Source organism: Rhizobium sp. CF142, assembly GCF_000281145.1.
Taxonomy (GTDB): Bacteria; Pseudomonadota; Alphaproteobacteria; order Rhizobiales; family Rhizobiaceae; genus Rhizobium.
The window spans coordinates 1-55721 of the sequence record NZ_AJWE01000092.1; the positions used below are offsets into that span (position 1 = coordinate 1).

Below are 55721 nucleotides of genomic sequence, written 5' to 3' on the forward strand. Positions count from 1 at the left end.
CACGGAAACCTGCCTGAAGATCAACGGTTACATCCGTTTCCAGGTTGACGTTGCTCCGAACGCAAGCTCGATCGGCGCCAGCGGCGGCGGTTCTGTTCCGAACGACTCGGACTGGGACGCTCGTACGCGTGGTCAGGTTCAGTTCACGGCTAAGAGCGACACCGAATACGGCCCGCTCACCGGCGTGATCGTTATCCAGGCCAATGCTGACAACGCCTCTTCTCAGAAGACGCAGCTTGACTCTGCTTACCTCGACATCGCTGGCTTCCGCGCTGGTCTCTTCTACTCTTGGTGGGACGATGGTCTTTCCGGCGAAACGGACGACATCGGCTCCCCGGTTACTCTGCATAACTCCATCCGTTATCAGTACGAAACCGGCGACTTCTACGCTGGCATCAGCGTTGACGAACTGGAAGACGGCCCGTTCTACAACGGCGAACAGCCGAACAACTTCGGCGTAGCAATCGGCCTCGGTGGCAAGGCTGGCGCCTTCACCTACCAGATCACCGCTGGTTACGACACCGACAACGAAGAAGGCGCTGTTCGCGCTATGGGTACCGTTGCTATCGGCCCGGGCACGCTCGGCCTCGCAGCTGTCTACTCCAGCGGCCCGAACGCCTACTACAACAAGTCTGAATGGGCTGTTGCTGCCGAGTACGCTATCAAGGCGACCGACAAGCTGAAGATCACCCCGGGCGTTCAGTACTACGGCAACTACGGCGTAGTTACCCCGACGACCGATGCTGATTTCTCGGACAACAATGCCTGGAAGGCTGGCGTAACGATCGATTACCAGATCGTCGACAACCTCTCTGCCAAGGTTTCGGTTCAGTACCTCGATCCGGAACATGCTGACGACGTTACCTCGGGCTACTTCCGCCTGCAGCGCGCTTTCTAATCTGATCTGACTTCGGTCATTCAGAGAAGCCCGGCTTTCGAGCCGGGCTTTTTCGTTTCTGCTGGAAGGCCGACGCATATAGGCAATCTGGAAGTCGGTGAAAACTTAGGTGGAGAGCTTGAGCGGAATTAGCCGAGTTCACTGATAAACGTTCGGATCACCGTCGGAATGTCCCCGAGATGCAGAAGCGGCGCGTGGCCTTGGCCTTGCGCCAAGGTCTGCACCATTCCCGGATGCCGCTTCGCCATTTCATCCATCGTCTCCCGCGATAGCAGATTGGAGGTCTCTCCTTTGATCACCAACAGCGGTGTGGAGCGCAGGCTCTCGAATTGCGACCAAAGGTCGGGCAGGGGATTGATGAAATCGATTGTTTTCAACTGCTCGGCAATGGCCGGGTCATAGTCGGCGACAGGTACGCCATTCTGTTCCCGATAGATGGCGTGCGCCATGCCCTCCCAGTCGGGGAGACCGAGTGCGGGAAAGGCAGCGCCGTGATTCTCTTTGAGGATATCAACCGCCTCACTCCAGCTTCGAGGTTTGCGGTCACGGTTGAGATAGTCCCTGATCGCCATCAGCCCGGCGGGCTCGATGACCGGGCCGATATCGTTCAAGATGACGCCTGCGAGCAGTTCCGGCTTTATTGCCGCCACCAGATGCAGAATTAGCCCGCCGCGCGAGGTCCCAATGAAGATGGCGCGGTCGATGCCGAACGCAGCGCAGCCGGCAATCACATCGCCGCATTCGACAGCGAGATTGTAATTCGCCTTGCTATCATCCCGATCAGACAGGCCACGTCCGCGATAGTCCAATGCCATGACACGCCGTGGAAAAGCTGCGTCGTGCGACAGGATCAATGCAAGTTCGTGGAAATCGCGGGCATTGCGCGTAAGGCCCGGCAGGCAGACGACCGGCAACCGGTCGGTATCTCCGCCGGTCGGCTGGTAGTTACGGGCGTAAAGCCTCAGCCCATCGGTTGATCCATAGAATTTTTCGGTAAACCCGTTCGTGACTGCGTCGCCCATGACATCTCCATCCCGTCTGCCAAAACGAGATGTAGCGTGCTTTCGGCAAGTCTGCCAATCGGCCTCAGGTCGCGCCGCGGCCACCGATGAGGTCGCGCTCGATGTCAGGCGTCTGCCCGAGGCGAGCCTTGTAGACCTCGTAATTCTCCATCACCCGCTGCACGTAGTTGCGTGTTTCGGGGAAGGGAATGCGCTCGATCCAGTCAACGATTTCGTCAACCGGCTTGCCGCGCGGATCGCCATAGCGGCCGATCCATTCGGGCACACGCTTCGGTCCGGCATTATAGGCGATGAAAGTCAGGATATAGGAGCCGCCGAAGGCTTGGATCTGTTCGCCGAGATAATGCGCGCCGAGCGTTGCGTTGTAGCCGGCATCGGCTGTCAGCTTGTCCTTGGAATAGGTGATGTTGTTCCGCTTGGCGACGGCCTGGGCCGTGCCCGGCAGGAGCTGCAGCAGGCCACGGGCATTGGCGGCCGAAACGGCGGCCGGATTGAAGGCACTTTCCTGTCGAGCGATCGCATAGGCGAGCGCCTTGCCGGAGCCGGATATATTGGCGTTGGCGGGAATGACGCCAACCGGAAAGGCCAGCGCCGCGACATCGATACCGCGCCCATAGGCGATCTTGCCGATCTGCAGTGAAAGATGATGGTCGCCCGCCTGCTCGGCTTTGGCCGTCAGGATTGCGAGCTCGCCAGGGCTTTGAAGCTGCTCGGCCAGTGCCAGGTAAATGGCTGCCGCACGCCAGCCATGACCGGCCGATTCGAGCCGCCCGATCGCCTGCACGGCCTCGCGCTGCTGCAGGTTCTGTCGGTCTGTCGTCGTCGGCGACGGATAGGTGACGTTCAAGGTTTTGCGCCCGAGCCGCTCCGCCGCCAGCTGGCCGTAAAAAGTGCCCGGAAAATTCGCGGCCTTGGCGAAGAATTCGCTGGCCTTGCCCGGCCCGCCGGCCTCCGCCGAACGCCCGAGCCAGTACCAGGCGCGGGAAACGGAAAGCGGGCCGTTCGAAACCTGCAGGATCTTGCGGAAATGCGTCTCGGCCGTCGTCGGGTCCTGCAGTCCGCGCAGCGCATACCAGCCGGCATGGAACTGTGCTTCGACGATGTCAGTCGGCACCGTTGCGACCGAGGCGGCAACGATCTGGTAGGCCGCCTTGAACTGTCCTTGATCGACGAGACCGCGACTGATGATTCGCTGCTCGTTCCACCATTCGCCCGAGTTCATCAGCTCGGTCCGGTCGCGGGGTATCTGCTGCAGCAGCTTGGCGGCGTCGAGATACTTGTCCTGCTTGCGCAGATATTCGATGCGAGCGAAGAGAAAGCCTGGATCGCTGCGCCATTTCGCATCGACCGCATTCAGCAATGCACCGGCGTTACCCGCATTATTGTCGACGGCAGCCCAGGCCTTGTAGAGAGACTGCACCTGTCCCATGTCGCCGAAGCGCTTGGCCTGCGCCACGCGACCGCGATACATCAGGTAGTCCATTCGCGTCTTGTGGTCGGCGGCGGTCAGCAGGCCGGCAAATTCGGCAAGAATCTTGTCTTCGGTTGCCTTGTCGAGCGCCTGTCCGCGCCAGATCTTGCAGATATATTTCGCTGCCTGCGCAGACTTGCCGGTTGCTACAAGCGCGCGCGACATAATGATCGCGCCCTGCCACGTCTCGGGCGCCGTATCGCCGAAGGCGTTCAGCACGGCAGCAGGGGCTGGGTTCTCGTCATAGAGCGCACGCTCGGAATTGCCGCGCAGACGTTCCAGACCTGGCCAGCCATTTAACTCGTCCGAAGCACTGGCGATCTCATAGGAGGGAACGCCTTTCAGGCCGGAAGTGGCGATTGCCCAGGTCAGGATATGGCGGTCGAGTGTACCTGCCGCCATTGTATTGCGGATGGCAAGCGCCTGTTGCGGATCCTTGTTGGAGAGCGCATCGAGACCAGCTTTCAGATCGCTGTTGACGGGCGCGATTGCTCCATTGCGCGGAATGGACCCGGTCGTGATCGCCTCGGGGAAAGATGCGGTTTCCGGCACGAAACCCAGCGGCTTGACGGCCGGCAGGGGGGCGCTTTCGCCGGGGAGCGGCGATGCAACGCTGCCCCAGGCCGCAGCCACCAGGCCGAAGACGGACAGGATCAGAACGGCTCTCTTCATCCGGATTACTCGCAACGAAACCATGCCCCTCCATTTGGCTGGAGGCGTCTTAATGAAACCTTACCGTCTCCGGTAAAATTCATTCACATTTGCTATCGGAATTTGCCCTAACCGACCTATGCGCGCTTGTCGCAGCCTTTTTGCCGCTCTATGGTGCGCAACTCTTATTCATGGAATGCGGCTGAAGCAAGGATATCGGCCGTGAGGAGCTTTGCATGTTCAATGGGTCCATCCCCGCGCTCGTAACCCCCTTCACCGATGCCGGCCTGATCGACGAAGACAGCTTCGCCGCCCATGTCGCCTGGCAGATCGGGGAGGGCAGCAGCGGCCTCGTTCCGGTTGGCACGACCGGTGAGTCGCCGACGCTGTCGCATGCCGAGCACAAACGGGTGGTGGAGCTCTGCATCGAAGTTGCCGGCAAACGCGTACCCGTCATGGCCGGCGCCGGCTCGAACAATACGCGCGAAGCGATCGAACTTGCCCAGCATGCCGAGAAGGTTGGCGCGGACGCCGTTCTGGTCGTCACGCCCTATTACAACAAGCCGACGCAGAAGGGTCTGATCGCTCACTATTCGGCGATCGCTGAAGCCGTGAAGCTGCCGATCTATATCTACAACATCCCCGGCCGTTCGGTTGTCGACATGACGCCGGAGACGATGGGCGCGCTCGCCAAGGCCCACAAGAACATCGTTGGCGTCAAGGATGCGACCGGCAAGATCGAGCGTGTCTCGGAGCAGCGCATCACCTGCGGCAAGGAGTTCCAGCAGCTTTCCGGCGAGGACGCGACGGCTCTCGGCTTCAACGCCCATGGCGGCGTCGGCTGTATCTCCGTCACGGCCAATATCGCGCCGCGCCTCTGTGCTGAATTCCAGGCAGCGACGGCCGCCGGAAATTACGCCAAGGCGTTGGAACTGCAGGACCGGCTGATGCCGCTGCATAAGGCAGTCTTCATGGAACCAGGCGTCTGCGGTGCGAAATATGGCCTAGCAAAGCTCGGCCGCATGAGCCGCACCGTGCGCTCGCCGCTCATGTCCTCGCTGGAGCCCTCGACCGAAGCGGCGATCGATGCCGCCATGCGTCACGCTGGCTTGCTCAACTGAGGCTGCAAACCGGCCTGTCTTCACAAGACCGGGCCGTTCTCTTACATAGATGACAGGAAATGAGGGCGCGGCATTCGCGCCCCTCCAATGGAATTATCGTCATGGCCCCCAAAGGCAGCCAGCGTATCGTGAAGAAGGTCGTTGCGGAAAACCGCAAGGCCCGCTTCAACTACGAGATCATCGATACCTATGAGGCGGGCTTGGTGCTGATGGGCACCGAGGTCAAGTCACTGCGCGAAGGCAAGGCCAATATCGCCGAATCCTACGCTTCCGATGAGGATGGCGAGATCTGGCTGATCAATTCCTATCTGCCGGAATATTTGCAGGCGAACCGCTTCAACCATGAGCCGCGTCGCCGCCGCAAGCTGCTTTTGTCCGGGCGTGAGATCAACCGTTTGCGCGCGGGCATCAATCGCGAAGGCATGACGCTGATCCCGATGAAGATCTACTTCAACGATCAGGGCCGCGCCAAGATCGAGCTGGCGCTCGCAAAGGGCAAGAAGCTGCATGACAAGCGCGAATCCGAGAAGGAGCGCGATTGGAACAGGCAGAAGAGTCGTCTGTTGAAAGACAACGGCTGACTCTTTGCCTGCAGCATCATGCTATTCGTGAATGAAGATTCAGTCTTCGAAATCGCTGGCCGGCGCCACTTCGGCGGGACGCGGCGGACGTTCGGAAGGATCCCGGCCGATCTCGGCTTTCAGCGACAGAAGATCGATGAAGTGATCGGCTTGGCGACGCAGGTCGTCGGCGATCATCGGCGGCTGGGTCGACATGGTCGAAATGACCGAAACCTTGCGTCCCTTGCGTTGCAGCGCTTCGACCAGATTGGTGAAATCGCCGTCGCCGGAGAAGATGACGAGATGGTCGACCGTTTCGGACTGTTCCATGGCATCGATTGCGAGCTCGATATCCATATTGCCCTTGATCTTGCGGCGTCCCATGGAGTCGGTAAACTCCTTGGCGGGCTTCGTCACGACCTTGTAGCCGTTATAATCGAGCCAGTCGATGAGCGGACGGATCGAGGAATATTCCTGGTCTTCGATAAGCGCGGTATAGTAGTATGCGCGCAGCAGATATCCACGTTTCTGAAATGCTTTCAAGAGCTTGCGGTAATCGATATCAAAGCCCAGACTCTTGGATGCAGCGTAAAGGTTGGCGCCGTCTATGAATAGTGCAATTTTTTCGCGTGGGTCAAACATCGCTTACCAATCCAAAGAGAGTAATCGAAATCCATAAGCCACTAAGCCCAATAAAAACAGCGGCTTGCGGATGTGGCGTCGAGCTGTTCCGTACTTTATGAATTATTCATATATGAAAGATTTAGGGCACGATTCGGGATATTCCAAGCAACCCCCGGTGGAAATGTCATATTGTGCATGGAAATTTAGACCGGCTGCGGATAAAGGCGAGGGGACCCTAACGAAAAACTTGAATTTGCCCGGTTTTAATTGTATCGGGCGTGTTAATCCCGAAAAGACGACCGCAAAGGACAGGCAATGGCCCGTGTCACAGTAGAAGATTGCATTGACAAGGTAGAGAACCGCTTCGAGCTGGTTCTGCTCGCCAGCCATCGCGCCCGGCTGATTTCCCAGGGTGCGTCGATCACCATCGATCGCGACAACGACAAGAACCCGGTTGTGGCTCTGCGCGAAATCGCTGACGAGACCCTGTCTCCCGACGATCTGAAGGAAGACCTGATCCATTCGCTGCAGAAGCATGTGGAAGTGGACGAGCCCGAGCCCGATCCGGCAAGCCTGATCGCCGCCGGTGCAACGGCTAATGCCGACAGCGAAGAGCAGGACGACCTGCCGGAAACGATCACCTTCGACCAGATGTCGGAAGAAGAGCTTCTGGCCGGCATCGAAGGTCTCGTTCCGCCGGAAAAGAGCGACGATTACTAAGCGCATCCCTGGCCTTTGAATGGCCGGGGCTTCCTGCGCGGCAAAAGATCGACGATTACCAATCATCAATCTTGCGCCTGTAAAGCTTAGGCATAATATTGCCCATGTGTGCGCCAATCTGCGATTGGCGCGCTTTTATTTTATTGGAGTGGCTTTGGAATGATGCGGCAGTACGAGCTCGTGGAGCGGGTTCAGAAATACAAGCCCGATGCCAACGAAGCTCTGCTGAACAAAGCCTATGTCTACGCCATGCAGAAGCATGGGCAGCAGAAGCGGGCGAGCGGCGACCCTTACATCTCGCACCCGCTCGAAGTGGCCGCCATCCTGACCGACATGCATCTCGATGAATCGACGATCGCAGTCGCCCTTCTGCATGACACGATCGAGGATACGACGGCGACGCGCGCCGAGATCGACGAACTCTTTGGCGAGGATATCGGCCGCCTGGTCGAGGGCCTGACGAAGATCAAGAAGCTCGACCTCGTCACCAAAAAGGCCAAGCAGGCGGAAAATCTGCGTAAGCTGTTGCTTGCCATTTCCGATGACGTACGCGTCCTGCTGGTCAAGCTCGCCGACCGCCTGCACAACATGCGCACCCTCGACCATATGTCGCAGGAAAAGCGCGCGCGCATTTCCGAAGAGACGATGGAAATCTATGCGCCGCTCGCCGGCCGCATGGGTATGCAGGACATGCGCGAGGAGCTGGAGGAGCTCTCCTTCCGGCACATGAACCCGGAAGCCTACGAGACCGTCACCAAGCGCCTCGAGGAGCTGTCGAAGCGCAATGAAGGCCTGGTCAAGAAGATCGAGGCCGAGCTGCGCGACCTGCTGATCGCCAATGGATTGACGACCGCCTACGTCAAGGGCCGGCAGAAAAAGCCCTATTCGGTATTCCGCAAGATGCAGTCGAAGTCGCTCTCCTTCGAGCAGCTGTCGGACGTCTACGGTTTCCGCCTCATCGTCGAGGATATTCCTTCCTGCTATCGTGCGCTCGGCATCGTGCATACGCGCTGGCGCGTCGTGCCCGGCCGCTTCAAGGATTACATCTCGACGCCGAAGCAGAACGACTACCGGTCGTTGCATACCACCATCGTCGGCCCGTCGATGCAGCGCATCGAGCTGCAGATCCGCACCAAGCGCATGCATGAGATCGCCGAGTTCGGTATCGCCGCTCATACGCTCTATAAGGACGGCGCCACCAATGCCGATGGCGATATCCTCTCGCGCGAAAGCAATGCCTATTCCTGGCTTCGGCACACGATCGAGGCGCTCGCCGAAGGCGACAGCCCCGAAGAGTTCCTCGAGCACACCAAGCTCGAGCTGTTTCAGGATCAGGTCTTCTGTTTCACGCCGAAGGGCAAGCTGATTGCCCTGCCGCGCGGTGCGACACCGATCGACTTTGCCTATGCCGTTCATACCAACATCGGCGACACGACCGTCGGCGCCAAGATCAACGGCCGCATCATGCCGCTGGTGACCCGCCTCAACAATGGCGACGAAGTGGAGATCATCCGCTCTGGCGTGCAGGTGCCGCCGGCCGCCTGGGAAGAGATCGTCGTGACAGGCAAGGCGCGCGCGGCCATCCGCCGTGCGACGCGCATGGCGATCCGCAAACAATATGCCGGTCTCGGCCACCGCATCCTGGAGCGCACCTTCGAGCGCGCCGGCAAGATCTTCTCGCGCGATGCCATGAAGCCGGCCCTCCACCGCCTGGGGCAGAAGGATGTGGAAGATGCGATCGCTGCCGTCGGCCGCGGCGAGATGTCTTCGCTCGACGTCCTGCGCGCCGTCTATCCCGATCATCAGGACGAGCGCGTCACGGTGAAGCCCGCCGGCGACGAGGGCTGGTTCAATGTCCGCAGCGCCGCGGGCATGATCTTCAAGATCCCCGGCAAGACCAAGGCCGATCTCGACGGCGAGCGCGCCTCCACCGAGAGCGATCCCGATATCGTGCCGATCCGCGGCCTCTCCGGCAATGTCGACGTCAAGTTCTCGCCGACCGGCGCCGTGCCCGGCGATCGTATCGTCGGCATCATGGAAAAGGGCAAGGGCATCACCATCTATCCCATCCAGTCGCCATCGCTGCAGCGCTTCGATGATCAGCCGGATCGCTGGATCGACGTGCGTTGGGATCTCGATGAGGCCAACAAGTCCCGCTTCATGGCTCGCATCATGGTCAACGCGCTGAACGAGCCCGGCACGCTGGCCAAGGTGGCGCAGACGGTCGCAAGTCTCGACGTCAATATCCGTATGCTGAACACGGTGCGTGTGGCCGCCGACTTCACCGAAATGGTGCTGGAAGTGGAAGTCTGGGACCTGCGTCAGCTGAACCAGCTTCTCTCTCAGCTCAAGGACCTGGACTGCATCGCAACGGTCCGGCGCCTCTACGAGTAGGATTTTATTAAAGTCTTGCCGACCGCAAAATTGCGCTTTGCATATTTTGTGATCATTTAATAGCCGAATTGGCATATTGAAAAGGCAAGGCATGCATTAAATGCATGGCTGTGCTCCGGTTACAGCGGTAGTAATTAACCGTTGCTGCGACTATCTTCTGGTCATCAAGAAATGAAACGAAGATGAGGAAAAGCAATGTTTGAACCGATCAGGAAGTTCGCCCGTGCCCTTCGCGCTCCGACCGCTCAGGAACGTGAAATGGCATATCTCAACGGCTCGCATGACCGTATTGATCTTGAATATCGTCAGCGTCAGGTCGATCGCGGTATCTTCCGCACTCGCTAATCACTGAGATATACTTGAAGTAAGGAAGGGGGCGTTATGCATGGTCCACGCCCCTTGGAAGAAAAGAAGAAGAGACGGCCTGTTTATGAAGCGGTTCCATTTGCCGCTCTTGTCATGGTGGTGTGCCCTGCACTAAATACGCGCCATGTTGTTTCGCCGTCGCAAACCCGCGGGATTTAAGGAAAAGCTGCGAGAGCTCGTATGGCCTCGCAAGGGTTTTCTGCGCCCGCCAAAATATCTCATGATGCGCGTCCTGCGCCTGACTGCCTCGCCGCATGCTGTTGCGGTGGGCGTCGCTGCGGGTGTCTTCGTTTCGTGGACACCCTTTATCGGCGTGCATTTCGTCATGGCCTTCGTCATCACCTATTTCCTGTCGGGCAATATGGTGGCGGCAGCGCTTGGCTGCGCGGCCTTCGGCAATCCGCTGACCTATCCCTTCATCTGGGGCATTACCTGGGAAGTCGGTCACCTGCTGCTCAGCCGACAGGACCAGATGGCCGGGCAGACGATCGATCTCGCCGAACTCTTCCACAAGCTGCATTTCACGGAACTCTGGAAACCGGTGCTGGAGCCGATGCTGATCGGTGCTATCCCGCCGGCGGCCATCACCTCGGTTGCGCTTTATGTACTGACATTCTACACCGTGAGGGGCTTTCAGGCGCGTCGCCGCGCCCGGCTGATGGAGCGTACGCGGCTACGGCTCGCCGATCCCGCCACCGAGATGCCGACCGTCTGAGCCCGAAGCAGTTCTATCCCGAAAGGCCTCTCGCATGATCATCGGCATTGGCAGCGACCTCATCGACATCAGGCGCGTGGAGAAATCCATCGAGCGCTTCGGTGACCGCTTCACGCATCGCTGTTTCACCGAGATCGAGCGCGCCCGCTCGGATCGCCGCGCCAACCGCGCCGAATCCTATGCCAAGCGCTTCGCCGCCAAGGAAGCCTGCTCCAAGGCACTCGGCACCGGGCTTTCGCAGGGCGTTTTCTGGAAGGATATGGGCGTCGTCAACCTGCCGAGCGGCAAGCCGACGATGCAACTGACGGGCGGTGCGGCCGCCGTCCTTGAGGCCATGCTGCCGGCCGGCCACAAGGCCGCCATTCATTTGACAATAACCGATGATTATCCCTTGGCTCAGGCTTTTGTGATCATCGAAGCGCTGCCGAATGCCGTATGATAGCGACCTCTCGTCGCTTTTAGTGCTGTCGTTATTGCCGCCACCGGCCGAAGCCGCTAGAGAGAACATCAGAAAGAAATGCGCCTTCATGGCGTCTTGAAGGAATAAGACTGCGTGTCCGAAAAAGTCGAAGCCAAGCCGAATGCCCTCTGGGAAAATATCAAGGTCATCATCCAGGCTCTCGTCCTGGCGATGGTTATCAGGACTGTACTGTTCCAGCCCTTTACCATTCCCTCGGGCTCGATGATGCCGACCTTGCTGGTCGGTGACTACATCTTCGTCAACAAGTTTGCTTACGGCTATTCGAAATATTCGCTGCCTTTCTCGCCTGACATTTTCAGCGGCCGCATTTTCGGTTCCGATCCGAAGCGTGGCGATATCGTCGTTTTCCGTTTCCCGCCGAATCCTGAGGTCGATTACATCAAGCGCGTCGTCGGCCTGCCGGGCGATCATATCCAGGTCACCGACGGTATTCTCTACATCAACGGCAAGCCGGTTCCGAAGGTGCCCGATGGCACTTTCAATTCCGACTACAAGCTCGATCCGGGCCAGGACGTGCCGGTGTTCCGCGAGACGCTGGATGATGGCAAGACCTATGACACGCTCGACCAGTCGCCGGTTTCGCGCGGCGACAACACCCGCGAGTTCATCGTTCCGGAAGGCCATTATTTCATGATGGGCGATAACCGCGACAACTCGCTCGACAGCCGCTTCGATGTCGGTTTTGTGCCTGCGGAAAACCTTGTCGGCCGCGCCAGCGTCATCTTCTTCTCGCTGGGCAACGACACGTCCTTCCGCGAAATCTGGAAATGGCCGACCAACATGCGCTGGGACCGTCTCTTCAAGGTTGTTGAATGAGCAAGGCGCAGGCGCTCTCAGCGGCGGACCGCGCAAAGCTTGAAAGCCTGATCGGGCATGAATTTGCCGAGAAGGAACGTCTGGACCGCGCGCTGACCCATGCCAGCGCGCGCACCGACAAGGGCAATTACGAGCGGCTTGAATTTCTCGGCGACAGGGTTCTCGGGCTCTGTATCGCCGAGTTGCTGTTTCGCACCTTCGGTGCCGCGACCGAAGGCGAGCTTTCGGTACGGCTGAACCAGCTCGTCAGCGCCGAAACCTGCGCCGCAGTTGCCGACGAGCTCAATCTCCACCTCTATATCCGCACCGGCGCCGATGTGAAGAAACTGACCGGCAAGCGCATGATGAACGTGCGCGCCGATGTCGTCGAAAGCCTGATCGCCGCACTCTATCTCGATGGCGGCCTGGAGGTCGCGCGCCGCTTCATTCTGCGCTATTGGGAGGGCAGGGCGGTGCGTGCCGATGGCGCCCGCCGTGACGCGAAGACCGAGTTGCAGGAATGGTCGCACGCCAAATATGGCGTCACACCCGTCTATCGGGTTGAAGAACGCAGCGGACCGGATCATGATCCGCGCTTCAAGGTGACTGTAGAAGTCGCTGGCGTTGCACCGGAAACAGGCATAGAGCGCTCCAAGCGCGCCGCAGAACAGGTCGCCGCGACGAGAATGCTCGAGCGCGAAGGCATTTGGCAGTCGACATCTGCCGGAAATTGACGGGATCAATGACAGAAGAAAACGACATGGCGGCCGAAAGCTCCGCTGAAAGCAATCCGACGCATTCCGGCTTCGTCGCCCTGATCGGCCCGACCAATGCCGGCAAGTCGACGCTGGTCAACCGCCTCGTCGGCGCCAAGGTGTCGATCGTCAGCCATAAGGTGCAGACGACGCGCGCCATCGTGCGCGGCATCGCCATTCATAACAATGCGCAGATCGTCTTCATGGATACGCCCGGCATCTTCAAGCCGCGTCGTCGCCTCGATCGCGCCATGGTGACCTCAGCCTGGGGCGGTGCCAAGGATGCCGATCTCATCATGCTGCTGATCGACAGCGAACGCGGCCTGCGCGGCGATGCCGAAGCCATTCTCGAAGGCCTCAAGGATGTTCCGCAGAGGAAGATCCTTGTCCTCAACAAGATCGACCGCGTCAATCGCGAGCTGCTTCTGGCAATTGCCGCAACCGCAAACCAGAAGGTCGACTTCGAGCAGACCTTCATGATCTCGGCAGAGAACGGTTCAGGCTGCGACGATGTGATGGATTATCTGGCAAAGACCCTGCCGGAAGGCCCCTGGTATTATCCGGAGGATCAGATCTCCGATCTGCCGATGCGCCAGCTCGCCGCCGAAATCACCCGCGAGAAGCTCTTCCTGCGCCTGCATCAGGAGCTTCCCTATTCCTCGCATGTCGAGACGGAAAAATGGGAAGAGCGCAAGGACGGCTCCGTGCGCATCGAACAGGTCATCTATGTCGAGCGCGACAGCCAGAAGAAGATCGCGCTCGGCAAGGGCGGCGAAACGATCAAGGCGATCTCGTCGGCGTCGCGCCGTGAGCTGGCGGAAATCCTTGAACAGCCGGTCCATCTCTTTCTGTTCGTCAAGGTGCGTGAGAACTGGGGCGATGATCCCGAGCGCTTCCGTGAAATGGGCCTCGAATTTCCGCGCTAAAGCATGTCGCGCAAAACTGTGCAGCGGTTTTGAAACAACGACATGCGTAAAACAAAGATCTAAAGCGTGGCAAGCGATCTGAAAGATCGCGACGCGCTTTAGTTTGACAAGGAAATTGACAAGGGGCACTCAGCCCTTTGTTTTTTATAAAAATCGCCGCCTGTTCCAAGGAACAAATCGGCCCGCCTGCGCATTGATCTGCCAACGGCGCTGCACCCTGCAGCGCCGGTTTTTTGCGACAGCAGGGACAAGATGGCGACGGCAAAACCTACCCATTCCTTCAAGACGCCCTGCGAGCAGTGTCCGTTGCGGCCATTGCCGCATTTCCGAGAGTTCAGCCGCGACGAGCTGGAATTTGTTTCGAAATTCAAAAGGGGCGAACTGGCCGTCGATGCCGGTGCGACCATTGTGGTCGAAGGTGCCCACAGCGCCCATCTCTTTACGGTGCTCTCCGGTTGGGGCTTCCGATACAAGATGCTGGAGGATGGCCGCCGGCAGATCCTGAACTACATCATGCCGGGCGACCTGATCGGCCTGCAGGGCACGATCATGGGCGAGATGCAGCATTCGGTGGAGGCCCTGTCGCCGGTAACGCTCTGCGTCTTCGAGCGCGACAAACTGATGACCCTTTATAACAAGCACCCTTCGCTTGCCTTCGATATTACCTGGATCGCGGCGCAGGAGGAGCGCATTCTCGACGAACACCTGTTGAGCATCGGCCGTCGTACGGCACTCGAAAGAGCCGCCTATCTCATCGCCTTCCTGTTTGAACGCGCAAGGAAGCTCAACCTTTTCAACGGCCGTAATGTCATCCCGATCACGCAGCAGCATATTGCCGACACACTTGGTCTTTCGATCGTTCACACCAACAAGACGCTAAAAAAGCTTGCAGGACGCAACCTGATCCGTTGGCAGGATCGCGGCTGCGACGTGCTGGACGGGGAGGGGCTGGTGCAGGTGGCCGGCTGGGAAGGACTGCGCGAAGGAAAGCGCCCTTTCATCTAAGGCTTGTTGAGATTCAGGATTCCCATTTTGATTGGGCCTTCGGCAATCTGGTGCGTTTCGTTCTGCTGCCGAGGCAGCGGTTCGACACGGTCGGCGTTGCAGCCCTCATCGACGGTGTCGAATTCGATGGCTTGATCGCCGACAAGGCATTCGACCGCAATCACATCATCGCCGATCTCAACGAACGCGGCGCAAAGATCGTCATCTCACAACATCCAAGACGGGCCTCGGGAGGCCACATTTCGGTGCGTCGGGCTGTATCCTCCTGATTCGCAGTTGGCGCCCGAATGCAAACCCTGGATAGCATGACAAGGAGACCTTGCTATGTGTCGTTTGTAAGCAGGATAGATAATCCAGCCAGCAACGGCTGGATCGAATAAAGTTAATTCTTAATTAGCAAATCCGGCGAATTCTTATAGCTATCCGATCCGCGCGGTCGTCCTTTTGGAACTGGAGACCTGAATGAAGCGCCCAAGTGTCAAGCAAGCCCTTATTGCCGTTTTATCCGTCATCGGTGTCTTCCTCGTTGTCCTGTCCTACAGTTCCCTCAGCACGATCTCGACGCTGAACGACAATACCCAGCAAATAGGCGGCTTCTGGATGAAACGCCTGGTCACCGCCAGAGATATCAAGGGAAATTTCTCTGATCTGAAGCTGGCTTACGCGCGATACCTATTGGAGGCGTCACCAGAAAAGCGAGCCGCGGGAGCGAAGCTGGTCGACGACACGAATTCTGCGGTCAAGAACTCGATCGATGAATATGTGAAAGGCGTTCGCACCGAGCGAGGCCGCGAACTGATCAATCAGGTCAACTCGGAACTTAAGAAATACAGCGAGCTCGCCGAACACATGGTCCAACTACAGGACAGTGGGAAGGGCGCCGAGGCTGCCAGTCTCTTCCGCGAGAGCATGGAGCCGCAATCCGATCTGGTGAGCCAGAAGATTGCAGACTTGGTGGCCTTCATTTTGAGTCAGGCCGAATCATATGTCGCCGCAAGTGGTGCCACGGCAAGCCACGCGTTCACAGTGACGGCACTAATCGCAACTCTCGCAATCGTGGTCGCCCTGGCCGGAACAATATTTGCCGTATTCGGTATCGCAAACCCGATACGTCGGATCGCCTCTGCCATGAAGATCTTGTCCGACGGCGATCTGGGAAGCGCTATTCCTTACGCCGGTCGCGCGGACGAGATTGGCGCGATGGCGGCAGCAGTGGAGGTGTTCCGACAGAACGCGATAAACGTTCTTCGACTGGAGCAGGAAGCATCGGCATCGCGGAGCCAGTCAGAGGCAGCTCGTGCCGCAGCACAGGACCGTGCCGAGAGAGAAGCGCAACAACTGCGGTTTGCGACAACAACGCTGGGCGATGGATTGAGGCGTCTGGCAGGCGGCGATGTCTCCTTCCAGCTGGCGGAGCCTTTCGCAGCGGAGTACGAGCAGCTGCGTGAGGATTTCAACGCTTCGCTCAAACAGCTCGGTACGACGATCAGCGCTGTGCTGAAGACTGTGCACAGCATCGATAGCGGAACGCGCGAAATCGCGTCCGGTGCGCAAGACCTTTCCAAGCGCACGGAGCAGCAGGCTGCCTCTCTGGAAGAGACGGCAGCAGCTCTCGATGAGATTACCGCCAATGTTACGACAGCCTCCAAGCGGACCGACGAGGCTCGCAATGTCGCACACGAAGCGAATGTCAGTGCGGAACGTTCCGCTTCGGTCGTGTCGGAAGCCGAACAGGCGATGAGGCGAATCGAGGACAGCTCGGAGCAGATCTCCAATATCATCAGTGTCATCGACGAAATCGCGTTCCAGACAAACCTGCTGGCACTGAATGCAGGCGTCGAAGCAGCCCGCGCCGGGGAAGCCGGTAAAGGCTTTGCAGTTGTCGCTCAAGAGGTTCGCGAGCTCGCACAACGCGCGGCAACAGCGGCGAAGGAGATCAAGGGTCTCATTGAAAAATCCTCTGCCGAAGTCGGCACCGGCGTGAGACTGGTTCTTGAGACGGGCCAGTCGCTGAAATCGATCAGTGACCATGTGTCTCGGATCAATCAGCTGATGGCGGCGATCGCGACGTCCGCGCGAGAGCAGTCCACGGGACTTGCCGAAATCAACACCGCCGTCAACCAAATGGATCAATCCACTCAACAGAACGCGGCGATGGTCGAACAATCCACCGCAGCGGCCGCGTCATTGTCGAGTGAGGCGAGCAGGCTGCGCGATCTAGTGAACCAGTTTCATCTCGACAGCGACCCGGGCCAGGCCGCTGCGATGAGAACGACTGTGCGGATCAGAGCAGCGTAATGGTGGCTTCTTGACTGCGTCGTCAAATACAAGCCATCAGCAGACACGCCATTGCTCCAGGCGTTACTTCAGCTGGGGATGGAAGCAAGGTAGAATTATGGCTACCTCGGACGCCGCGCCAGGCTTCGGGTCCCGCTTTCAGATCATCAACCGCTCGCTCGCGTCGTCCGGACGAAGAGCGTCGTGTTTCTCCAAGCGATCGCAACGCCAATTACAGTCCTGCGGCATCATCGGATGCACGACCGCAAAACCCAGCTTTGGGCAATCGGGCGTCATGGTCGGTCAGTATCCTTGCCCGTCGTCACGGCTTGGTTGAGCAGCCTCTTGCCAGGCGAGATATCTGGTCTCGCGCCCCCGTGAGTTCAAAGCCGGTGCTGTATTCCACATCGGCCTCGATGGCGTACATAGTGGCGAAATCAGCGCCAGACGTGAGGGCGGCAAGTAGCTTCGGATGCTTTGACAGAGCAATCGTTCGCCGATCGGGACTGTTCCCGTCGAGGCGGATCGTCTCTTTGTACCTCCCAATCTCGAAGCGCGCCGATCGCAGGCCCATGTCACCAACAGTGGCATCGCCAATCTCGAAAATGAGACCGTTCTTGGCGTCGCAACGGACCATGTAACAAGCCTCGTTGTCGGTCGCATCAACGAGAGAGCATGTTCCGACCGCTCCGGCATGCGAACCGGCAAGCTTAACCCACGGAGCGGGCGGCTCGACTTCCTGTGTGAGCGCAGGCGATGCCGCAAGGCACGCGCCAAACACACACGCTACCACGCCAGCCACGCCTGCGACTGCCGGTCTGCTGAACCTCATCCTATCCTCGTTTTTCTACGACGTTGCGAGGCCAATAGCGTCTCGACTTGGACGCGCTTGTCAAGGTCGATTGAGAGGAGACGCAGACCAGCAGGCGGATGGCGCTTGTGATCGCCTCACTTGCTCTGAAAAGCCGGTCTGCCGATCGCGGCAGGATCAACTGGTCATGGTAATATTTCTCTTCTGCCGAGGCGTTCATCTTTCTGGATCGCCCATCAGCAGCCCGAATGATGCGTGGGGTGACCTACGCGCTTACGATCGAGAATTTCTTCTGCAAACTCAAAGAGTTCAAGCGTATAGCGATGAGATCGGACAAAACCGACCAGAGCTTCTCAGCCATCATCGATCTTTGCTCAGCAGTGATCAATTCCCGATGAATCTCAACAGGCCTTAAAGTGTCGCGCAAAAGTGTGCAGCGGTTTTGCGACAACGACATGCGTGAAACGAGAACTGAAAGCGTGGCAAGCGGATCTGAAAGATCGCAACACGCTTTAGAATCTCTCCTGGTCGAATTGGTCAGCCTTGATGTCTTTTTTAAATGCAAATTGGCGTCAGGGAAAATAGAGTCGCGTCATCTTTCCTCCGACTTTCGTTTTTATCGACCGGAGACGAAAATGTGGCTATTCAGTTATGGTGGGCAACCACCGTCAACAGTCCAGGCGGGGCACCGACGGAATGATGTTTGCAAAAAGGCCGAAGCGCTGCAATGTTTGCGCTTCACGAGGGGCATGGAGATCATGAACGCAAGAACCCGTGTTCTGGTCCTGGAAGACAGTCTGATCATCGCCATGGAGGCGGAGGATATCCTGCGTCTCGTTGGCGCTGATACCATCGATATCGCCAATAGCCTCGATCAGGCCAGGGACGCAATCCAGGGCGCAGATTACGATTTCGCACTTCTCGATGTGAATTTGGGCGAGGCGATGAGTTTCGATTTCGCGCGTGATCTGTCGCTGGCCAATATCCCGTTCGGCTTTGTCAGCGGCTATTCCGATACGCTGGATTTTCCGACCGACCTTCAGGATGTGCCCCTTCTCGTCAAGCCTTTCGACGAGAATGCGATGCGCGACTTCCTCCAGAAGCTTTTCCCGACGCCGGCGGAATGACAGATCCCTGAGCTTGCTTTAGAGTGAATTGGCAGGCTGAAGGATGGTTTTCCGATGCAATGGCAGGATCAGGCGATCATTCTAGGCGTCAAACGCCACGGCGAGACGAGCGTCATCGCCGAGGTGATGACGCGTGAGCGCGGCCGTCATCTCGGTCTTGTCCGCTCCGGCCGTTCGCGCACCATGCAGCCGGTGCTGCAGCCCGGCAATGAGGTGGAAGTCACCTGGCGTGCCCGGCTGGATGAACATCTCGGTGAATTCCGCCTCGAACCGGTAAAGCTGCGCGCCGCACGGCTGATGGAGACGGCGACCGCCGTCTACGGCGTGCAGGCCATGGGCGCCCTGCTGCGCCTGTTGCCGGAGCGCGATCCGCATCCGCATCTCTTCGAGGCTTTGGAAGTCATCCTCGATCATCTCCACAATCCCACCGATGCCGGTGAGCTTTTCGTACGCTTCGAGCTTGCGGTGCTGAACGACCTTGGCTTCGGGCTCGACCTCTCGGAATGTGCTGCGACTGGGACCCGCGCCGATCTCGCCTATGTCTCGCCGAAATCCGGCCGTGCCGTGAGCCGTGGCGCCGGCGAACCTTGGGCCGACAAGATGCTGCTTTTACCGGCTTTCCTGAGTGCGCAGGAAAGCCACGCCGCCGATTTCGATAGCCTTACAGCGGCATTCCGTCTGACTGGATTCTTTCTGCATCGCCATGTCTATGAGCCGCGCGGTCTGGAAGCTTCGGCAGCCCGTGAAGGCTTCGTTCAGGCGGCACTCAAGGCGTTAAACCCGGCTTCCCGGACGCTTTCGCGGCCGGATGAACTTTCTGCCTGAACGGTTTTTCATTCCTGCAAAACAGTCTTCAGTTTTGGCGGTTTACCCCCGTACCCCGCACCCCTATCTCTCGTTCGATTAGGAAAGTTTCTAAGCGCTCAAGGAGGAAGCCATGCTGACCAGGCCCGACATATCGACCACCATCACGCTCTGGAACGGGCAGGAGGTTCCCCGCCTCGGCATGGGCTGCTGGGCGATCGGCGGTCCGTTCTTCGCGGGCGATACGCCGCTCGGCTGGGGCGAGGTTGACGACAATGAATCCATCGCCGCGATCAACCGTGCGATCGACCTTGGCATCCGCTTTTTCGATACGGCCTCGAATTACGGCGCCGGCCATTCGGAAGTGGTTCTGGGACGGGCGATCGGCAATCGCGCCGATATCGTCATCGCCACCAAGTTCGGCTTTGCCACCAATCCGGAGACGAAGCAGGCGACCGGCGCCTTTGCCGACCCGGCCTTCATCCGCCAGTCCGTCGAGACGTCGCTCCGCCGGCTGAAAAGGGAGCGTCTCGATCTCCTGCAATTCCACCTCAACGACTTTCCGCTGGATCAGTCCGACGAGGTCTTCGATACGCTGCAGGTCCTGCGGGCAGAGGGCAAGATCGATGCCTTCGGCTGGAGCACGGATTTCCCCGATCGCGCTGCCCGCCATTCCCGCCGCGCCGGCTTCGTTTCGATCCAGCATACGATGAACGTCTTCGAGCCGGTGCCTCAGATGATCGATGTCGTCGAAAAGAACGGTCTCATTTCCATCAACCGCGGTCCGCTTGCTATGGGCCTGCTGACAGGCAAGTTCACGCCGGACATGGCCGTAGGTGCCAAGGACGTGCGCGGTGCAGCACTCGAATGGATGGTCTATTTTAAGGATGGCCGTATCGCGCCGGAATTTGCAGCAAGGCTCGATGCCGTGCGCAGCCTGCTCACATCCGATGGACGCACGCTGACGCAGGGTGCGCTCGCCTGGCTCTGGGCGCGCTCGCCGCGCACCTTGCCCATTCCCGGTTTCCGGACCGTGGCTCAGGTCGAGGAAAATGCCGGCGCACTGGAAAAGGGCCTGCTGCCAGCCGGTGTGATGGCGGAAATCGACGCGGCGCTCGCCCGCGTCTGAGGTTTTAGGCTCGGGCGCGAACCTTGAAGGCCCAGCCTTCCGGCCGCGCTTCGATGATCTTTACCTCGTCGCCGATCGCGACCCTGCCGGTACCGCGTGGGGTCACGTTCCAGCCGAAAAGCGGACCAGGCACGCGCCGGTCTCCCGACATGCGGATGCGGCCCATGGCGGGCATGGGGTTCGCCACCTCGCGTGACCCCGTCAACTGGTCCTGCGTCGTCATGATGCAACGGGCGCAGGGCTTGACGAGGTCGAAGCGGATGCCGGCAATTTCGATTGCCGCCCAGCGGTCCTCCGCCCAGGCCTCGTCCGTATCGATGACGATATTCGGCCGGAAGCGCTCCATGCCGACGCCGCCTTCGGCATGGGCTGAGAGATCGGCGTTCAGCGCCTTCAGCGATCCCGTCGTCGTCACCAGGATCTGGTAGCCGTCGGTAAAGGTCACCGGCGTGCCTTCGCCCGCCCATTTGGCATTGGCCGTTCGTTCTGCCTCGTCGTCGAAGAAGACGAGCTTCACCGTGCGGCCGAGCCATTCCGAAAGTCTGGCATTGCTGTCATCGTCGGCAACGGCGGCGCTGACGGCCGATTTCCAGACTATGACATCGAGCCGTCGGTTTGGATGCAGCGGTGCTACGGCAATGTCAGGCTTGCCCTGCATCAGCAGCCGGAAGGCGCCGGCCTCGGGCCGCACATCGATCTGAGCAAGGGTTGGGAGCTCGCGCTGGGTGATGAAATGGCCGTCCGGGTCCGTCACCATCGCGCGCCGGTCGCCCGGCAGGCCATAGGCGTCTATCTCCGTGAAGGGCAGGGCGATACCGCGGGCGCTCTTGAGCGGATAGATGAAGAGATCGCTGACACGCATCATAGGCTCCTAGATTTCGTCCATAAATGCCGCGAGGAAGCCGCGCAGGCTCCTGTCGCGGGCTGCGGCCAGTTCGCGGCCGGTCCGGGTCTGGAAACCATCTGCCAGTTTGAACAGCTTCGTCTGGAAATGGTCAATCGCATAACGCTTGTCATCGAGCGCCCTGTCCTCGGCAGCGGGATCGAAAGGATCGTAGAGCCCTGATCCGAGCCGCCCGGCTATATAGAAGCAGCGTGCCGCGCCGACCATGCCGATGGCATCCAGCCGGTCGGCATCCTGCAGGATTTTCGCCTCCAGCGTTTCCGGCGGCACGTTCGCCGAAAAGCTGTGCGCGGTTACCGCATGGGCGACATCAGCGATATCCTCATCGCCCCATCCAAGCTCGTTCAATATCCGCGACGCTTTTTCTGCGGCGAACGCCGATGCCTGGGCGCGCAGCGGCGAGTTCTTCTCGACGGCGACGCAATCATGCAGCAGCACGGCAGCGGCCAGCACGTGGCCCTTGCCGCCTTCCGCGGCGTGGATGCGCATGGCATTACGGAATACACGCAGGATATGGGCGAGGTCGTGCGAACCGTCGTCACCCTCGGTCGCGTGTGGAATGAGCTCCACAGCCAGAGACTCATGGGGAGAGAAGGCTTCGGCCTTGAACATCGTCGTCACCGGTTTTCAAAGGGTTCGTATACCGTCGATAACGGCTTGGCCGGCGAGTCGCAACGTGCCGAGATCATTGCCGGAGTTTGGCGAATGACCCGACGCTGCCGTTCTTTTTCGGCGGCATGCAAAGCATGAGGGCCGCGTCGCCGAACGGCTTTGGAGGGCTGATATAATAGCCCTGGATCTCGTCACATGCCTCGCGTTCGAGCAGCGCCATCTGCTCTGCGGTTTCTACGCCTTCCACGGTCACGCGCATGCCGAGCGCATCGCCGAGCAGGATGATCGCGCGCATGATCGCATACGCTTCCCTGTTCTCGACGATGTCGTTCACGAAGGACTTGTCGATCTTGATCTTATCGAAGGGGAAGCTCGAGAGGTAGCTCAGCGACGAATAGCCGGTTCCGAAATCGTCCATGGAAATGCGGACGCCGCGTTCCCTAAGTGCATGCAGGATCGGTAACACCTCATCGCGATTTTCCATCAGTACGCTTTCAGTGATCTCCAGTTCGAGGCGTGAAGGCGAAAGTTCTGCGGCCGCAAGCGCCTCGCTGACATCCTTCGGCAGGTCGCTGCTCGAGAACTGGATGGCCGAGACATTGACGGCGATCTTGATATCCTCGGGCCATTGCGCTGCATCGTTGCAGGCGCGGCGTAAAACCCAGCGGCCGATATCGACCACGAGGCCGACCTCTTCGGCAAGTGGAATGAAATCCATCGGCGAGACCCGGCCGCGCACCGGATGATTCCAGCGGATCAGCGCCTCGAAGCCGCAGATGCGATGCTGCGTCAGGTCGTAGAGAGGCTGGTAGTGAAGCTCGAATTCCTCGTTGTGCACGGCGGCCCGCAGGTCGGCCTCCAGCGCATGACGGGCCTGCATCTCCTCGTCCATCTCGACGGTGAAGAAGCGCTCATGCCGGCGCCCGTCCGCCTTGGCATGGGAGAGTGCCATCGCCGCGTTGCGCAGCAGCTTGTCGGTCTCGACGGCGTCGTCAGGGGCAATCGAAATGCCCATGGAAACACTGAGTTCCACCTGCTTGTCGCCGCGGAAGAAGGGTTCGCTGAGCTCACGGCGGATCTGATCGGCGAGTGCTGTGATGTTCCACGGTTGCTGACGGCGCGTCTGCAGGATCGCGAATTCGTCCGAGCCGAGGCGGGCAAGAATGTTTTCCGAGCCGGCCGAAGCGCGGATGCGCTCTGCCACTTGCTGCAGTATCTTGTCGCCGGCCGAAACACCCAGCGTATTGTTGATCGACTTGAACCGGTCGAGATTGAGATGCACGAGCGCGATCTGCTCGTCTTGCCTGCGCTCGGCAAGGGCCGCGTCGAGCTGCTCGCGGAAGCGAATGCGGTTCGGCAGGCCGGTCAGCGGATCGTGATGGGCGAGATAGGTAATGCGCTCGGCGGCCTTGCGGTCTTCGGTAACGTCGGCATGGATGGCGATGTTGCTGCCATCGGCAAGGATGGTAACGACGCTCTGGATGATGCGGCCGTCATCCATCAGCCATTCGCGCCGGCGGATGCGCCCTGTCTTCGAGGATGCTTCCTGGCCTTCCTTCCTGCTGCGTGTCCTGGCGCCGGCCTGCTCAGTGCCGCGCGTCCTGTGCATCAGGTCGGCAATCGCGGTGCCGGGCACAACGTCGCCGTCGCTAAAGCCGAAGAGCTGGCGGAAGCGTAGGTTGGAAAGGGTCAGCCGCTGGTCAGCATCGAACACGCTGAGGCCGAGCGGCAGGTTGTTCAGGACGATTTCGAAGAGCTTGCGCTGTTCTGCAAGGGCCTGCGTGGTGGAGCTGATCGTCTTCTGCAGTTCGCGGTTTTCGATGAGCAGCGTCCCGGCGCTGCGCTCGATTTCATCATATTCGCTTTCATGGCTGCGATAGGTCGCGATGACGAGCTCCATCAGACGCTCTGCATCGATCGATCCGTCCTCGTCGACGACCTGCGTGCACTGTTGCCAGAAAAGCGTCTCAGCTTTCATGCGCACGAGTCCCCTCGCGGGACGATTGCGATGGAAGCATGGCAAAAGGCGAAGGCGTCTTCGATTGGCAAAGGTGCCATATCGCGCCGGGCATGAAAAAGGCCTTTCTAAAATGAATGTAAGAATCACTTTTTTGTAAGCAGCGGGTGGCCACTTCCGACAACTCGCAAGCGGCATCTTCTACCGGGCCGATTAATAATCGGTTGCAACTCGGCCGTCCATTGTAGCTAGCCGGCAATTTGTTTGTATCTCGCAAACTACTGAAATACCGAGGAAACATGGTTTTTTGAGGCAATTGGAAGGTGCCGCGGAAATGGGTCGTTACACTTTGTCAACTATAGTTAATCGAGAGTTAACAGCTTATTGACCGAAGCCGCAAATCAGTTTAGTCAACAATCCAGTCTTTGATATTTCCCACCCGCGTATTGCGTACAGACTCTCACCGGAAGAAGCGGTGAACGGAGGTTTGTATGACTGTTATTTCATCAGTTCCAGACATCTCTTATGCATATTTGGCAACGCTCTCGCGGCTTGATGCAAATGGTGACGGCATGTTGAGCCGCACGGAACGTGCAGCAGATGAGAAGCCCGGCATCATCAGGGAGTTTCTCGAAGAGGACGATGCTGACAATACGCAGCCGAAATATCCGAGCAGCCTCGTCGCGCTCATGATGGAATACAGCGACAATGGCTCGGCAACCGGCATGGCCGTTCCCTATGCGCTGCAGCAGGTTACCGCTGACGCCGATAATCAGGCGATGCAGATCTATCGCAATACCTATGGCGAGTTCGATCTCGGTATCGCCGCCTGAGCTTAGTCCTTGGCTGCAGCAGTCGAGCCGGCCTCATGGCCGGCTTTTTCTTGCCTTTTATGCAGGCAGGAACACCTTCCTTTGTGAGGCGTTGGGAAACAGTCCCCAAAACGGAAGGAAACCCGATGAAAATCATATGCACCATCGCTGCCCTCGGGCTGCTTGCGGCGGCATACCAAGGCCTTGCCCAGGACAAGCAGACGGCGACGGCAAATTTTATCGGCCCTGACGGCAAGGAGGCCGGCCGCGCCACGCTGACCGCTGCGGCCAATGGTGGTGTCTTCATCGAGGCGGAGATCTCTGGCCTGCCCGTCAACAAATGGGTCGCCTTCCATATTCATGAGATCGGCCGCTGCGATGCTGCCACCCATCATCAATCGGCTGGCGGTCATTTCAATCCGACCAAGGCCGAGCATGGTTTCCTGGCCGCCAAGGGACCGCATGCCGGCGATATGCCGAACCAGTATGTCGGTCAGGACGGCATCCTGCGCGCACAGGTCTTCGACACCATGATCTCGCTCGATGGCAAGGAGGATGGTGTGCGTGGCCGCGCGCTGATGGTGCATGCCGATTCTGATGATTATCGAACCCAGCCTTCGGGCGGCGCCGGCGACAGGATCGCCTGCGGCGTGATCAAATAGGTTATGGCTGCGTCTGCGGAGAGGCCTTCGGCGTCCTCTTGCGGGCCGAAACCCTGACCTGCGCTTCCTCTGGTGCCGGTTCGGGAACGGGAGCGTTAGAAACTTCCGCCGGAGCGTCGCCAATCTCGCCCCTCTTGTCAAAGGCAAGCTTGACGCGCTTGATCATGTCACGACTCAGGCCCCACCAGTCGCCGGTCGAGGCCCAGTAGCGCAACGTCACGCTGACCGCACTGTCGCTGAGACTATCGATGAAGACGCTCGGCGCCGGCGTCTTGAGGACGCGCTTATCGGCGGTTGCAAGCTTCATCAGCGTCTCCATGGCGAGATCGAGATCTTCCTGATGCGTAATGTTGATCTTCACTTCGTTCTGCCGCGTTGGCTGGCGGCTGTAATTGGTGATCGGCGTGTTCCAGAGCGTTGAATTGGGTGCCAGCCGGTAGAGACCGTCTGCGGTTCTAAGCTCCGTGGCAAACAGGCCGATCTCAAGAACCGTTCCCGAGACACTGCTCGTCTCAATATATTCCCCGACGCGGAACGGGCGGAGCACCAGCAGCATGATGCCGGCCGCGATATTCTGCAGCGTGCCCTGCAGCGCCAGACCGATAGCGAGGCCGGCGGCGCCGAGAGTGGCGATGATCGATGCCGTCTGCACGCCGAACTGTCCAAGCACGGTGACGAAGACCAGCATCAGCAGCGCATAGTGCACGACATTGGTGAAGAAACGGGCGAGCGTCTCGTCGATGCCGCGCACGCGCGAGATGCCCTCATAGGCCCAGCGGCTGATGAGGCTCGCCGTCACCCAGCCGACGATGAGCAGGATGATCGCCCCGAGGATGGAGAAGGAATATTGTACGGCAAGCGCGCTCGCCTGATCGAGCGCTGAGCGGGTTGCGATGATAAGGTCGGTGGCCTGCTGTTCCATCACGTGCTCCTCGAATGCCTCGTCGAGGGCTAGATGGAGCAGGGGTGAGGAGCGTCAACCGTTTAAATCGCCCCTGACAGTCAGCACGAAAGGCGCGTTGCCGTCGGCCTCCGCACCGCGGCCGATGGCCCTCACGGCATCGACGAGCCGGCCGTGCCGGTCAAGCAGCGCATCGCCGATTTCGACGATCCGGGCATTCGGCGTCGCATAGGTCGAGGCGGCTCGCAGCCGCCGGGCAAGCGCCATATCCTCCTGCTCGGGAGCGAGCGAGAGAGCCGCGATCAGCGCCGCGGCAGGCGAGCGGGATACGCCCATCCAGCAATGGACGAGCAGCGGTGCCTCCTGCTGCCAACCGGCGGCAAAATCGATGATCGCCCGCACATGCTTTTCGTCGGGTGCCACCAGATCGCCGGTGCCCTTGAAGGCAATATCGTTCATGTTGAGCAGCAGATGCCGGTCGGCCTGGATGACGCCCGGCCGGTGAAAGGCCTGCTCCTTCGCCATCAGGCTGATCATCTCGCGCGCCTTGTGCTGCACGGCCATTTCGGCAATGCGCGCCAGTGGAGAAACCACGATCACGGTCACGGGGCGATCCCTCGCTCTGCCTCGATCTGCGCAAAGCGCTCGCAGAAGAGCCGTTGCGCTTCGAGCGCCGGGACGGGATCGATCGAGAGCATGTCCCGGGTGATGCCCCGCGGCTGGCCGAAGAATTTCTGCGCCTCCGCAGGCGTGAAGCCGGCGAGAACAGTCGCCTCGAAATAGGCGGCGACCGTATCGGCCTTCTTGATCTTGTCCTTGAGTTCGCGGGAGGGGTGCGGCGGCAGGCCGAAGCGCAGATGTACCGCCGCCTCCAGCCGGTTCTCGACCGTCTTGTATCCGCCGCCGACGACGGCCTTGAAGGGGGAGATCATGTCACCGATCACATATTCGGGCGCGTCATGCAGCAGCGCCATCAGGCAATCGGCGGGTGTGGCCTCATTGAAATGACGGAAAATGAATTCGACGACAAGGCAATGCTGCGCCACGGAAAAGGCGTGGTCGCCCGCCGTCTGGCCGTTCCAGCGGGCGACGCGTGCAAGTCCGTGAGCGATATCGCCCAATTCGACGTCGAGCGGCGAGGGATCGAGCAGATCGAGCCGCCGCCCGGACAGCATGCGCTGCCAGGCACGTGGAGCCTTCGCAGTCGTCACGCGCTGGCCTCGTCCGAGGAAGTCGGAAAGCTGAGCCCGGACCAGGCGGGCAGGCTTAGCGTCACGGAAACATTGCCGGCAAGCAGCGGCGTGCCGGATGCCATGGCTTCGCCGGCGCGGTCTATGCGCACGATCGCCAGACCGCTCGTCCCCTCGACGGAGCCGAGTGTTCCGACTGGCTTGCCATTGGCGGTGATTTCCGTGCCGCTGGCAGGCAGTGCAGCCCCGGCCGAAACGGTCACGACGCGACGCCGCGCCGTGCCGCGATGCTGCATGCGGGACACCACTTCTTGACCGACATAGCAGCCCTTCTTGAAGGAGAGGCCGCCATTGAAATCCATCAGCACGTCATGCGGAAAAGCGTCCTGAAGCGCATAATCGGGTCCTGACGTCACGATGCCATTCTCGATTCGCAGCGCGTCGTAGAGCGCCGCATCATCGCTGCCATGATGACCGGCACGACGCAGAACGGTGACATTAGCCTTGGCAAAGCGACTGTCCTTGACGCCTTCTTCGGCATCTTCGCCCCAGGAAACGGTAACGCCATCCTCGGCAACTGGCGTCAGCGTCACCGGCGCGCGCAGGCGATACATGGTCAGCCGCTTCAGCAGGGCTTCTCGCTGGGTCGCATCCGTTTCGATGATGAAGCCGTCGCCGTCGCGCCAGATCATGAAGTCGAACAGGATCTTGCCCTGTGGCGTCAGCAATGCGCCCGGCCGCGCCTCGTCCGCACCGAGCGAGACGATGTCGGTGGTGATCAGATTCTGCAGGAAAGATTCTGCTTCCACGCCGCCGACGGCAATGAGCGAGCGGTCTTTCAGGAATACGGCTGGCATGGTGAAACCTGTCGCGTTGGTGATCGCTCAGAGGTAAGTCTTTGAAGCTGAAGGTGCAAGCGCTCTACAGCATCGGCCCGAAAATCGGAATCGATTTTCGAAAAGCCTGATGCGTAGATTCAAAGAGTTAGAGGGCCGAATGGACGCACTGCGCTCCAGCGTCAGTCGCCGGCTGTGAAAAACTTCCATTTACCGTCAGGCGCAATGCCGACGCGATAGAAATTATAGCCGCCGAATTCCTGCATGTCGGCGAGATCGCCTGCCGTGACGATGCGCAGCAATTCCACGCGTTCCGGCGGCGTCAGTGACTTCAGGTCTTTTTCGGCAAAATAGGGCCAGACATACATTTCCTCGGGCGTGCCTTGGCCGACATGCACGAAACCGGTCGAGATAATGTCGAGCATGATCGCGAGGATCTCGTCGCCATCAGGATCGCCGGAGAGATCCTTCAGCGTGCCGATCGGATCATCCGTGGGTTCGCCGACCGTCACCTGGGTCTGATCGGCACCGGTTCCCATCAGTGGGCGCAGGCGTTCGAGATCGCCTGAGGCGGCGGCCTCGACGATCTGTTCGCGCATCTTGCGCACCGGCTCCGGCGCCTTGCTGATGTCGTAGATCACTTCGACGGGCTTGGAATCGTCAGATGCGCCTGGCGTCTTGTCGACGCTCTGGCCGCTCTCTTTGTTGACGAGCGGATCGGGCTGGGGAATGCCTGACGAGCCGTTCTGCGGTGGAGCGGGCTGCTGTGGGCTCTGCTGCGCCGTGGCAGGCGCATCGGGCTGGCCGGGAATCTTCTGAAGTTCGGAAAGCGCGTAGGCGGAAGAAGCGGACAGCATGCTGCCTGCGGCGAGGCCGACGGCAAGCAGGACCGGCGCGAGCGAAATTCGCGAGGAAATATCTTTACCGGTACGCATGAGACTCTCTGTATTGCCCCTATTGCAGGGTCCTGTTGGTGGAAAACTCACCTGCCAGCATGCGGTCGCGCAACGAGTCCAGCAAGGCCTCGGCGCTGTTTTCTCCATGCAGTCTGATCGTCTCGCGCAGCGCATGAGCAATCGCGGCATCGGCAATGATTTCAGGCTCGATGCCGTCGGCCATGCCGTCAGCCCAAGCCTCGTTCTGGTATTCCAGAGCCGCCTGCATCTTTTCGTGGACGATCATGTCGTCGATGTCGTTGAGGCTTGGTTCCATTATCTTTTCCTCAGAACTTCTCATGTCTTACCGCTACGTTAACAACACTAACAGCCTTTTCCCAAAACGACACGTGCGCATGCGAAAACAGGTTAATTAAACGTTAATTTCCAAAGCGCGAAGTAATTTCTGTGGCGAGTGTTGCACCTTCGTTACGGTAGCGCTCTTCTGCCACGATGGCCGCTTGCGTGCAATCCGTGTAAACCGAAGCGAATGCTCGGTATCCGCGATTGAAGGCTGCGGTCAGTTTTTCCTTGCGCTGCGGCTCCCCATTCGTTTCGGAATCAAGCAGTTGCTGCATGTCGGCCCGCCATTCGTCCGCACCCGGCGCCTTGCAGAGCGTGCGCAGGTAATGCACCGAACCCAGGACCTCGGCCAGCCGCGCCAGCTTGTCGTCATAGGGTACAATCGCGACCTGCGGCACGATCTCCTCCGGCGGCGGAGGCGCATTCTTGCCGCCCTGTGCCCCACCTTGCGCCCCGCCTTGCGCCATTGTGGGACCGGCCCAGACGAGGCCGCCAAAGACAAGGGATGACAAGACAACGCGTCGAACGGGAATCATGCTCCCAGTTGATACAGGGAGCGTGACAGGAACAAGGCAGATGCGGCAGTTTCCACTTCTATTCTAGCGAGTGCGCCTCATTCACCGGCCGCCAGCCGCTCGGCGCATTCGAGCACACTCTGCGGCACCGGCATGCGCCGGATCTCCTCCACGCTGTACCAGCCGATTGCTGCCGCATCGTCAGCGGCTTCGGCCACCAGGTGGCGGTCCGCCTCGACGCGGAAGACGGAGAGGAAGAAATGGCTGTTGATGCTGCCATCCGGCGCATGCGTCTTCAGGTCATAGGTGGAAAACAGGCGCGGATTTCGTGCCTGAATGCCGGTCTCCTCGAGGAATTCGCGCAATGCCGTCTCCTCGGGCGTCTCGCCAGGTTCGCCTCGTCCACCGGGAAAGGCATACATATCGGCCGAAGGCGGGTTTCGCCTGAGCACGAGAAGGAACCGGCCATCACGTTCAAGGATGGCGGAGGAGGCGGGTTTGGCCTGGGAGGTCATTGTTTCGCACGCTTTGCTGTGATGTCGCCTTATCCCACGGGCGGCTCACCTTGCGCAACCGTCGGCATTGCGCGGAATATGGTTCCACGATTCCCGCGAGGATACCCTTGACCTACCTGATCTATGCCCTTGCCGCCCTCTTCGAAATTGCCGGCTGCTTCGCCTTCTGGGCCTGGCTGCGGCTGGCAAAACCCGTCTGGTGGTTGGCACCGGGTATGGTGTCGCTGGCGTTGTTTGCCTGGCTGCTGACGCTCGTGCCGAGCGAGGCTGCCGGGCGCACTTTCGCGGCCTATGGCGGTATTTACATCGTCGCCTCGCTGCTATGGCTCTGGCTGGTAGAGAATCGCGTGCCCGACCGTTGGGACATCGGCGGTGCGATCGTCTGCCTCGCCGGCACGGCGATCATTCTCTTTGCACCACGCAGTTAAAGCCTTTCCGCGAAAGATGTGCAGCGTCTCCCCATTCGGAATCGCTTGAGGGCAAACCGCCTTGACCGATCCGGGGCCGGGTGCAAAGACATCCTTATGTGTGGACGTTTTGCCCTGACAGAAGTAGTCAAGGATATCGCCGAAGTTTTCAGCCTTGCCGAGCTGGAAGACTTCCCGGCGCGCTACAACATCGCGCCGACACAACCGATTCTCGTCGTCATATCAGGTGAGGGGCAGGAACCGGGCAGCAACCTGCCCGATCGCCGTGCCCTGCTGGTGCGCTGGGGCTTCACGCCGGGCTGGGTCAAGGATCCCAAGGAATTTCCGCTGCTGATCAATGCGCGCTCGGAAACCGCAATCGGCAAAGCCTCCTTCCGCGCCGCCATGCGCCATCGCCGCATCCTCATCCCGGCTTCCGGCTTTTATGAATGGCATCGCCCTTCGAAGGAAAGCGGCGAGAAGGCGCAGGCCTATTGGATCCGGCCGCGCCGCGGCGGCGTTATCGCCTTTGCCGGCCTCATGGAAACATGGTCCTCGGCCGATGGTTCGGAGGTCGATACCGGCGCCATCCTGACGACCAAGGCCAACAGCGCGATCTCTTCGATCCATGACCGCATGCCCGTCGTCATCCATCCGGAGGATTTTTCCCGCTGGCTGGACTGCAAGACGCAGGAGCCGCGTGAAGTCGCGGGCCTGATGCAGCCGGTCCAGGAGGATTTCTTCGAGGCGATCCCGGTCTCCGACAAGGTCAACAAGGTCGCCAATATGGGGCCGGATCTGCAGGATCCAGTGCCGCTCGAAAAGGTGCCGAAACAGCCGCAGAAGAAAACATCTGACGACGGCCAGCTCAGCTTCTTTTGAAACCCGAAGCCGCCGTCCTGTTAAATGGAAAACCCGGTGAGGCGCTTCTCTTGCAGTAGGTATTTGCCAAACCCGCCACATGGCGGGCTCCGGATGTCACTATCGGCATCGTTATGAGCCTGCTGGCAATCAGCCTGCTCATGCGCTTCTTCTCGCCCGCTTAGGCGAGCTTCTTGACCGTTACAGGCTTTGCCATCATCGAGGCCGCAGCTACGGCCTTGAGGCCGAGCGGGCGGTAGTTGGTCGCGAGATCCGGCTTGGCTGCCTGCTGCTGTTCCGACTTCTTCGAGGTCACGATACTCTCCTTACGTGTTTCTCTAGAATTTTATCTGTCTTGTTCTTTTGTCTTTAATAGCGACAAAAGAGAGGCATCGCCTATCAGGAAATGTAAACACAGACCATAATTCGCGAGGCTTAACCGAAGTCTGCGTTCGTTAATACTTACTTAATAAAGTAGATGCTCAGATGTGGCGACCGATGTCGTCCTCGCCGACACCGGGTTCCTCGATGGTCAGCGTGCCATATTTGCGCTTCCACTTTCGCGCGCCGAAGGGCAGCGAAACGAGGTAGGCGCAGACGGTGAAGACCATCACTTCCCAGGTGAAGCTCATCAGCATCGCGACATAGATCACGACACCGAGCATGGCCGGCAGCACGAGATCACGCCGCATCCGGCTTTCGGATTTGCCGGACCAGACAGGCAGGCGGCTGATGAGCAGGAAGGCGATGAGGACCGTGTAGCCGGAGGAGAGAAAGGCGAAGGTCCGGTCGGTGGTGAGGCCGAGGAAGCCGAGATAGACAGGCAGAAGCACCAGCATTGCGCCGGCCGGGGCCGGCACGCCGACGAAATATTCCGATTGCCAGGGCGCGCGGTTCTCGCGCTCCGACATCACGTTGAAGCGCGCCAGTCTGAGGCCGGCGGCGATCGTGTAGATGAGCGCCGCGATCCAGCCCAGCGAACGCGCCGCGTCAAGTGCATAGACATAGACCACGAGGGCAGGGGCGACGCCGAAATTGACGATATCGGCAAGCGAATCCATCTGCGCACCGAATTTCGACGTGGCCTTCATCAGCCGCGCGACACGGCCGTCGATGCCGTCGAGGAATGCGGCGACGAGCACCATGGCGACAGCCAGCTCGTAGCGGCCTTCGAAGGCAAGCCGGATGCCGGTCAGGCCGGCGCAGATGGCAAGGATAGTGATGAGGTTCGGAACGACGAGCCGGATCGGAATCTCGCGCAGGCGCGGCCCGCGGGCCGAATCGTCGTTCGGGCCGTTCGGTTCGAAGGGCGGAAAGGGTGTTTCCATATCGCGCTCTCCTGAAAATTAGCTGCGGCGGCTGATGACCGGACCCTTGGTCGAGGCGAATTCGGCGATAACAGTCTCGCCGGCAACCGCCGTCTGGCCGAGCGAGACGCGCGGGGCGGCACCCGCCGGCAGGAAGACATCGAGGCGCGAACCGAAGCGAATGAGGCCGAAACGCTCGCCCGCATCGAGAGGTTCATTGGCATGCGAGAAGCAGAGGATACGCCGTGCCACGAGGCCGGCGATCTGCACCACGCCGATCTGGCCGTGGTGGGTCTCGATCACGAGGCCGTTGCGCTCATTCTCTTCACTAGCCTTGTCGAGCTCGGCATTCACGAAGGTACCGGGGCGGTAGTTGATGCTGACGATGCGGCCGCGCATCGGCGCGCGGTTCACATGGCAGTTGAAGACGTTCATGAACACGGAGATGCGCAGCATCGGTTCGTTGCCGAGGTTCAGCTCGGCGGGCGGCGTGACCATCTGGATCGAGGAAACCTTGCCGTCGGCCGGCGAAATGACGAGATCGTCGTCCTGCGGCGTGACGCGTTCGGGATCACGGAAGAAATAGGCGCACCAGAGCGTCAGGATGAGGCCGATCCAGAAGAGCGGCTTGAAGATCCAGCCCAATACGAGCGACGCGACGAAGAAGGCGGCAACGAAGGGGTAACCCTCCTTGTGCACCGGAACGATCGTGTTGCGAACCGTATCGAACAAGCTCATGAATGCCGGTCTCCTGTCGTTTTTCGTATCCGCTGGTTACAGAAAAACGACAGGAGGAGCAATGGCGTGGATCTCAGGCCGCCTCCAGCGCGTCGGTTCTGAACAACAAAACGGACGATCTCGCCCGTTTACTGCGCTAGCTCGCCGGCGCCAGCCGGTTGACGATGCCGAGCTCGTCGCTTTCGCGAACCTGCTTGAGATGCTCTTCGGCCTGTGTCGCTTCGCGCTGACGGCTCCACATCGAGGCATAGAGGCCATTCTGTTCGAGAAGGGCCGCGTGCGTGCCGCGCTCGGCAATCTCCCCGCTCTTCAACACGATGATCTCGTCGGCACCAATCACGGTAGACAGGCGGTGGGCGATGACCAGCGTCGTGCGGTTCTTGGAAACGACATCGAGTGCCGTCTGGATTTCCCGCTCTGTCGTCGTGTCGAGCGCCGATGTCGCCTCGTCGAGGATCAGGATCGGCGGAGCCTTCAGGATAGTGCGGGCAATCGCCACGCGCTGCTTTTCGCCGCCTGAAAGCTTCAGCCCGCGTTCGCCGACCTTGGTTTCGAAACCCTCCGGCAGCATTTCGATGAAATGTCCGATCTGGGCGATTTCAGCCGCCTGCTTCACCTCGGCTTCACTGGCCGAAGGGCGGCCATAGCGTATGTTATAGGCGACGGTGTCGTTGAACAGCACCGTATCCTGCGGCACCATGCCGATCACCGAGCGCAGGCTCTTCTGAGTGATCGTGCGGATATCCTGCCCGTCGACGGTGATGGAACCGCTCTGGATATCGTAGAAGCGATAGAGCAGGCGCGACAGTGTCGATTTGCCGGCACCCGAGGGGCCGACGACGGCAACTGTTTTGCCCGCCGGCACCTCGAAGGAAATGCCCTTGAGGATCGGCCGGGCCGCATCATAGGCGAAATGCACGTCCTTGAAGGAGATGGTGCCCTGGGCGATGGCAAGATCCTTCGCGTCAGGCGCGTCCAGCACCTCGGCCTTCACTTCCAGAAGATCGAACATCTGCTCGATATCGATCAGCCCCTGGCGGATTTCGCGGTAGACGAAGCCGATGAAATTCAGCGGTACGGAAAGCTGCAGCAGCATGGAATTGACGAAGACGAAATCGCCGACCGTATGTTCGCCGCTCTGCACCGACCAGGCCGAGAGAACCAGCATGATCGTCGTGCCGATGCCGAAGATCACGCCCTGGCCGAAGTTCAGCCAGCCGAGCGAGGTCCAGACGTCGGTTGCCGCCTTCTCATAACGCTCCATCGACTTGTCGAAGCGCTTGGCCTCCATCTCCTCATTGCCGAAATATTTGACGGTCTCGAAATTGAGGAGCGAGTCGATTGCCTTGGTATTGGCGTCCGTATCGCTGTCGTTCATCGCCCGGCGGATGGAGATGCGCCAGTCTGATGCGCGGATCGTAAACCAGATATAGGCCCAGACGGTGAAGGCGGTCACGGCGAGATAGGAAAAGCCGTAGCCCCACCAGAAGATCGCCGCCGTCAGCAGGAATTCGATGACCGTCGGGATCGAGTTCAGGATCGTGAATCGCACGATCGTTTCGATACCCTTGGTGCCGCGCTCGATGATGCGCGAAAGCCCGCCTGTCTTGCGCTCCAGATGGAAGCGCAGGGAAAGCTCATGCATGTGTACGAAAGTGCGGTAGGCGAGCTGGCGTACGGCATATTGGCCGACGCTGGCAAAGAGCGAATCTCTGAGCTGGTTGAGGCCGAGCTGGATTAGGCGTGTCAGGTTATAGGCGATGACGAGGGCGGTGGCGCCGATCAAGAGCGGCGGCAGCGTGCCCTGCAGGTCCATCCTGCCGTTCAGCGCATCGGTGGACCACTTGAAGAAATAGGGCACCAGCAGCAGGACGAACTTCGAGATCAATAGGTAGACCGAGGCCCACACGACCCGCATCCTGAGATCCGGCCTATCCTTCGGCCACATATAAGGCCAGAGATTGTAGAGCGTTCCCAACAGGTTGGAGTCTGAAACTGTCTTGCCGTTTGCCATGCTTTTCTCCAGCCCGGCGGGCCGCTATCGCCGCGGCTTGTCGCCGCTCCCGCGAGATATGCCACCGGCTGGCGGATTACAACATTGACAGGGATTTTATAGGCGAGGTGTTGCGCGCCGGTCCTAACGAAAACGGCGGCCGATGGGCCGCCGTTTTTTGATTTAGAGATGCCCGCCCGAGAGCCGCTTGCGGTGCAGCTCCTCGGCATTCGGAAGCGCATCCTTCGGCAGGCCGAAGACCTGGCCCGGACGGATGCGGTCCGGGTTGAGGATCTTGTCCTCGTTGGCGATGTAGATCGTCGTATAGCGCACACCGAGGCCGTAGGTACGCCGGGAGATCTGCCAAAGCGTATCGCCACGGCGAATGATGACGGCGTTGTTGTTTGCTGTCAGCGGCGCCTGCTCGATCGTCTTTGGCTGGCTAGCGTCCGATACTTGGTTCGAGGGCATCGGCGCGACATTGGCACCCGGAACCGTCAGTTCAGCGATGATCGCGCCGAGCTTGTCGAGTGCCGCGCCGACCGACTTGGCATCCTTCGGCAGGCTCTGCAGCACTGTCAGCGCATTCGCCGCAACCTGTGAGGCGGAAGCCGATGCCTGCTTGAAGGCGTCGGTCGCATCGATGCCCGGACGGAAGTCGACGAGCGAGCGCAGCGCGAACTCGGTGGCCGAGCGGGCTGCCGCAAGCTGCTCGGCACCCGGCACCTTGCCTTCGGCGAACAGGCCCTTCAGCAGGCCGAAGGCTTTCGTCGCATCGCCCTTGAGCTTGCCGAGATGGCCCTCGTCGAGCGGCACCGTCGCCTGATTGACATTGGCATTGTTGCCGGACTGCGCGGCAACCGTTACCTGATCGCCTTCCGGACGGTTGAAATTGACGGTCGCGCGGATGAGGACCTTGCCCGTCCCATCGACGACATCGACACGGATCTTGTGATCGCCGACCGGTAGGTCCATCGCGCCGCTGATAACGAAGTGACCATCCGGCTCCGCCGTATCCTGGCCGATCAGCGCATCATCAGCGTAACCGATAACCTTGGCATTGGCGCGCGCCGTGCCGGCCACGAAGATCTTGTTGCCTTCGATCTCCACGGCGGTGATCACCACATCGGCAACAGCCTCGGTGCCCTGCTGAGTGCCGGGAACAGGAGGTGCCGACTTGCCCGCATCACCTGATGTCACGGGCATATTCGGCGTCTGCATCGCGACCTGATCGCTCGGAGCACCATTATTGGGGGCAGGCTGCGAGCTGTCAGCAGCCGGCGGCTGGGCGTTTGCCACCTCGGCCTTCGGTGCAGTGATGATGCGGCTTGCCGTGCCCGGCTTGGAAACCATGGCGAGCAACTCGCTGCCGCTGCCGTCCTTCGGCACGGAAACGGTTGCAACTTCTTCAGACAGCGTGGTCTTGCCATCCTTGCCGGTTACCTTCAGCACGAGCTGATGGTCGCCGGCTGGAAGCGGATTGTCGAGAACGACAGCAAAATCGCCGGTGCCGTCGACATCGGTCGTCACGACCACCTTGTCGCCGTCGAGCACTTCCAGCTTGCCATGCGGCTCGGCCGAGCCGGCAATGACGGTCGAACCATCCGGCTCGACACGCAGCACGTCGAAAGCAGGGATCTTCGAGCCGGTGCTGGCAGCGGTATCGGCTGCGGGAGCAGTCTGGTCATTGGCTGCGGCCGGCTGGCCGGCGGGCTCCGGCGCACCGGTCAGCGCGGCTTCGGCCCGTGCGAGGGCGGCCAATGCGTCGACCGCATTTTCAGGGAGATTCTGGATGATATCGCGCGCTTTGCCCGCACCGTCCTTGGCCTTGGAGACGAGGCTTGCGGTGGTGGTGTCGAGACCTTCCGGGGCAGCGAAATCGACGATCGTGGTCAGCGTATTCACCGCAGCAGTCTTGGCACTTGCAAGCGCGTCGGCGGCGGGCACCTTGCCGTCCGCAAACAGCGCCTTCAGGCCGGAGAGAGACCGCACGGCATCGGCAGTGAGGCTGCCGATCTTCTGGGCGGCCTCAGTGGCATCCGCGGCAGCGGAGCGGGAAGTCTTAGACGCTTCGTTAACCGTGTTGTTGACCTCGGTGCCGGCCTGGTTGATAGCGTCACCAACCTTCGCCACATCAGAGCCGAGCCGGGGCATGACGAAAAACACCATCAGTATGATTGCGATTACGAGCACTGCGAGGGCCAGCAAGCCGGCACGGTTTTTCATCATTGCGTCTCCAAAGGCGGCAAATTGCCGTAGTATTCAGAAATTGCTAGCGATTCCCGTTGCTTTGCACAAGCATTCAAAGCAAATAGGCAAGCTCCGGAAGCCGCTTTTCAGTCAATTTTCTTGACTGCATTGAAATGGAATAGTTGTTTTTCCCTTATGACCGAACAATCTGTACCGATTCGATCCATTTGCGTTTACTGCGGCTCTCGGCCGGGACGCGATCCTTCCCATATGGCTGCCGGCCGCGCGCTCGGAAAAGAGATCGCGGAATATGGCCTTCGCCTCATCTACGGCGGTGGCACTAAGGGCATTATGGGTGCTGTGGCCAGCGGGACCCTATCCAACGGCGGTCAGGTGACGGGCATCATTCCCGAGTTCCTGATCGATATGGAGGCGACTCGCCATTCGCTCGGCCAACTCAACGAGCTTATTGTAACCCCTGACATGCATGCGCGCAAACACACGATGTTCGAGCGCTCGGATGCCTTCGTGGCGTTGCCGGGTGGTATCGGCACGCTGGAAGAGATCGTCGAGATCATGACCTGGGCGCAGCTCGGCCGTCACGAAAAGCCGATGGTCTTCGCCAATATCAACGGCTTCTGGGATCCGATGATGGAGCTTCTGCGCCACATGACGGGCGAGGGCTTCCTGCACACTGCCCATCGCGTGCAGCCGCTGGTCATCGACGAGATATCGGGCATCATTCCGGCCATCATGGCGCAGGCGGCAGAGCTTGCCGCCGACCGTGACGGCGAGGATGACGTGATCTCGAAAATGTAAGTCGCCGAAGCAATTCCAGCAAAAGTGCGCAGCGGTTTTGCGTTCGGAATTGCGTGGAGAAGGGCAATTCCAGCAAAAGTGCGCAGCGGTTTTGCTGGAATTACATGCAGACAGGCGCAGGTCTAACGTCCGCGCGTCGTCCTCAACATAGACCAGCTGTAGAAGAACAGGCCGGCCCAGATCAGCGGGAAGGCGATCATGCGCGCCGTATCCAGCTCTTCTCCGAAACCGAAAACGGCAATCAGGAAGATCATGGTCGGCGCGATATACTGCATGATGCCGATGGTCGAGAGCTTCAGCAGCTTGGCGCCGTTGGCATAGATCATTAGCGGTACGGCGGTGATGAGCCCGCAACCAAGCAGCAGGGCGGTATCGCTGAGGCTCGTGCGGTACAGATGCCCTTCGCCGCTGACGAATTCCAGGTAGAGGATGTAGAGCAGTGCTGGCAGGCTGAGGATCAGCACTTCCAGGAAGAAGCCCTGGTTCGGCCCGAGCGGCAGCGTCTTACGAAACAGCGCATAGAAGCCCCAGCTGATCGCTAGCGTCAGCGCCACCCAGGGAATGCCTCCGCTATCAAAGGCGAGCACGACGACCGCAAGGCCGGCAAGGCAGATCGCCGCGATCTGCATCGGCTGCAGCTTTTCCTTGAGCAGCACGGCGCCGAGGAAGATGCTGAAGAGCGGATTGATGAAATAGCCCATGGCGGCATCGAGCGAATGGCCGGCGCCGATCGCCCAGACATAGGTGCCCCAGTTCACGGTTATCAGCGCCGCGGTCATCATTGCCATGGCGAGCATGCGCGGTGAACGCAGCGCAATAGCGATATCCTGCGTGCGCCCCAGCACCAGAAGCACAATGCCGGCGAGCGGAAGCGACCAGATGATACGGTGGGCGATGACTTCGGCAGGCGAAATATGGGCCAGAGCCTTCATATAGATCGGCAGGAAGCCCCACAGAAGATAAGCCGTCAGCGCGAAGGCAAAGCCGCGTGGACTGTCTTCGTTCTTGATGAGGGGGGCGCTTGCATCGGCAGACATCGGGTGTTTCCATCTTTGTTCTGTTTCTGATCCGGATTAGCTTAAGCGGCGTGAATAGGCCAATTCATTTCAGTGAATGGATCCGCATGCGCCTGGCAACGCGGGAGGCAAGCATGGACGAAACGGAACTGGCGATTTGCCGGCAAGCCTATGCCACTCAAATGCTGGCGAAGATGGGCATCGTGGGCGACGAGCGGCTGCGACAGGCCTTTGCCACAGTGCCGCGGGAGGATTTCCTGGACCCGCCGCCGTGGCGCATGGCAAACGGGGCCGGTTATCAGGATATGCCGTCGACCGATCCTGTCATCCTCTATCAGGATGTTCTGATTGCGCTGCAGGAGGGAAGGCAGGTCAACAACGGCAGCCCCTCGCTTCATGCGCTCGGCCTCCACTGGCTGGCACCTCAATCCGGCGAGACAGCTTGCCACATCGGCGCCGGCGGCGGTTATTACACCGCCATGCTGTCGCATCTGGTGGGCAGCGGCGGCCATGTCGCGGCGATCGAATATGACTGGGATCTTGCCGCCCGCGCCGTCGCCAACCTGGCTCCCTATGGCAATGTCGAGGTTGTCTGCGGCAACGGCCTGGAATGGCCGCAGTCGCCGGCCGACGCGATCTATGTCAATTTCGGGGTCCACAGGCCGGCCGAAACCTGGGTCGACAATCTCGCCATCGGCGGCAGGCTGATCTTTCCGCTCTGCGCTCCCTCGCGGGATGGCAACGACAATTTGCGGCCACGCAGCGCGCGCGGCGGCTTCTTCCTGATCCAGCGCACGCCCGGGCACTATCGCGCCCGTTATTTGAGCCCCACCGTCTTCGTCTGGGGCCATGGCGCGAGCGGCACGATAGAGACCTACAGGGTGCTGGACTCCGCTTTTCGGCAGGGCGGCATGGGAAGGGTCACGCGGCTGCGCTGGAAAGAGCCGAAGCAGGAGGACGAATGGTATTCGGAGGAGGACTGGGGCCTCCTATAGAGCATTTCCGTTTTTCTTCGAAACACGGAAATGCTCTATTTCTTTATTTTCACGCAATTCCGGACGCAAAACCGCTGCACACTTTTGCTGGAATTGCTTTAGCTCACTCTGCGGCGATCTTGCCGGCGAGCTGCCGGTTCTTCATCAGCTTGTAGATGACCGAATCCATCAGCGCCTGGAACGAGGCGTCGATGATATTTTCGGACACGCCGACCGTCCACCAGCGCACGCCGCTGGAATCGGTGGATTCGATCAGAACGCGGGTGATGGCCTCGGTGCCGCCATTGAGGATACGCACCTTGAAATCGGCGAGCACGAGATCGTCGATCTCATGCTGATATTTGCCGAAATCCTTGCGCAGCGCGAGGTCGAGCGCATTGACCGGGCCTTCCGCTTCCGCAACCGACATCAGCGTCTGGCCGTCGATGGCGATCTTCACGACGGCTTCGGAGACGATCTTGATGCGGCCGTGGGAATCGAAGCGCCGTTCGATCATCACCCGGAAGCCGTCGATGGTGAAGAAATCCGGAATGGTGCCCATGGTACGCCGCGCCAGAAGCTCGAAGCTCGCATCCGCACCTTCATAGGCATAGCCGGATGCCTCGCGCTCCTTGACGATGGAAATCAGGAGATCGAGCTTCGGATCGTCCTTGGCGACATCGATGCCGCGCCGCCTCAGCGCGTTGATGAAATTCGCCTTGCCGCCCTGATCCGAGACCATGACCTTGCGGAAATTGCCCACACTTTCCGGCGGCACATGCTCGTAAGTGCGCGGGTCCTTCAAAAGGGCCGAGGCGTGGATGCCGGCCTTGGTGGCGAAGGCAGAGGCGCCGACATAGGGCATCTGATGATCCGGCGAGCGGTTCAGCAGTTCGTCGAAGGCATGCGACAGGCGGGTGAGATTGGTCAGCCTGTCAGCATCGATCGCCGTTTCGAAACGCGTGTTGTAGGCGCTCTTCAGCGCCAGCGTCGGGATCAGCGTCACCAGATTGGCATTGCCGCAACGTTCGCCGACACCGTTCAGCGTGCCCTGGATCTGGCGCACGCCCGCCTCGACGGCGGCGAGCGAATTGGCGACCGCCTGGCCGGTATCGTTATGCGCATGGATGCCGAGACAGTGCCCCGGCACGCCGAAGGCAATCACGGCCTCGACGATGGCGCGCACTTCCGGCGGCTGCGTGCCGCCATTGGTGTCGCAGAGCACCACCCAGCGCGCGCCGTTCTCATAGGCCGTCCTGGCGCAGGCGAGGGCATATTCCGGATTGGCCTTGTAGCCATCGAAGAAATGCTCGCAGTCGACCAGCGCTTCCTTGCCGGCGGCAACGGCGGCTTTGACGCTTTCGGCGATGCATTCGAGATTTTCCTCGTTGGTGCAGCCAAGCGCCACTTGCACGTGGTAATCCCAGCTCTTGGCTACGAAACAGATGGCGTCGCTGCGCGCCTGCAGCAGGCCGGCAATACCTGGATCGTTGGAGGCGGAAACACCGGGACGTTTCGTCATGCCGAAGGCCACGAAGGAGGCCTGGTTCGTGCGCTTCTCGGCGAAGAAGGCGGTATCGGTCGGGTTCGCGCCGGGATAACCGCCCTCGACATAGTCGAGCCCGAACTCGTCCAGCATGCTTGCAATCGCAATCTTGTCCTCGACGGAAAAGTCGATGCCGGGCGTCTGCTGCCCGTCCCGGAGCGTCGTATCGAAGAGGTAGATTCTTTCGCGTGTCATGGGTGTTTCCTGTCGCCGCTTGCGGCCTTTATTGTTTTCCTGCGAACCGGTCCGTCGCCCGGATCAGCTGGTCGAGAATGCCGGGCTCTGAAAAGGCATGGCCCGCGCCCTCGATCAGGTGGAATTCGGCCTTTGGCCATGCCTTGTGCAGCAGCCAGGCATATTTGGCCGGGCAGGGCATGTCATAACGCCCGTGCACGATGACGCCAGGGATATCCTTCAGCTTATAGGCATCGCGCAGCAATTGGCCTTCATCCATCCATCCGGCATGGACGAAGAAGTGGTTCTCGATGCGCGCAAAGGCATAGGCAAACTCGGCTTCCTCGAACTTGCCGCTGGTCGATTTCTCCGGAAGCAGGGTGATCGTCTCGCCTTCCCAGATGCTCCAGGCCTGGGCCGCCTTCAGCGCGACGGCCCGGTCCGGACCGGTGAGGCGCCGGTTATAGGCGAGCATCATCTCATGGCGTTCCTCCGGCGGGATGGGTGCGACAAAGCGCTCCCACTTGTCCGGAAACATCTCGGAGACGCCGAACTGATAGTACCAGTCGAGTTCGGCCCGCGTCAGCGTATAGATGCCGCGCACGACGAGTTCGGAAACGCGTTCCGGATGTTTCTCGGCATAGGCAAGCGCCAGCGTCGAACCCCAGGAACCGCCGAAGACCTGCCATTTGTCGACGCCGGCCATCTCGCGCAGCCGCTCGATATCGGCAACGAGGTGCCAGGTCGTATTGGCTTCGAGGCTCGCATGCGGGGTCGACTTGCCACAGCCGCGCTGGTCGAACAGCAGCACGTCATAAAGTTTCGGATCGAACAGGCGGCGATGCGCGGGCGAAATGCCGCCACCCGGACCGCCATGCAGGAAGACCGCCGGCTTGGCGCCCGGCATGCCACAGCGTTCCCAATAGATCACGTGGCCATCGCCGACATCGAGATGGCCGGAAGTATAGGGTTCGATCTCAGGATAAAGCGTGCGCAGCACCTCGGTCATATCTTCACGCCTTTTGCGGGCCAGACGGCGGTGTCATGATCGGGATGCTGGAAGGAGATGATCGCCTCCTGCCGGGAATAGAAATCCGGATCCTTATGAACAGGCGCGTCGAAGATCGTCTCGACCCAAGGCAGGCGGGCGTCATAATTGACCTGGATCTGCGGCGCGAGGTCGCTCCGGTCGTCGAAGGTACCGATCGCAAGCTCCAGCCCGCCCGGATGACGATAGGTCATCGGCGTACCGCAATCCCGGCAGAAGCCGCGCTCGATATTGACCGAAGACTGGAAATAGGTGGGTTCGCCGCGCGTCCACTCCATGCCTTCTTCCGGCGTCGTCACCAGCGCAGAAAAGAAGCCGCCGAACTGCTTCTGGCACATGCGGCAATGGCAGATGGACGGGCGCCCGAGCTTGCCTGTGATGCGGAAGCGCACGGCGCCGCATTGGCAGCCGCCTGTTCTTGTCGTCTCGGTCATGGATGAGCTCCGGGTGGCCAGTGGGATGTATCGTGGTCGGGATGCTGGTGATTGCTCGCCGCGATCCTGTCCTCGCGATCGGTTGTTTCCGGTTCCGGTTCGACTGGCAAGCCGTCGATCGCATGAAACCAGACCATTTTGCTGTCGAGATTGGATTGCATGACGGGCTTTACAGCTTGCGGATCATCCAGCGAGCCGAGCGCGATGTTGATGGAGTCAGCATCGGGAATATCGTAGAAAAGCGGCGTGCCGCAGTCGCCGCAAAAGCCGCGCCGCACGAGACCGGAGGAATGGAACCATTTCGGCTCGCCGCGCGTCAGCTCGAAATCGACCCGCATCACCCCTGCAAGCGGCAGGAAATAATTGCCGGCGGCCTTCTGGCACATGCGGCAGTGGCAGATATGCGGATAGTTGAGTTCGCCACTCACCCGGTAACGAACCGCGCCGCACTGGCATCCGCCGGTCAGTCCCATCTTTGTCGTCAAGCGTGATCCTCCGACGGCCAGACCGGCGTATCATGGTCTGGATGCTGATAAGAGACGATCTCGTGGAGGAAGGAGCCCGCGGCGAGATCCGCCTCGGTCCGTTCTCCCGGCAGTTTGTGCAGATGGTCGACGAAGCTGATCTTGCCTTCCACGCCCCACTGAATGGTCGGCGGCAGCAGCGACGGATCGTCGAACGCGCCGGCGGCAACCGCCATCCCGTCCGGAGCTTCATATGTCAGAGGCGTGCCGCAATCGCCGCAGAAGCCGCGGCTGACGAAATTCGAGGAGCGGAAGGTCTTGCGCTGCCCCCTGGTCCATTCGAATTCCATTCCGCGCACGGAAACCAGCGGCGCGTAGTAGGCGCCGAACGCCTTCTGGCACATGCGGCAATGACAGATCGAGGAATCCTGCGGCGTCCCCCGCGCCCGGAACCGAACGGCTCCGCATTGGCATCCGCCGGTGTAGGTGTCGGTCATGGCAGATCCTTTCCGATAGAGCGGATGATGTGGCTGCACACGTTATCGATATCCTTGAGAATATCGTCATTCCAGAAACGTTGGACAGTCCAGCCGTCGGACTGGAGGCGTCGGGTCCGCGTATCGTCGTAGGAGATGTTCTGCGTAAGTCCGTGCTGCGAACCATCTATCTCGACAATCAGGCGATGGGTGGGACACGCGAAATCGACGATGTAGCCGGCAATCGGCATCTGCCGGCGAAAACCAAGCCCCATCAGACGGTGGGCGCGAAGCTCGTTCCAGAGCTTCAGTTCAGCATCGGTCATAGCCTTGCGCATGCGTCGGGCGTTCGCCCGCCGTTGTGGCGGAACTCGTGCATGCGACATGTCCTGCTTCCCGCTCTGAAACGTCGGGGCTACACCCCCCTCTGCCCTGCCGGGCATCTCCCCCACAAGGGGGGAGATCGACAAGACGCGCCGGCCTCGCCAAATTTTGATCGTGTGCCAAGTGGCTTCGGCCATTTGTGATCTTTGATCAGGGCGAGCGGGCGCCCCCAGCCAATCTCCCCCCTTGTGGGGGAGATGCCCGGCAGGGCAGAGGGGGGTATGTGTCGCCGCCCAACCCATCCTACCGCTTTACCTCCCACGTCGTCACGCGTTCACCCGTTTCCGCATCCTTGCCGTCCTTGAGCTGGATGCCCTCGGCTGCAAGCGTATCGCGGATCTTGTCGGCCTCCGCGAAGTTCTTCGCCTTCAAGAGCTCCAGCCGCGCCTTGACCCGTGTATCGATTTCCGCGGCCACCGCCTCGTCGATCTCGGTCTTCTTCGGAAGCACGCCGAGCAGGGCCGCACTTGCGGCGAAGACGGCAGGGTCTCCAGATTGGGCGAGCGCATGCAGCGCCTGTACTGCCGCGACCGTATTGAGATCGTCGGCGAGCGCATTCAAGACGGTCTCATCCGGCTTGGCATCCCCGGGTTCGGCCGCCGGCCATTTGGCAAGCAGGCGCTCGGCTTCCTCCAGCCGCTTGACCGAGAAGTCGATTGGCTCGCGGTAATGCGTCATCAGCATCGCAAGACGCAGCACTTCGCCCGGCCACTGGCGGCCGGCGAATGTCTCCGTGTGCAGCAGCTCGTAGATGGTGACGAAATTGCCTTCTGACTTCGACATCTTGCGGCCTTCGACCTGCAGGAAGCCGTTATGCATCCAGACATTCGCCATCACGGTTGTCCCGTGGGCGCAACGCGACTGCGCGATCTCGTTTTCATGATGCGGGAAGATCAGGTCCAGCCCGCCGCCATGAATATCGAAGACGTCGCCGAGATAGCGCCCGCTCATGGCCGAGCACTCGATATGCCAGCCGGGACGACCGCGGCCCCACGGACTTTCCCAGCCGGGCTCGTTGTCGTCGGAGAGTTTCCAGAGCACGAAGTCGCCGGGGCTCTTCTTGTGCGCGTCGACGGCGACGCGGGCGCCCGCCTGCTGCTCATCGAGATTGCGCTTCGAAAGCTGGCCGTAATCGGCCATCGACTTGGTGTCGAACAGTACCTCGCCTGATGCCTGATAGGCGTGGCCGCGGGCAATCAGTCGTTCGATGATCTCGATCATCTCAGCGATATTGTCGGTGGCGCGCGGCTGGACCGTCGGCTCGAGCGAGCCAAGTGCCAGGGCATCGTCAAGAAACTGCTTCTCGGTCTTTTCCGTGACCGCCCGGATCGCCGCATTCAGCGACAGGCCCGGATAGTCGCGCAGCGCCCGTGCGTTGATCTTGTCATCGACATCAGTGATGTTGCGGGCATAAGTGACGTGGCTTTCGCCATAGACATGGCGCAACAGGCGGAACAGCACGTCGAAGACGATGACCGGTCGCGCATTGCCGATATGGGCGTAATCATAGACCGTCGGACCGCACACATACATGCGGACGTTTTCGGCATCGATCGGCTTGAAGACCGATTTCTCCCGCGTCAGCGTATTGTACAGCTTCAGTTCCGGCGTGCCGCCCATTTCACTCTCCTAAAATGCATATGCAGAAAAATACCACCACCGGCAGGCCGGGGCGTTTCGCATCTTGGACATTTGGGAGACGAAAACGGCCAGGCCAGCTTTGGGCTAGCGAATAATCTTCCGGCAAATAATGCAGGTAACCGTTTTCATGACGCGTTTTATGGCGCGGGATCGGAGTTTGGTCAAGGGAGTTGCTGAGCCATTTCCCACGTTCCCGTCTTTGAGGCGGAAGCGTCGTGTCGTGGGGGCTGCCTATCCCGGCAGTTGGTAATCCACCAGGTTGTTCTCGCGCACGATGAACAGCTTGCCGGTCTCGGTCACACCGGGACCGAGCAGGGGAAGGATCGCTTTCGCCACTTCGGAAGGATGCGGCAGGCTCATCGGGTCTTCGCCAGGAACGGCCTGCGCGCGCATGGCGGTGCGCGTGGCGCCAGGATCGACGCTGGTGATGCGCAGCGGCGTCGATTGCGTCTCGCCTGCCCAGGTGCGGGCAAGCGCCTCGACAGCCGCCTTGGAGGCCGAATAGGCGCTCCAGAAGGGCCGGCATTTGTGGGCGGCGCCCGAGGACATGATGACGGCGCGGCCGGCATCCGAGCGGGTCAGCAGCGGATCGACCGAGCGGATGAGACGCCAGGTGGCATTCACGTTGATGTTCATCACCTTCTCGAAGACCTTCGCCTCGATATGGCCGATCGGCGAGATGACGCCGAGCACGCCAGCATTGGCGACGAGAATATCGAGCTTGCCCCAGCGCTCGAAGATCGAGCCGCCGAGCCGATCGATCGCTTCCATGTCGGCGAGATCGAAGGGAACCAGCGTCGCGGAGCCGCCCGCGGCCTTGATGGCATCGTCGAGATCTTCCAGGCCACCAACGGTGCGGGCGCAGGCAATCACATGCGCGCCGGCCTTGGCGAGTTCGAGAGCGGTGAAATATCCGATGCCGCGCGATGCGCCTGTTACCAGTGCGATCCTGCCTTCAAGATTGATGTTCATCTGCCCCGGTCCCGGATGTGCTTGAAAAGGTAAGGGGCGCAATAGGCGCCCCGGACAGGAAAGTCAAAGCGGAAGCGGCTCAGCCGTTGCTGGCAAGCATGGAAATCTTGTTGCCCATCGACTCGCCGTTCTTGTCGAGCAGACGGGTCGGATAGTCACCGGTGAAGTAGTGGTCGGTGAACTGCGGGCGAGCATTGTTGCGGTCTTCGCCGCCGACGGCGCGATAGAGGCCGTTGATCGACAGGAAGGCCAGCGAATCCGCGCCGATATACTTGGCCATGGCTTCGACATCGGCATACTGGTTTGCCAAGAGCTTGTCGGCATCAGGCGTATCGATGCCGTAGAAATCCGGGAAGAAGATCATCGGGCTGGCGACGCGGATATGCACTTCCTTGGCGCCGGCTTCACGGATCATCTGTACGATCTTCAGCGAGGTCGTGCCGCGCACGATGGAATCATCGACAAGCACCACGCGCTTGCCCTCGATCATCGCCCGGTTGGCAGAATGCTTCAGCTTGACGCCAAAGGCGCGGATCTGCTGCGTCGGTTCGATGAAGGTACGGCCGACATAGTGGTTGCGGATGATGCCATATTCGAAGGGAATGCCGCTTGCCTGCGCATAGCCGAGCGCCGCAGGCGTGCCGCCATCGGGAACAGGGACAATCACGTCGGCATCGACAGGCGATTCCTTGGCGAGGTTCATGCCCATGTTCTTGCGCGTCGTATAGACGTTGCGGCCGCCGACGATCGAATCCGGACGGGCGAAATAGACATATTCGAACAGGCAGAGGCGTTCCGGCTGCGGCTTGCTGGGCTTGCGCGCATCGATGCTGATCGAACCGTCGGGCTGGATTTCGCAGATTACGACTTCGCCATTCTCCACGTCGCGGATGAACTTGGCGCCGATAATGTCGAGAGCGCAGGTTTCCGAGCAGAAGATCGGTTTGCCATCGAGTTCGCCCATGACCAGCGGGCGGATGCCGGTGGGGTCGCGCGCGGCAATCAGCTTCGTGCGCGTCATGGCGAGCATCGAATAGCCGCCTTCCATCTGGCGGATGGCATCGATGAAGCGATCGGTTGTAGAGGTGTGGCGGGAGCGGGCGATGAGATGGAGGACGACTTCGGTATCGGATGTCGACTGACAGATCGCGCCGGTTGCGATGATCTGGCGGCGCAGCGTCAGGCCGTTGGTGAAATTGCCGTTATGGGCAATGGCGATACCGCCTTCTTCCAACTCGGCAAAGAGCGGCTGCACGTTGCGCATCGCCACTTCGCCTGTTGTCGAATAGCGCGTATGACCGATCGACATGCTGCCGGGCAGGCGGGCGAGCGTCATCGGGTTGGTATAATGGTCGCCGACCAGGCCCATATGGCGTTCCTGATGGAAGCGCTTGCCGTCGAAGGAGACGATACCGGCCGCTTCCTGCCCGCGATGCTGAAGCGCATGCAAGCCAAGCGCCGTCAGCGCTGCCGCATCGGGATGTCCCAGAATTCCGAAAACGCCGCATTCCTCATGCAGCGTATCTCCGTCGAGCGGATCGTCAATCGGGAAGGAATGGGACTGGTTCATTTCTGCGGGCCTCTGCTCTCACAAGAATGGATCGGCTTTTCCAGTAGCATGATACCGGAAAAAATGCTGCTTTCCGATAAGTTCATGCTGAATAACACCTGCCTCAAAGCCCGTTCACCGGCTCTGAAACGGCTGAGGCCCGGCAGAGCGAAATGCCCGGCCGGACCTTTGATCTTACGTCCCGCTCAAATGGCAATTGCCAGGCCGCGGGTCAAGCTAGTGAACACTGCGTCAATTCGATGGCTGCTGTGCGCCATTGTTAGGCGCGGGTGCTGCGTCTTCTGCCGGAGCCTGATCGTTGGCCGGCGCATTTTCTTCCGTCGTGCGCGCGCCACCAAGCTTCTCGGTGATGCTCTTCTGGATCATCTGCGCGAATTCATCCGGCAGGACAGCCTGCAGGCGAACGACGAGAGAATCCAGGAACGGCTTCGATTTGGCATTGTTGACCCAGGACGGGCGATGATCGGCATCGACCAGCCAGTTCCAGAAGGCAACGGCGACGACGAGCAGAAGTATGCCGCGCGCAGCACCGAAGAGGAAGCCCAAAGTGCGGTCGAGTGCGCCGATGCGGCTGTCGATGATGAAATCGGCGACCTTCATGGTGATAAAGGAGATGACGATCAGCGCGATGAGGAAGACGACGGCGGCCGAACCAACGATCGCGATGCGGTCATCATCCGTGTATCGCTTCGCATAAGGCACGAGATAGGGGTAGAGGTAGTAGGCAGCGGCAGCTGAGCCGCCCCAGCTCGCGATCGAAAGGACTTCGCGCGAAAAGCCGCGGACCATTGCCAGAACGGCGGAGAAGAGCACGACGCCGATGACAATACCGTCGAAAATCGTAATGGGCATATAAATTCCACTCCAGACTGCCGCCTTGCGGGCCGCGTCGCGCCTTGTTTGGCAGATCCTATAGCATCCCCGCTATTGGTGATGAAGGATCAAACGTCTTCTTCCACACGCTGCAACGCCCCTTTTGAGCCGGCAATGCGCGCGACCAGATCCGGCAGGCTCTCGATCTCGCTCCAGCGGCCGTTACCCTTCGGCAGGTCGACGGAACCGGACGGTAGCAGAGCCGCCGAAAACCCCAGCTTTTCGGCTTCTTTAAGGCGCTGGGCGGTTTGCGCAACAGGCCGGACAGCGCCCGACAGGCTGACTTCGCCGAAATAGACGCAATCGGCCGGAAGGGCAATACCGGCAAGCGAGGAAACCAGGGCCGATGCGACGGCCAGATCGGCCGCCGGTTCGGAGATGCGAAAGCCGCCGGCAATGTTGAGATAGACGTCATGCTGGCCGAGCCGCACGCCGCAATGGGCCTCCAGAACCGCAAGGATCATCGACAGGCGGGCCGAGTCCCAGCCGACGACGGCGCGCCGTGGCGTACCAAGCGATGTCGGCGCCACCAGCGCCTGCACTTCGACGAGCACGGGCCGCGTACCTTCCATGCCGGCAAAGACCGCTGCACCCGGCGATTTCTCGTTGCGCTCACCAAGGAAGAGTTCCGAGGGGTTGGCGACTTCGCGAAGACCTTTGTCCGACATTTCGAAGACGCCGATTTCATCGGTCGGCCCGAAGCGGTTCTTGACCGTGCGCAGGATGCGATAGTGATGTCCGCGGTCGCCTTCGAAATAAAGCACGGCATCGACCATATGCTCGACCACGCGCGGGCCGGCGATTTGGCCATCCTTGGTCACATGGCCGACGAGCACCATGGCTGCACCCGTCTGTTTGGCGAAGCGGATCATCGACTGCACGCCGGTGCGCACCTGCGTCACCGTACCCGGTGCGGATTCGGCAAGCTCGCTCCAGAGTGTCTGGATGGAATCGATGATGACGAGATCGGGGCGTTTTCCTTCAGCGAGCGTCGCAAGAATGTCCTCGACATTGGTTTCCGCCGCCAGCAGCACATCCGTATCGGCGGCATGGAGCCGCTGCGCGCGCAACCGCACCTGCGCCACAGCCTCTTCGCCCGACACATAGATGATCCGGTGCCCGCGCCGCGAAAGCGCCGCTGCCCCCTGCATCAGCAGGGTCGACTTGCCGATGCCGGGATCGCCGCCAACGAGCACGGCCGAGCCGCGCACGAAGCCACCACCGGTCACGCGGTCGAGTTCGGAAATGCCGGTATGGATGCGCGGCGCTTCCTCGATCTCGCCGGAGAGCGCCGTCAGGGCAACTGGTCGGCCCTTCTTCGGCGTCTTGGCAGGCCCCCCGCCGATGCCGCCCATCGGATCTTCCTCGACGATGGTGTTCCACTCGCCGCAATTTTCGCATTTGCCGGCCCAGCGATTATGCACCGCGCCACAGCTCTGGCAGATGAATTGTGTTCTGGCCTTGGCCATCAATGACTGCTTTCGGGTAAGGGGCGCGGCAAGCGCCCGAATCGGACTTTTGCCCTAGATAATGGCTTCCAGCACCGATCAAAACTAATGATTTTCCCATCAGCGACCGAGGTGGCAGCATTGCCAGCCTGTCACGAGGTGCATCATGCTCGATTATTCGCTCGCTCACTGGATCGGTTTCTTTACCGCGGCAGTTCTTTTGAACATCTCGCCCGGTCCTGACATGGCCTTCATCCTCGGCCACACGATGAAGAGCGGTACGCGGGCCGGCTTCTCGGCCGTCTTCGGCATCTGGACCGGCGCCTGCATCCATGTGCTTCTCGCCGCCTTCGGCCTGTCGGCGATCCTTGCCGCCTCGGCAATCGCCTTCTCCACCGTCAAATGGGTGGGTGCGATCTATCTCGTCTGGCTCGGCATCCAGGCGCTGCGCTCGAAAGGCGAGGGCGGCTTCGTGCGCGCGACAGGCGAAACGCTCGGCTGGCGGCGGATCTATCGACAGGGCGTATTGGTCTCGCTGCTCAATCCGAAGGTAGCGATCTTCTTCCTCGCCTTCCTGCCGCAATTCGTCGTCGAGGGCGCAGGTCCTGCATGGCTGCAGCTTGCCGTTCACGGCGGCCTGATCATCGTCGTCGCAGTCTTCATCGAACCGCCGCTGATCCTGGCCGGAGGCCGCCTTGCCGATCTCTTCAAGAACAATACGAAAATCGGCCTGTGGCTCGACCGTGGCCTTGGCGCGCTCTTCGTGGCGCTTGGTGTCCGCCTCGCTCTCACGACACGCTAGAGACTATTCCTCGTCCATTTCGTACTTGCGCTCGTGGCGCAGGCCGATGCTGGTCAGCATCTCATAGCCGATCGTACCCGCCGCCTTCGCCGCATCGTCGACGAGGACGTTCTTGCCGAAGAGTTCGATATAGTCGCCGGCACGCACCGCGCCCTCCGGCAGATCGGTCACGTCGAAGATCGTCTGGTCCATGGTGATACGACCGGCAACCGGCACTTTCTGGCCGGCAACGAAACCCTGTCCACCCTGCGGCACGACCTCGCGCAGCGGCACGCCGCCACTCGACTGGCTGCGCATATAGCCATCGGCATAACCGGCCGAGACGATCGCCAGCCGGCTATCGCGCGTCAGTTGCAGCGCCCGTCCATAGCTGACGGATTCGCCGGCCTTGACCGTGCGGATCTGGATGACGCGCGCCTCGGCAGTTGCCACCGGACGCATCGGGTTTGCGATACCATTGACGGCCTGTCCGCCATAGAGCGCGATGCCCGGCCGGGTGAGATCGAAGTGATAATTATCCCCCAGGAAGATACCGCCGGAGGCCGCAAGGCTTGAATCGATACCTTCATAGGCGGCGCTAACCGTGCGGAATGATTCAAGCTGCTGCTTGTTCATGTCAGAGGAATGATCGTCGCCGCAGGCAAGATGGCTCATGACGAGAACGGGAGCGAAACTCGCCGGCCGCGACACGTCGTTGGCGAGCGCAATCGCCTCGTCCACCGTCAGGCCGAGCCTGTTGAAGCCGGTATCGACATGCAGCGCACACGGATAGTCGCCATAATCGGCAAGCACCGCCATCCAGAAGGCAAGCTGCTCTTCCGAGGAGATGATCGGCACAAGATCGTTTTCGAAGAAGCGCCGCTCGGTCCCGGGCCAGATGCCCGCCAGCACGAAGATGCGTGCCTCCGGCGCAAACATGCGCAGGGTGACACCTTCATCGACGGTCGCGACGAAGAAATCCCGCGCCCCGGCAAGATAGAGCGCTTCGCCGGCATCCTCGATCCCCATCCCGTAGGCATCCGCCTTGACGACAGCGGCCGCGCGCGCCTTTCCGGAGCGGCGCGCCATATCCCGCCAGTTGTCGGCCAGCGCCGTCAGATCGACGGTCAGCCGCAAGCCGGCGGAAGCGAAAAGGTCGTCGTCTTCGAAGGGAATGGAAAAATCTGTCATGAATCGCCGCGCTGAAAGGGAAAGGAAAATCGCTGCAAACACTCTAAAGAGCATTGTGGCAAAGAGAAAGCACAGGGGGCGACATACCAGCCTTTCCCACATGCGATCACTTTTGTTCAAGACGGACGGTTGGCGGCGCGCTAATCTGGCGGGATGCAGAACGTTTCGCAGAAAGAGGCGGCAGACGCCATGCCGCTCGCCAAGGTGGAATCGGCCCGCTTCTGGCGGGACGGCCGCTTCCGCGACATGGAGTGCCTGAGTGCGAGCTTCCTGACACATGAATATGCCCCGCATGCCCACGACACTTTCAGCATCGGCGCGATCGAAAGCGGCAGCCAGATCGCCACGCTGCGCGGCAGGCGGGAAGAGACCGGTCCGGGCGACCTCTATCTGATCGATCCGGGTGTCGTGCACGATGGCACTCCCGGCGGCGAGGGGTATCGCTATCGGATGATCTACCCTGATACGAAGCTCTTCATCGACATACTGGAGGATGTCACCGGCAAGGCCTTCAACGCGACACCGTCCTTTGCGGGAGCGCTGCCGCGCGATCCGCAACTTGCCAAAGCTTTCCACGCTGCCCACCGCACGCTTGAAAGTGGAGCGGGCGCGCTGGAATCCGATGAAAGCATGTTCTCGGTGCTGGCTGCGATCTTCGCCCGCTATGGCAGCACGATCGTCCTGCCCATCGACACAAAGGAGCGCAGCGCTGTCGCCCGCGCCCGCGATTACCTCATCGAGAATTTCGACAGCGATGTCGGCCTCGAGGAACTGGCCAAGGTGGCAGGGCTAAGCCGCGCCCATCTGATCCGTGCCTTCCGCAGGGAATATTATATCACTCCGCATGCCTTCCTGACCGATCGGCGCGTGCTCGTCGCCCGTCGGTTGCTGAGGGAGGGCCGCATGCCGGCCGATGTCGCCGTTGAATGCGGCTTTGCCGATCAGGCGCATTTCACCCGCCACTTCAAATCGCGCACCGGCGTCACCCCCGGCCAGTTCCGCGTCGGTTAGAGCCTTTCCTGGCCAGCTTGCAGCATTCTGTTGGCTGAAACGGGCCGCCTGATCGACCGGCCGGCTTGGCCGTAGATCTGGGCTACGACACGCGCCGGTCGGTCGACCATCCGACTCCGTTTGAGCCAACAGAATGCTGCAAGCTGGCCAGGAAAGGCTCTAAATCACTTTCGTTCAATACAGACTTCCATCGTTCGGCTACCTCTCCGCCATCTTGATGCGGAGATTTCCAATGTTGCAGCGAAGCCGGCCAGCCGGCGAATTTCTTGCCGGAACGCGAGCCATTTTCCCATTGATCGTCGCGGTCCTGCCGATCGGCCTCGTCTTCGGCGCAGTCTCGGCCACCAAGGGCCTCTCGGCCCTGGAAACGACGTTGATGAGCGCGCTCGTCTTTGCCGGCGGCTCGCAATTCGTGGCGATGGATATCTGGACACATCCGGCAAGCTGGATTGGTGTCGGTTTCGCGGCCTTGCTGGTCAATATCCGCCACGTACTGATGAGCGCTTCGATCGGTACGAAGATGCAGTCCTTCTCCGGCATCAGGCGTTATATCGCCATGCTCTTCCTGGCCGATGAGCTCTGGGCCATGGCGGAATTCCGCGCCGGCAG

58 protein-coding genes and 2 pseudogenes (1 of these 60 running past the window's edge) are annotated in these 55721 nt (G+C 60.3%); 27 read left to right on the forward strand and 33 right to left on the reverse strand.

Features of this window, described 5'->3' with window-relative positions:
• A partial coding sequence (locus PMI11_RS18990; RefSeq protein ID WP_007820116.1) for a porin occupies nucleotides 1-898 on the forward strand: 898 nt, incomplete at its 5' end.
• Nucleotides 899-1026: 128 nt separating this feature from the next.
• Here PMI11_RS18990 and PMI11_RS18995 read toward each other — a convergent pair.
• Together PMI11_RS18995 and PMI11_RS19000 are read right to left on the reverse strand one after the other, a co-directional pair.
• Nucleotides 1027-1920, reverse strand: a complete 894-nt coding sequence (locus PMI11_RS18995; RefSeq protein WP_007820117.1) for an alpha/beta fold hydrolase — start codon at nucleotides 1918-1920, stop codon at nucleotides 1027-1029.
• 64 nt (nucleotides 1921-1984) lie between these two features.
• Entirely contained in the window at nucleotides 1985-4063 is a 2079-nt protein-coding gene (locus PMI11_RS19000; RefSeq protein WP_037071686.1) for a lytic transglycosylase domain-containing protein, read from the reverse strand.
• A 215-nt stretch (nucleotides 4064-4278) separates the two neighbouring features.
• Between PMI11_RS19000 and dapA the strand changes: the two genes are divergently transcribed.
• Together dapA and smpB are read left to right on the forward strand one after the other, a co-directional pair.
• Nucleotides 4279-5163: a 4-hydroxy-tetrahydrodipicolinate synthase gene (gene dapA, locus PMI11_RS19005; RefSeq protein ID WP_007820122.1), complete on the forward strand. Its 885-nt coding sequence runs from the start codon at nucleotides 4279-4281 to the stop codon at nucleotides 5161-5163.
• 101 nt (nucleotides 5164-5264) lie between these two features.
• A complete protein-coding gene (gene smpB / locus PMI11_RS19010) occupies nucleotides 5265-5744 on the forward strand; it encodes an SsrA-binding protein SmpB (protein WP_007820124.1) in 480 nt (159 codons plus the stop codon).
• A gap of 39 nt (nucleotides 5745-5783) precedes the next feature.
• Here the strand turns inward: smpB and PMI11_RS19015 are convergent, their stop codons facing one another.
• Nucleotides 5784-6365 (reverse strand): LabA-like NYN domain-containing protein, encoded by a 582-nt coding sequence (locus tag PMI11_RS19015; RefSeq protein WP_007820126.1) that lies wholly within the window; start codon nucleotides 6363-6365, stop codon nucleotides 5784-5786.
• Nucleotides 6366-6662: 297 nt separating this feature from the next.
• Between PMI11_RS19015 and rpoZ the strand changes: the two genes are divergently transcribed.
• The 11 genes from rpoZ to PMI11_RS19065 all read left to right on the forward strand — a co-directional run bounded on the left by rpoZ (nucleotide 6663) and on the right by PMI11_RS19065 (nucleotide 16802).
• Nucleotides 6663-7067, forward strand: coding sequence for a DNA-directed RNA polymerase subunit omega (gene rpoZ / locus PMI11_RS19020; RefSeq protein WP_007820129.1), 405 nt, complete (start codon nucleotides 6663-6665; stop codon nucleotides 7065-7067).
• 159 nt (nucleotides 7068-7226) lie between these two features.
• Nucleotides 7227-9461 (forward strand): RelA/SpoT family protein, encoded by a 2235-nt coding sequence (locus tag PMI11_RS19025; protein ID WP_007820131.1) that lies wholly within the window; start codon nucleotides 7227-7229, stop codon nucleotides 9459-9461.
• A 195-nt stretch (nucleotides 9462-9656) separates the two neighbouring features.
• On the forward strand, nucleotides 9657-9806 hold the full coding sequence (locus PMI11_RS36640) for a DUF3563 family protein (RefSeq protein ID WP_007820133.1): 150 nt from the start codon (nucleotides 9657-9659) through the stop codon (nucleotides 9804-9806).
• Nucleotides 9807-9951: 145 nt separating this feature from the next.
• On the forward strand, nucleotides 9952-10542 hold the full coding sequence (locus tag PMI11_RS19030) for a DUF2062 domain-containing protein (RefSeq protein WP_007820136.1): 591 nt from the start codon (nucleotides 9952-9954) through the stop codon (nucleotides 10540-10542).
• 34 nt (nucleotides 10543-10576) lie between these two features.
• The gene (gene acpS / locus PMI11_RS19035) at nucleotides 10577-10981 is read left to right on the forward strand and encodes a holo-ACP synthase (protein WP_007820138.1); all 405 of its coding nucleotides are present in this window, start codon (nucleotides 10577-10579) and stop codon (nucleotides 10979-10981) included.
• A gap of 114 nt (nucleotides 10982-11095) precedes the next feature.
• Nucleotides 11096-11839 carry a signal peptidase I gene (gene lepB, locus PMI11_RS19040; protein ID WP_007820140.1) on the forward strand — a complete coding sequence of 248 codons (744 nt, stop codon included), beginning with the start codon at nucleotides 11096-11098 and terminating at the stop codon, nucleotides 11837-11839.
• Entirely contained in the window at nucleotides 11836-12552 is a 717-nt protein-coding gene (rnc, locus tag PMI11_RS19045; protein WP_007820142.1) for a ribonuclease III, read from the forward strand. The genes lepB and rnc overlap by 4 nt, the downstream gene beginning before the upstream one ends.
• Before the next feature lie 8 nt (nucleotides 12553-12560).
• Nucleotides 12561-13499, forward strand: a complete 939-nt coding sequence (gene era / locus PMI11_RS19050; RefSeq protein ID WP_007820145.1) for a GTPase Era — start codon at nucleotides 12561-12563, stop codon at nucleotides 13497-13499.
• Between the two features lie 252 nt (nucleotides 13500-13751).
• Nucleotides 13752-14504 (forward strand): Crp/Fnr family transcriptional regulator, encoded by a 753-nt coding sequence (locus tag PMI11_RS19055; RefSeq protein ID WP_007820147.1) that lies wholly within the window; start codon nucleotides 13752-13754, stop codon nucleotides 14502-14504.
• Nucleotides 14505-14554: 50 nt separating this feature from the next.
• Nucleotides 14555-14773: a hypothetical protein gene (locus PMI11_RS19060; protein WP_157179656.1), complete on the forward strand. Its 219-nt coding sequence runs from the start codon at nucleotides 14555-14557 to the stop codon at nucleotides 14771-14773.
• A gap of 193 nt (nucleotides 14774-14966) precedes the next feature.
• Nucleotides 14967-16802 (forward strand): HAMP domain-containing methyl-accepting chemotaxis protein, encoded by a 1836-nt coding sequence (locus tag PMI11_RS19065; RefSeq protein WP_007820152.1) that lies wholly within the window; start codon nucleotides 14967-14969, stop codon nucleotides 16800-16802.
• Nucleotides 16803-17103: 301 nt separating this feature from the next.
• Here PMI11_RS19065 and PMI11_RS38125 read toward each other — a convergent pair whose 3' ends face one another.
• Nucleotides 17104-17418, reverse strand: coding sequence for a hypothetical protein (locus PMI11_RS38125; protein WP_244430622.1), 315 nt, complete (start codon nucleotides 17416-17418; stop codon nucleotides 17104-17106).
• Nucleotides 17419-17870: 452 nt separating this feature from the next.
• Here PMI11_RS38125 and PMI11_RS38130 point away from each other — a divergent pair.
• The 4 genes and pseudogenes from PMI11_RS38130 to PMI11_RS19090 form a co-directional block, all read left to right on the forward strand.
• Nucleotides 17871-17990 (forward strand): annotated as a pseudogene (locus tag PMI11_RS38130) (transposase); the annotation flags it as partial.
• A 360-nt stretch (nucleotides 17991-18350) separates the two neighbouring features.
• Nucleotides 18351-18719 carry a response regulator gene (locus PMI11_RS19080; RefSeq protein ID WP_037071694.1) on the forward strand — a complete coding sequence of 123 codons (369 nt, stop codon included), beginning with the start codon at nucleotides 18351-18353 and terminating at the stop codon, nucleotides 18717-18719.
• A 54-nt stretch (nucleotides 18720-18773) separates the two neighbouring features.
• The gene (gene recO, locus PMI11_RS19085) at nucleotides 18774-19544 is read left to right on the forward strand and encodes a DNA repair protein RecO (protein ID WP_007820158.1); all 771 of its coding nucleotides are present in this window, start codon (nucleotides 18774-18776) and stop codon (nucleotides 19542-19544) included.
• 112 nt (nucleotides 19545-19656) lie between these two features.
• Complete coding sequence (locus PMI11_RS19090) at nucleotides 19657-20652, forward strand: aldo/keto reductase (RefSeq protein WP_007820159.1); 996 nt, start codon at nucleotides 19657-19659, stop codon at nucleotides 20650-20652.
• Between the two features lie 4 nt (nucleotides 20653-20656).
• Here the strand turns inward: PMI11_RS19090 and PMI11_RS19095 are convergent, their stop codons facing one another.
• The 3 genes from PMI11_RS19095 to PMI11_RS19105 form a co-directional block, all read right to left on the reverse strand.
• A complete protein-coding gene (locus PMI11_RS19095; protein WP_007820161.1) occupies nucleotides 20657-21514 on the reverse strand; it encodes an MOSC domain-containing protein in 858 nt (285 codons plus the stop codon).
• Between the two features lie 9 nt (nucleotides 21515-21523).
• Complete coding sequence (locus PMI11_RS19100) at nucleotides 21524-22168, reverse strand: HD domain-containing protein (protein WP_007820164.1); 645 nt, start codon at nucleotides 22166-22168, stop codon at nucleotides 21524-21526.
• 73 nt (nucleotides 22169-22241) lie between these two features.
• Nucleotides 22242-24146 (reverse strand): putative bifunctional diguanylate cyclase/phosphodiesterase, encoded by a 1905-nt coding sequence (locus PMI11_RS19105; RefSeq protein WP_007820167.1) that lies wholly within the window; start codon nucleotides 24144-24146, stop codon nucleotides 22242-22244.
• 470 nt (nucleotides 24147-24616) lie between these two features.
• Here PMI11_RS19105 and PMI11_RS19110 point away from each other — a divergent pair, with 470 nt between their 5' ends.
• Both PMI11_RS19110 and PMI11_RS19115 read left to right on the forward strand, forming a co-directional pair.
• Nucleotides 24617-24958, forward strand: a complete 342-nt coding sequence (locus PMI11_RS19110) for a hypothetical protein (protein ID WP_007820170.1) — start codon at nucleotides 24617-24619, stop codon at nucleotides 24956-24958.
• Between the two features lie 125 nt (nucleotides 24959-25083).
• Nucleotides 25084-25599, forward strand: coding sequence for a superoxide dismutase family protein (locus PMI11_RS19115; RefSeq protein WP_007820171.1), 516 nt, complete (start codon nucleotides 25084-25086; stop codon nucleotides 25597-25599).
• A gap of 1 nt (nucleotide 25600) precedes the next feature.
• On the opposite strand, the gene PMI11_RS19120 is transcribed toward PMI11_RS19115, so the two are convergent.
• From PMI11_RS19120 to PMI11_RS19155, 8 genes are all read right to left on the reverse strand, one after another.
• A complete protein-coding gene (locus PMI11_RS19120; protein WP_007820173.1) occupies nucleotides 25601-26521 on the reverse strand; it encodes a mechanosensitive ion channel family protein in 921 nt (306 codons plus the stop codon).
• A 54-nt stretch (nucleotides 26522-26575) separates the two neighbouring features.
• A complete protein-coding gene (locus PMI11_RS19125) occupies nucleotides 26576-27106 on the reverse strand; it encodes a tyrosine phosphatase family protein (RefSeq protein WP_007820174.1) in 531 nt (176 codons plus the stop codon).
• Nucleotides 27103-27711, reverse strand: coding sequence for an HD family hydrolase (locus PMI11_RS19130; protein WP_007820175.1), 609 nt, complete (start codon nucleotides 27709-27711; stop codon nucleotides 27103-27105). Before PMI11_RS19130 ends, PMI11_RS19125 begins: the two co-directional genes overlap by 4 nt.
• Complete coding sequence (locus PMI11_RS19135) at nucleotides 27708-28571, reverse strand: CAF17-like 4Fe-4S cluster assembly/insertion protein YgfZ (RefSeq protein ID WP_081493272.1); 864 nt, start codon at nucleotides 28569-28571, stop codon at nucleotides 27708-27710. The genes PMI11_RS19130 and PMI11_RS19135 overlap by 4 nt, the downstream gene beginning before the upstream one ends.
• A 137-nt stretch (nucleotides 28572-28708) precedes the next feature.
• Nucleotides 28709-29461, reverse strand: coding sequence for a hypothetical protein (locus PMI11_RS19140; protein ID WP_007820177.1), 753 nt, complete (start codon nucleotides 29459-29461; stop codon nucleotides 28709-28711).
• A gap of 19 nt (nucleotides 29462-29480) precedes the next feature.
• Complete coding sequence (locus tag PMI11_RS19145) at nucleotides 29481-29738, reverse strand: hypothetical protein (RefSeq protein ID WP_007820178.1); 258 nt, start codon at nucleotides 29736-29738, stop codon at nucleotides 29481-29483.
• A 103-nt stretch (nucleotides 29739-29841) separates the two neighbouring features.
• Nucleotides 29842-30300 carry a TIGR02301 family protein gene (locus PMI11_RS19150; RefSeq protein WP_007820180.1) on the reverse strand — a complete coding sequence of 153 codons (459 nt, stop codon included), beginning with the start codon at nucleotides 30298-30300 and terminating at the stop codon, nucleotides 29842-29844.
• Nucleotides 30301-30377: 77 nt separating this feature from the next.
• A complete protein-coding gene (locus PMI11_RS19155) occupies nucleotides 30378-30794 on the reverse strand; it encodes an NUDIX hydrolase (protein ID WP_007820182.1) in 417 nt (138 codons plus the stop codon).
• A 107-nt stretch (nucleotides 30795-30901) separates the two neighbouring features.
• Here PMI11_RS19155 and PMI11_RS19160 point away from each other — a divergent pair, with 107 nt between their 5' ends.
• The gene (locus tag PMI11_RS19160) at nucleotides 30902-31222 is read left to right on the forward strand and encodes a YnfA family protein (protein ID WP_007820183.1); all 321 of its coding nucleotides are present in this window, start codon (nucleotides 30902-30904) and stop codon (nucleotides 31220-31222) included.
• Nucleotides 31223-31318: 96 nt separating this feature from the next.
• Nucleotides 31319-32083: an SOS response-associated peptidase gene (locus tag PMI11_RS19165; protein WP_007820185.1), complete on the forward strand. Its 765-nt coding sequence runs from the start codon at nucleotides 31319-31321 to the stop codon at nucleotides 32081-32083.
• Between the two features lie 160 nt (nucleotides 32084-32243).
• Here PMI11_RS19165 and PMI11_RS38405 read toward each other — a convergent pair whose 3' ends face one another.
• From PMI11_RS38405 to PMI11_RS19185, 5 genes and pseudogenes are all read right to left on the reverse strand, one after another.
• Nucleotides 32244-32378, reverse strand: coding sequence for a hypothetical protein (locus PMI11_RS38405; RefSeq protein WP_007820186.1), 135 nt, complete (start codon nucleotides 32376-32378; stop codon nucleotides 32244-32246).
• Between the two features lie 166 nt (nucleotides 32379-32544).
• Nucleotides 32545-33390 carry a CDP-diacylglycerol--serine O-phosphatidyltransferase gene (gene pssA / locus PMI11_RS19170; protein ID WP_007820187.1) on the reverse strand — a complete coding sequence of 282 codons (846 nt, stop codon included), beginning with the start codon at nucleotides 33388-33390 and terminating at the stop codon, nucleotides 32545-32547.
• Nucleotides 33391-33408: 18 nt separating this feature from the next.
• A pseudogene (locus tag PMI11_RS19175) lies at nucleotides 33409-34110 on the reverse strand (phosphatidylserine decarboxylase); the annotation flags it as partial.
• A gap of 133 nt (nucleotides 34111-34243) precedes the next feature.
• The gene (locus tag PMI11_RS19180) at nucleotides 34244-36121 is read right to left on the reverse strand and encodes an ABCB family ABC transporter ATP-binding protein/permease (protein WP_007820189.1); all 1878 of its coding nucleotides are present in this window, start codon (nucleotides 36119-36121) and stop codon (nucleotides 34244-34246) included.
• A 162-nt stretch (nucleotides 36122-36283) separates the two neighbouring features.
• Entirely contained in the window at nucleotides 36284-38329 is a 2046-nt protein-coding gene (locus tag PMI11_RS19185) for a LysM peptidoglycan-binding domain-containing protein (RefSeq protein ID WP_007820191.1), read from the reverse strand.
• A 156-nt stretch (nucleotides 38330-38485) separates the two neighbouring features.
• On the opposite strand from PMI11_RS19185, the gene PMI11_RS19190 reads away from it, so the two are divergent.
• Entirely contained in the window at nucleotides 38486-39109 is a 624-nt protein-coding gene (locus PMI11_RS19190; RefSeq protein ID WP_081493273.1) for an LOG family protein, read from the forward strand.
• 122 nt (nucleotides 39110-39231) lie between these two features.
• Here PMI11_RS19190 and rarD read toward each other — a convergent pair whose 3' ends face one another.
• On the reverse strand, nucleotides 39232-40146 hold the full coding sequence (gene rarD, locus PMI11_RS19195; protein ID WP_007820194.1) for an EamA family transporter RarD: 915 nt from the start codon (nucleotides 40144-40146) through the stop codon (nucleotides 39232-39234).
• A gap of 113 nt (nucleotides 40147-40259) precedes the next feature.
• On the opposite strand from rarD, the gene PMI11_RS19200 reads away from it, so the two are divergent.
• Entirely contained in the window at nucleotides 40260-41120 is an 861-nt protein-coding gene (locus tag PMI11_RS19200) for a protein-L-isoaspartate O-methyltransferase family protein (protein ID WP_007820196.1), read from the forward strand.
• 103 nt (nucleotides 41121-41223) lie between these two features.
• On the opposite strand, the gene cimA is transcribed toward PMI11_RS19200, so the two are convergent.
• From cimA to radA, 11 genes are all read right to left on the reverse strand, one after another.
• On the reverse strand, nucleotides 41224-42840 hold the full coding sequence (gene cimA / locus PMI11_RS19205; protein WP_007820198.1) for a citramalate synthase: 1617 nt from the start codon (nucleotides 42838-42840) through the stop codon (nucleotides 41224-41226).
• Nucleotides 42841-42868: 28 nt separating this feature from the next.
• On the reverse strand, nucleotides 42869-43828 hold the full coding sequence (pip, locus tag PMI11_RS19210; RefSeq protein WP_007820202.1) for a prolyl aminopeptidase: 960 nt from the start codon (nucleotides 43826-43828) through the stop codon (nucleotides 42869-42871).
• On the reverse strand, nucleotides 43825-44301 hold the full coding sequence (locus tag PMI11_RS19215) for a GFA family protein (RefSeq protein WP_007820203.1): 477 nt from the start codon (nucleotides 44299-44301) through the stop codon (nucleotides 43825-43827). The genes pip and PMI11_RS19215 overlap by 4 nt, the downstream gene beginning before the upstream one ends.
• The gene (locus PMI11_RS19220; protein ID WP_037071696.1) at nucleotides 44298-44774 is read right to left on the reverse strand and encodes a GFA family protein; all 477 of its coding nucleotides are present in this window, start codon (nucleotides 44772-44774) and stop codon (nucleotides 44298-44300) included. The genes PMI11_RS19215 and PMI11_RS19220 overlap by 4 nt, the downstream gene beginning before the upstream one ends.
• Nucleotides 44775-44782: 8 nt before the next feature.
• Complete coding sequence (locus tag PMI11_RS19225) at nucleotides 44783-45262, reverse strand: GFA family protein (RefSeq protein ID WP_007820206.1); 480 nt, start codon at nucleotides 45260-45262, stop codon at nucleotides 44783-44785.
• Nucleotides 45259-45627 carry an endonuclease domain-containing protein gene (locus PMI11_RS19230; RefSeq protein WP_081493274.1) on the reverse strand — a complete coding sequence of 123 codons (369 nt, stop codon included), beginning with the start codon at nucleotides 45625-45627 and terminating at the stop codon, nucleotides 45259-45261. Before PMI11_RS19230 ends, PMI11_RS19225 begins: the two co-directional genes overlap by 4 nt.
• Before the next feature lie 241 nt (nucleotides 45628-45868).
• Entirely contained in the window at nucleotides 45869-47245 is a 1377-nt protein-coding gene (gene cysS / locus PMI11_RS19235) for a cysteine--tRNA ligase (protein WP_007820208.1), read from the reverse strand.
• A 252-nt stretch (nucleotides 47246-47497) separates the two neighbouring features.
• Nucleotides 47498-48238 carry an SDR family NAD(P)-dependent oxidoreductase gene (locus PMI11_RS19240; protein ID WP_007820209.1) on the reverse strand — a complete coding sequence of 247 codons (741 nt, stop codon included), beginning with the start codon at nucleotides 48236-48238 and terminating at the stop codon, nucleotides 47498-47500.
• Between the two features lie 79 nt (nucleotides 48239-48317).
• Nucleotides 48318-49808 carry an amidophosphoribosyltransferase gene (gene purF, locus PMI11_RS19245; protein ID WP_007820210.1) on the reverse strand — a complete coding sequence of 497 codons (1491 nt, stop codon included), beginning with the start codon at nucleotides 49806-49808 and terminating at the stop codon, nucleotides 48318-48320.
• A 231-nt stretch (nucleotides 49809-50039) separates the two neighbouring features.
• Complete coding sequence (locus tag PMI11_RS19250) at nucleotides 50040-50660, reverse strand: CvpA family protein (protein ID WP_007820211.1); 621 nt, start codon at nucleotides 50658-50660, stop codon at nucleotides 50040-50042.
• Nucleotides 50661-50749: 89 nt separating this feature from the next.
• Nucleotides 50750-52150 carry a DNA repair protein RadA gene (radA, locus tag PMI11_RS19255; protein WP_007820212.1) on the reverse strand — a complete coding sequence of 467 codons (1401 nt, stop codon included), beginning with the start codon at nucleotides 52148-52150 and terminating at the stop codon, nucleotides 50750-50752.
• Nucleotides 52151-52295: 145 nt separating this feature from the next.
• On the opposite strand from radA, the gene PMI11_RS19260 reads away from it, so the two are divergent.
• Entirely contained in the window at nucleotides 52296-52931 is a 636-nt protein-coding gene (locus tag PMI11_RS19260; protein WP_007820221.1) for a LysE family translocator, read from the forward strand.
• Nucleotides 52932-52934: 3 nt separating this feature from the next.
• Here PMI11_RS19260 and alr read toward each other — a convergent pair whose 3' ends face one another.
• The gene (alr, locus tag PMI11_RS19265) at nucleotides 52935-54101 is read right to left on the reverse strand and encodes an alanine racemase (RefSeq protein ID WP_007820223.1); all 1167 of its coding nucleotides are present in this window, start codon (nucleotides 54099-54101) and stop codon (nucleotides 52935-52937) included.
• A 189-nt stretch (nucleotides 54102-54290) separates the two neighbouring features.
• Here alr and PMI11_RS19270 point away from each other — a divergent pair, with 189 nt between their 5' ends.
• Nucleotides 54291-55112 carry an AraC family transcriptional regulator gene (locus PMI11_RS19270; RefSeq protein WP_007820224.1) on the forward strand — a complete coding sequence of 274 codons (822 nt, stop codon included), beginning with the start codon at nucleotides 54291-54293 and terminating at the stop codon, nucleotides 55110-55112.
• A 232-nt stretch (nucleotides 55113-55344) separates the two neighbouring features.
• Nucleotides 55345-55721: the 5' portion of an AzlC family ABC transporter permease gene (locus PMI11_RS19275; protein WP_007820231.1), read on the forward strand. 328 nt of this gene lie beyond the right edge of the window; only the first 377 of its 705 coding nucleotides appear in the window; its start codon is at nucleotides 55345-55347; its stop codon lies beyond the right edge, outside the window.

Excerpts from the sequence above, each read along its gene's own strand:
- PMI11_RS18995 (WP_007820117.1), bottom strand. The coding sequence starts at position 1,920 with ATGGGCGACGCAGTCACGAACGGGTTTACCGAAAAATTCTATGGATCA.
- PMI11_RS19000 (WP_037071686.1), bottom strand. The coding sequence starts at position 4,063 with ATGAAGAGAGCCGTTCTGATCCTGTCCGTCTTCGGCCTGGTGGCTGCG.
- dapA (WP_007820122.1), top strand. The coding sequence starts at position 4,279 with ATGTTCAATGGGTCCATCCCCGCGCTCGTAACCCCCTTCACCGATGCC.
- smpB (WP_007820124.1), top strand. The coding sequence starts at position 5,265 with ATGGCCCCCAAAGGCAGCCAGCGTATCGTGAAGAAGGTCGTTGCGGAA.
- PMI11_RS19015 (WP_007820126.1), bottom strand. The coding sequence starts at position 6,365 with ATGTTTGACCCACGCGAAAAAATTGCACTATTCATAGACGGCGCCAAC.
- rpoZ (WP_007820129.1), top strand. The coding sequence starts at position 6,663 with ATGGCCCGTGTCACAGTAGAAGATTGCATTGACAAGGTAGAGAACCGC.
- PMI11_RS19025 (WP_007820131.1), top strand. The coding sequence starts at position 7,227 with ATGATGCGGCAGTACGAGCTCGTGGAGCGGGTTCAGAAATACAAGCCC.
- PMI11_RS36640 (WP_007820133.1), top strand. The coding sequence starts at position 9,657 with ATGTTTGAACCGATCAGGAAGTTCGCCCGTGCCCTTCGCGCTCCGACC.
- PMI11_RS19030 (WP_007820136.1), top strand. The coding sequence starts at position 9,952 with ATGTTGTTTCGCCGTCGCAAACCCGCGGGATTTAAGGAAAAGCTGCGA.
- acpS (WP_007820138.1), top strand. The coding sequence starts at position 10,577 with ATGATCATCGGCATTGGCAGCGACCTCATCGACATCAGGCGCGTGGAG.
- rnc (WP_007820142.1), top strand. The coding sequence starts at position 11,836 with ATGAGCAAGGCGCAGGCGCTCTCAGCGGCGGACCGCGCAAAGCTTGAA.
- era (WP_007820145.1), top strand. The coding sequence starts at position 12,561 with ATGACAGAAGAAAACGACATGGCGGCCGAAAGCTCCGCTGAAAGCAAT.
- PMI11_RS19055 (WP_007820147.1), top strand. The coding sequence starts at position 13,752 with ATGGCGACGGCAAAACCTACCCATTCCTTCAAGACGCCCTGCGAGCAG.
- PMI11_RS19065 (WP_007820152.1), top strand. The coding sequence starts at position 14,967 with ATGAAGCGCCCAAGTGTCAAGCAAGCCCTTATTGCCGTTTTATCCGTC.
- PMI11_RS38125 (WP_244430622.1), bottom strand. The coding sequence starts at position 17,418 with ATGGTCCGTTGCGACGCCAAGAACGGTCTCATTTTCGAGATTGGCGAT.
- PMI11_RS19080 (WP_037071694.1), top strand. The coding sequence starts at position 18,351 with ATGAACGCAAGAACCCGTGTTCTGGTCCTGGAAGACAGTCTGATCATC.
- recO (WP_007820158.1), top strand. The coding sequence starts at position 18,774 with ATGCAATGGCAGGATCAGGCGATCATTCTAGGCGTCAAACGCCACGGC.
- PMI11_RS19090 (WP_007820159.1), top strand. The coding sequence starts at position 19,657 with ATGCTGACCAGGCCCGACATATCGACCACCATCACGCTCTGGAACGGG.
- PMI11_RS19095 (WP_007820161.1), bottom strand. The coding sequence starts at position 21,514 with ATGCGTGTCAGCGATCTCTTCATCTATCCGCTCAAGAGCGCCCGCGGT.
- PMI11_RS19100 (WP_007820164.1), bottom strand. The coding sequence starts at position 22,168 with ATGTTCAAGGCCGAAGCCTTCTCTCCCCATGAGTCTCTGGCTGTGGAG.
- PMI11_RS19105 (WP_007820167.1), bottom strand. The coding sequence starts at position 24,146 with ATGAAAGCTGAGACGCTTTTCTGGCAACAGTGCACGCAGGTCGTCGAC.
- PMI11_RS19110 (WP_007820170.1), top strand. The coding sequence starts at position 24,617 with ATGACTGTTATTTCATCAGTTCCAGACATCTCTTATGCATATTTGGCA.
- PMI11_RS19115 (WP_007820171.1), top strand. The coding sequence starts at position 25,084 with ATGAAAATCATATGCACCATCGCTGCCCTCGGGCTGCTTGCGGCGGCA.
- PMI11_RS19120 (WP_007820173.1), bottom strand. The coding sequence starts at position 26,521 with ATGGAACAGCAGGCCACCGACCTTATCATCGCAACCCGCTCAGCGCTC.
- PMI11_RS19140 (WP_007820177.1), bottom strand. The coding sequence starts at position 29,461 with ATGCGTACCGGTAAAGATATTTCCTCGCGAATTTCGCTCGCGCCGGTC.
- PMI11_RS19145 (WP_007820178.1), bottom strand. The coding sequence starts at position 29,738 with ATGGAACCAAGCCTCAACGACATCGACGACATGATCGTCCACGAAAAG.
- PMI11_RS19150 (WP_007820180.1), bottom strand. The coding sequence starts at position 30,300 with ATGATTCCCGTTCGACGCGTTGTCTTGTCATCCCTTGTCTTTGGCGGC.
- PMI11_RS19155 (WP_007820182.1), bottom strand. The coding sequence starts at position 30,794 with ATGACCTCCCAGGCCAAACCCGCCTCCTCCGCCATCCTTGAACGTGAT.
- PMI11_RS19165 (WP_007820185.1), top strand. The coding sequence starts at position 31,319 with ATGTGTGGACGTTTTGCCCTGACAGAAGTAGTCAAGGATATCGCCGAA.
- pssA (WP_007820187.1), bottom strand. The coding sequence starts at position 33,390 with ATGGAAACACCCTTTCCGCCCTTCGAACCGAACGGCCCGAACGACGAT.
- PMI11_RS19180 (WP_007820189.1), bottom strand. The coding sequence starts at position 36,121 with ATGGCAAACGGCAAGACAGTTTCAGACTCCAACCTGTTGGGAACGCTC.
- PMI11_RS19185 (WP_007820191.1), bottom strand. The coding sequence starts at position 38,329 with ATGATGAAAAACCGTGCCGGCTTGCTGGCCCTCGCAGTGCTCGTAATC.
- PMI11_RS19190 (WP_081493273.1), top strand. The coding sequence starts at position 38,486 with ATGACCGAACAATCTGTACCGATTCGATCCATTTGCGTTTACTGCGGC.
- rarD (WP_007820194.1), bottom strand. The coding sequence starts at position 40,146 with ATGTCTGCCGATGCAAGCGCCCCCCTCATCAAGAACGAAGACAGTCCA.
- PMI11_RS19200 (WP_007820196.1), top strand. The coding sequence starts at position 40,260 with ATGGACGAAACGGAACTGGCGATTTGCCGGCAAGCCTATGCCACTCAA.
- cimA (WP_007820198.1), bottom strand. The coding sequence starts at position 42,840 with ATGACACGCGAAAGAATCTACCTCTTCGATACGACGCTCCGGGACGGG.
- pip (WP_007820202.1), bottom strand. The coding sequence starts at position 43,828 with ATGACCGAGGTGCTGCGCACGCTTTATCCTGAGATCGAACCCTATACT.
- PMI11_RS19215 (WP_007820203.1), bottom strand. The coding sequence starts at position 44,301 with ATGACCGAGACGACAAGAACAGGCGGCTGCCAATGCGGCGCCGTGCGC.
- PMI11_RS19220 (WP_037071696.1), bottom strand. The coding sequence starts at position 44,774 with ATGGGACTGACCGGCGGATGCCAGTGCGGCGCGGTTCGTTACCGGGTG.
- PMI11_RS19225 (WP_007820206.1), bottom strand. The coding sequence starts at position 45,262 with ATGACCGACACCTACACCGGCGGATGCCAATGCGGAGCCGTTCGGTTC.
- PMI11_RS19230 (WP_081493274.1), bottom strand. The coding sequence starts at position 45,627 with ATGTCGCATGCACGAGTTCCGCCACAACGGCGGGCGAACGCCCGACGC.
- cysS (WP_007820208.1), bottom strand. The coding sequence starts at position 47,245 with ATGGGCGGCACGCCGGAACTGAAGCTGTACAATACGCTGACGCGGGAG.
- PMI11_RS19240 (WP_007820209.1), bottom strand. The coding sequence starts at position 48,238 with ATGAACATCAATCTTGAAGGCAGGATCGCACTGGTAACAGGCGCATCG.
- purF (WP_007820210.1), bottom strand. The coding sequence starts at position 49,808 with ATGAACCAGTCCCATTCCTTCCCGATTGACGATCCGCTCGACGGAGAT.
- PMI11_RS19250 (WP_007820211.1), bottom strand. The coding sequence starts at position 50,660 with ATGCCCATTACGATTTTCGACGGTATTGTCATCGGCGTCGTGCTCTTC.
- radA (WP_007820212.1), bottom strand. The coding sequence starts at position 52,150 with ATGGCCAAGGCCAGAACACAATTCATCTGCCAGAGCTGTGGCGCGGTG.
- PMI11_RS19260 (WP_007820221.1), top strand. The coding sequence starts at position 52,296 with ATGCTCGATTATTCGCTCGCTCACTGGATCGGTTTCTTTACCGCGGCA.
- alr (WP_007820223.1), bottom strand. The coding sequence starts at position 54,101 with ATGACAGATTTTTCCATTCCCTTCGAAGACGACGACCTTTTCGCTTCC.
- PMI11_RS19270 (WP_007820224.1), top strand. The coding sequence starts at position 54,291 with ATGCCGCTCGCCAAGGTGGAATCGGCCCGCTTCTGGCGGGACGGCCGC.